Origin of the sequence: Actinotignum sanguinis, assembly GCF_030230305.1 — a bacterium.
Classification (GTDB): Bacteria; Actinomycetota; Actinomycetes; order Actinomycetales; family Actinomycetaceae; genus Actinotignum; species Actinotignum sanguinis.
On the sequence record NZ_JASPCQ010000013.1, the window covers coordinates 1 to 51,481 of the forward strand.

Below are 51,481 nucleotides of genomic sequence, written 5' to 3' on the forward strand. Positions count from 1 at the left end.
CCGAGTTCGAACCCGATTCGAGCCTGCTAGCAAGCCGAAAAGTCCGGATAAAACCAACACCAAGTGTCCTATAGGCCGATTTTAGCCACGTTCGCAAAACTAGAAAAATCCCGCGTCACAGGCGGACCTATGACGCGGGACATCACATGGCGGTGGCGGCGGGATTTGAACCCGCGGTAGCTATTAACTACACATCATTTCGAGTGATGCACCTTCGGCCGCTCGGACACGCCACCGCAGAATAGATTACACGGCACACCCCGGATTTACCTAATCGATGCGGAGCACATCACGTTAACGCTTCGGACGCCGCGCTAACCCGCAGGCTCACCCGCGGAAGAACTTCCGTAGTTGCGCGGAAGTCTCCTCTTCCAATACTCCCCCGATGACCTCAATACGGTGGTTGAGGCGCGGATCGCGCACCACATCGCGCAGTGAGCCGGCCGCCCCCGCTTTTTCGTCCCAGGCACCGAAGATGAGCCGCCTAATCCGAGCGCCAACTATCGCCCCGGCGCACATCGTGCACGGTTCTAACGTGACGTAGATATCGGCGTCGTCCAAACGCCACCGCCCGAGTGCCGCACCGGCCGCGCGCAGCGCCATGATTTCCGCGTGCCCGGCCGGGTCATGTTCGCGTTCGCGGGTATTCCAGCCGCGCGCCACCACGGCACTATCCACCACCACGAGCGCGCCCACCGGCACATCCCCGCCGGCCTCAGCGCGCACCGCAAGCTCCATGGCCTCGCGCATGAATAGCTTTTCCGCCGCGCGCATATCGCCCCGCTCGTCTCCCCGCATAGCTCCATTGTGTCACGAGCCCGAAAACTCGCCGTCCGTACCGCGATCCCGAAACCGCGCCACCTGTGTCACGAGCCTCAAGGCGGGCCACCCGCGCGCGTCGCCCGCCGGGTACCGCTATCCTTAAAGCATGCACATCCTCGAAATTGACCACCCTCTGGTCGCGCATAAACTCTCTGTCCTCCGTGATGAAACCACCCCGTCGGCAATTTTCCGGCAGCTAACCGAGGAGCTCGTGACTCTCCTCGCTTATGAAGCCACCCGGAATGTGGCGGTGCATGAAGTAACGGTCACTACCCCGGTGGCCACCACAACCGGCGTGAAGCTGGCCCGCCCGGCCCCGATTGTTGTTCCGATTTTGCGTGCCGGCCTGGGCATGCTGGAGGGGATGACGAAACTCCTTCCCACCGCTGAAGTTGGTTTCCTCGGTCTGCGCCGCGATGAGGAAACTCTCGAGGCCGTGACCTACGCTAACCGCCTCCCGGATGACCTGACCGGGAGGCAGTGTTTTGTTCTTGACCCGATGCTGGCCACCGGCCACACCATCCACGAATCCATCAACTACCTGCTCGAACGCGGTGCGCGCGATGTGACCTGCGTGTGCCTGCTGGCCACCCCGCAGGGCCTGGAAGAAGTGAAATCGCACCTTCCCGCGGATGCGGACGTCAAGATCGTCGTCGCCTCCATCGATGAGGGCCTCAACGAGAAGGCTTACATCGTGCCGGGTCTGGGCGATGCCGGGGATCGCCTGTACGGCGTCGTCGACTAAAACGCCACAACCACGCGGGTGAGCGCCGTTTACGCGGTGAACAGTGCTCACCCGCTCTGGTTTTAAGAACGACGACGCCGCCTCCCGGCCCGCGCCCCGCTTAGCTGAGGTCGTTGGCCAGGGTGGCGGCCGCCACCGCGAGAAGCAGCACGCCAAAGAGGATGGTGGCGATGCGATCAGGAATGCGCCGGCCGGCGGCTTCTCCACCTATGCTTCCCAGCGCCGAACCTGCGGCGAAGAGGGCAACCACCGCCCAGTCCACGCTAAGGCCGGCCGCGAATTGCGGGATGCGACCAATCCCGGCCGCCACCATATTGATGGTCATGACGAGCAGCGACGTGGCGCTCGCGTAGCGGGCGGGCATACGCAGCAGCAAGATGAGGGCGGGGACCACCACGAAGCCACCGCCCACCCCGAAGAAACCGGAGAGCGCTCCCGCACCGAAGGCGCCCGCAATGGTGATGAGGTAGGTGCGCCAGCGCGGGGTGGGTGCGGGCTGTTCCGATGCGGCTCCCATCCTTGATTCGCCGCGCGCTCGCACGGCTCGCCAGAACATGCTCAATGCCACCACCACGAGGAGGAGGCTGAGCGACCACACAAGAACGCGCCCAGATACCGCGCCGGCGAGGAAGGCACCCGCCAGGGTTCCCGGGATACCTACCAGGGCAAAAATGAGGCCGGTTCCCCAGCGCACGCGCCGGGCCAGCGCCGCGGATAGCATGCCAACCAGCGAGGTCACCCCCACGATGATGATGGATTCGGCAGCAGCTTGGTGCGCGGTATGCCCGAAAACGGTCAGGAGAATGGGGATGGTGAGGATGCCGCCGCCAGCCCCGAGTAGACCAACAACGAAACCGACAGCAATTCCAACTCCGCAGGCAAGCACAGCGTCACTCTATCGCAGCGCCGTTAGTCGCGATTCGACCACCAGCGCCAGATAATGACGGCAACACCTACCGCCACCGCGGCGATCCCCACCCAGCGAATTACGGATACGGCCAGCGGATCCGCGGCGGGCGCCGCGAGGAGCTCCCCCGCCAGAGGCGCGGTGAGGGCCGGAGATGTGGTGAGGCCGGCAAGCTGCGGCGTCGTTATGAGCAGATCCATAACGCAACTCTAACGTGACCATCGCCCGCGGGCCGCATCTCACGTAGAATCTCGAGGGTACATACGGCGGCGATGCCGCAGGGCACGCACAGCAGCGAAAAGACGAGGACTTATGGCTAAGAAGAACCGCAAGAAGGATTCGACGACCCCGAAGAAGAAGCGCGCGATTATTCCTTTTGTTGAGCGGCCTTTTGAAGGACTGGATGCCGAGGCAGAGCTGGTGGCAATGCGCGATCTGCTGCCGCTGGCGACCATGACCGTGACCCTCACGGAGGAGTACGGCAGCGAAAAGGTTATTTTTGGCACGTTGCTGCCGAATATGGTCGGCGCGCTGCGGCGCACGGACGGCCAGCTCCTAGTCGCGATGCAGACGGTTATGAATTCCGGCGATGCCTCGTTGGATATCGCTACGCGCGTGCTGGCCGGTCTGGAACTCAAGCCGGGCGAAAGCTACCCGGGTGGCACTCAGCCGGAGGCAGGTTCGCCGCGTTTGCAGGATATTGTGGCGTCGTTCTCCGAGCTGGAGCTGCAAGAAGATCCCGCTTTCTGGATGACGGAGGAAGAGGCCGCCACTCCCGAATCGCAGGCGGCGCTGCGTGACGCCCGGGCAGATATGGTCCCCGCGGCGCGTATCGAGTCCGTGAACGGCGCTTACTGGTGCCGGATGTCGCGCGAATTTTTGCGCTGGGTCCGCCCCGAGCCGCGCGATGCGGTGCTGGACGGTTTGGCGCGCTTGCGAGTATCTGGCGAGGAGCGTTGGGACGACGACGTTCGCTTCATCGGTGCGTTCCGCGCCTACGGATTGTCGGTCCCGGTGTGGGAATTGGCGCGCGGTACCGAAGCGGAGGAACTGGAAGAGCCGCTGGTGAAGTTCGCGGAGAAGCTGAGTGCGGCGATTGCTTCCACCGAGCCGCTCAGCGCCGAGGAAAAGCGGGCGCGCTCCGGCCTTGTCTCCCGCCAGGTGACGTTGCGCTAAACAGCGTGGCCACCCGCCCGCTTTGCGGGGCCTTACGCTTAGCCAGCTCTCTTTAGTGAACTTCCCCTAGTTTATAGAAACAGTAAGCAAAGCCCCTACTTTTCCCTATACACTTATGGGGTGAGTAAAGTCGGTCAGGTCGCGGTGGTCGTGCCCGCGAAGGACGAGGAGCAGTACGTGGGGCGTACTGTGCGCGCAGCGTATGCGCTTCCGGGCGTGGACCTCGTGGTGGTGGTTGACGATGGGTCGGCTGATGAAACCCAGGCTATTGCCCGCGCTTCCGGGGCTACAGTGGTGCGCCACTCCGTGAATCGCGGGAAGGCCTCCGCGATGGAGACCGGGGCGAAGGTCGTGCGCATGCGCGACGTTGAGGGCCGCCTACCCCGCCATTTACTTTTCCTTGACGCCGATCTGGGCGATTCGGCTATTGAGTGCGCTCCCCTTATTGCACCGGTTATTGATGGCACGGTTGATTGCGCTATTGCTGCTTTGCCTCCGCAGGAGGGGGCGGGTGGTCACGGTTTTGTGACGCGTTTGGGGCGCCGCGCGATTGAGCGGGCTACCGGCTGGTCCCCTCTTCAACCGCTGTCCGGGCAACGCTGCATGACGGCCGCCGCTTTTGATGCGGCTCGTCCGCTCGCGAAGGGCTGGGGCGTTGAGGTGGGCATGACCATCGATATGCTGGTGGCCGGCCTGACTCTCCAGGAGATCCCGTGCAATATCCGCCATCGGGCCACCGGGAATGACGTGGCTGGGACTTTGCACCGGGCCGGGCAGTACCGTGATGTTTTCCGGGCGGTGTGGTCGCGCCGCTTCCACGGTGTTAAGGTGCCCGCGGAGCTGCACGGCGCTAGCGGTGCCGAGCATTTCGCTCCCTACCGCGCGCTGGTGCTGGAGCATTCCTGAGCGCTATTCCCTCCGTCCTCCGCAATATAAATCTCGCGAATTTTCTTTCCGGCTGGTTGCTATCTGCCAGCCGGTTTTTCTTGTAATTCTTGGGGGTTTTCTGCGGCAGAATAGACTTCGATGTTTTCCCCGGCCCGCATGAGCCCGAGGGCGAAGGTGGGTGCGAGTAGCGCGATTCCCACTCCGAGGATGACTAGGCCGGAGTCGTTAATGAGGGAGGCGTAGCCGAGGACGAGGAAGCTCGCGGCGGCCGCGGCCGTCAGGTGCGGATGTTCCGCAACACACGCATATAGCTGCGCGGTTGCCGGCCTTGCCCGCAGATCCCAGCGCCCCGAGGTTACGAGCCACACCACCACACACACTCCCGCGAGGAGCGCGGCTCCCAGAGCGCCCGCAACCAGGGGCGGGAGGCCGAAGAAAGCTTGGGATAGTTTTCGTGCGACGACGGCGCCAGCCCCGCCGTGTTCCACCCGGCCGACGAAGTTCCCCAAATGGGAGGTGGATCCCACCGCGCGGTCAAGCATAGCCATACCGGCCGAGACAGCCACCCCGGCTATGGCCGCGAGCGCGGTATGCCACCAGGTCCAGCGCCGACCCCAGGTGTGCCAGGTAAGGTAGGCAAAGCCGAGGGTGAGGGCCGGCGGGCCGCCGGCATCCGCACCGAAAGCGGGGAGCCCATCCAGGGCAATCGCGCATATGCCCAGGGCGAGTACGGCGAAGCCAGCCATACGGGTTGACCGGTTCGCGTATGTGGCCGTGCTGCGAGTGCCGCGTATGCGCGCGGCGAGGGTGGCGGCCGCGGCGAGCGCTCCAACAGCGAAGATGGCAAAGACCGAGTTATTGAAACCAAAGAAACGCCCGGCAACGGTGGGCAGGGATCCCATGACCGAGGTATTCGCCAGGGAATACCCTCCACCAAAGGTGCTGACGAGGATGTCCACCGCGATAACGGTGGCGCTGAGTGTTCCCAGCCGTGCTAACGGGGCGGCTATCCACTGTGCCCCTGCTGGTGCGTGGCGGCGCGGGCCTGCTAGCGCCCAGGTGGCGAGGAGCGCAGCGAGGACAGCCAGGCTGCTCCACCAGCCAAGTAGCGGGCGGGAGAAAGCCCACCACGGAATAATGCCGATAAGGAGCGCACTCACGGGTAGGGCTGCGAGCCAGGCGAGGAGCTGTGCGAAGCCGGTGGGGCGGGCTTGCCGGGCCGCCGCGACCGTTGCGGGTGGGAAGCGAGAGAAATGGACCAGATGGACGGCAATAACAGCAAAGCACACCAGCCCGAGCCCGGCGAGGAGGAGGTAGAACTGCGGACTTAGACGCGCGGTTAGGTCAGCGCGGAGTGCTTGCCCGTGCAGGGTGGCGCTGACCGCGGCCAGCGTGGTACTTCCGCCGTTGTCTACCGTGAGCGGCGCGGGGGTGCCGGTATGCCAAGCAACAACGCTGGGCGCCAGGTCAATGAGCTGAACGAGGCCGGCGGTGCGGGTGGTTGTGGAACGGGCGAGCGTGGTGCTGCCATACGGTTCTAGCAGCGCAAAGAAACCGAGTTCGGCCCGCTCAGCACGATCCGCCACAGCGGTGATCACGATCCGGGCCCTCGGGTGGCGCGCGGTGACGAGCCCGATGATTTCCCCGAGGCGTTCATCCAGACTAGCTATATTCCCCGCGCCAGCGTTTCCTACCTCAGCACCCCCAGCATCAACGCTTCCCGCGTCAATGACGGTGAGTTCCCGCCCTTCGAGCACCGAGTCATCAGCTAGAAACTCCGCGAGAGCACGGTAGGCGATGCGTGATTCACCCTGGCGGTTGAGGGCGAGGGCGGCGCCAGGGCCAACCGCGAGCACCTGCTCCGGCACCACTCCCTGCGCTAGCGCACCCATGACTACCGGGTAGTGTGCGGCACTGCTTTCTTCACCTAGCTGCTCCGCATCGCGCACCGTACCATCCTGGGAAACCAAGGATTCCAATGCTGCGCACCGGTTTGCCGCGGGGGTGATAGCCGCGCGGGCACCGGCCCCGAGGCTTACCCAGCCATCCGCCGCGCAGGTGGTAGGCGCGGCCGTACGCACGGAAATATTGGCCAGAGCAGCGCCGTAGCCGCCCACGTTTTCCACACCCATGTTTTCCACACCCGCGCTTTCCGCGCCCGGGCTTTCCACGCCCAGGCTTTCCGCCCCGGAGATGCGATCACCCGCGCCACCCCGGCCAGAACTTGCCAGAGCCGCGCTGAGCCGCGGGGTACTTTCCGCACTGAGATCTGCCCAGCGCAGCCCGGCCACCCCGATGATCACCGTGGGGCGCGCTTGATCCGGTGCGCCCCACGCTGCCGAGCCGCGCTGCACCGCCGGCGTGCCCTGCGCGCCCGGCAGGCTCATCGAGCGCGCGGAGGCCGGCACCCCGCCCAGGGCAAACCCAAGCACCATCGCCACAGCAGCAAAGATACTGGCCAGGATTCCAAGCCGCGCCGCGCGCCCGCCGCGGCTATCACCGTGAGAATTCCGCATGGCACCAGCCTACTCGGCGCTTACGACACTTTCGGACGCCCCGAACGCCCCACTTCCGGGGCGGGATACAATAACCAGGCGGCAGCGCGGGCAGGTGCACCGCCGCCCAGCTGCGCCGTCGTACTATTTCTCCACGCACGAAAGGACACCATGCAATCCTCGCCCGCTACCGAACCGGTCCGCTATTCTTTCCTCGGCCCGCGCGGCACGTTTTGCTTTGCCGCTTTGCAGCAGGTAGCCAGCGAGGACACCGCCACCTTCGTACCCGCCGTCGACGTTCCCTCCGCGCTGCGGATGGTGCGCGCCGGGCAGACCGATGCCGCCGTGGTGCCCATCGAAAATTCGGTAGAAGGCGGCGTGAACGCCACTCTCGATTCGCTCACCGCCGGCTCGCCGCTGGAAATTCGCGGGGAAATGCTGGTTCCTATCGCCTTCTCGCTGGCGGTGCGGCCCGGCACGCGCGCCGCGGATATTCGCCGGGTCGCCACCCACCCGCATGCCTGGGCACAGTGCCGTACCTGGATCGCTGAGCATCTGACCGATGCCGTCCACGTGCCGGCTACCTCCACGGCCGCCGCGGCGCGCGAACTGGCGGAAAACCCGGATGCGGATTTTGATGCCGCGATTTGCGCGGTTCCCACCACCGGCGTGTACGGGCTCGCCTCACTTTCCGACGAGATCGCTGACAACCGCAATGCCGTTACCCGCTTTATTAAGGTGAGCAAGCCCGGGGAGATCCCGCCGGCGACGGGCTCGGATAAAACGACGCTGATGGTGCGGCTGGCCTCGGAAAAGCCCGGTGCACTGCTGGAAATGCTGCAACAATTCGCCGCGGTGGGCGTTAATTTATCGCGTATCGAATCGCGCCCGGCCGGCGACCAGCTGGGCCGCTACGCTTTCTCCCTGGATGCCGAGGGCCATATTCACGACGAGCGGGTGCAGGCCGCGCTGATCGGGCTGCACCGCATTTGCCCCGAGGTAACCTTCCTGGGCAGCTACGCGCGGGCGGACCGGCAGACCACTCGCCTGCACGCCGGTACCTCCGACGAAGATTTCGGCGCCGCGCGCACCTGGGTTGCCTCGCTGCTCAGCCGGGTAACCCGCTAGCGCCCGCAACAAGATTCACCGGTATTTTCGAGCTCCATCGAGGCACCCATGAACCAGCTGCGAACACTGCTTACCAAGGAGCAGTATGCGGCGTTTATGGCCGCCTGGGAGGAATTGCGCGGTGGGCCGCTGCCCGGAACTTCCCACGGCCCGGACAATGTGCGGGTGCGGGATCTTTCCTGGCCGGAGCGTGAGAGCACCGTTCTCCACCTCAGCGGCTCCGGGGTGTCCTGGATTCTCAAAACCGCCGGGAACACCGCTTACAGCGTGGGGCGCGAAGCGCGGGCGCGGGAGTGGACCGGCTCTTTGCAGGCGTGCGGCACCGTGGCGCGCCTGCTCTGGTACGACGCCGCAGCCCCGCTCGCCCTCCTCGACTACCTGCCCGGATGCGATGTTCTGGGTAGCGCATGGGAGTTTTCCCCGCGGGTATATCACCGGGCGGGCGCTGCCCTCGCGCTTCTCCACGGGGCGGGGGCTCGCCTCGATCACGGCTTCGCCAAGGGCGCCCTCACCCGCACCCGCGCGCGGATCGCTGAGATTCACGCGCGTGCCCCGGGCGGCACCCTGCCCGATGACCTGGGTGAGAAACTTGCTGAAGCAGAAGACTTTTTAGCGAGTTACCGGCCGCGCGGCGTCGTCGTGCATCCCACGCACGGGGATTGGCAGGCACGCAACTGGTTGTGGGGTGAGCCCGCCGGCCACCTGCGAGTTATTGATTTTGGGCGCTTCGGGTGGCGGCCGGCCGCCGCGGATCTCCTGGAGCTCCACGATGTGTGGCAGCACTACCCGGAACTAGAAGAAGCTATGAAGCGCGGCTACCGGGAGGCCGGTGGAAAGTGGCCCGGTGGGGAACGGCCCGGTGGCGACATCGCAAGTGTCCGCTGTGAAGCCGGCAGCGAGGGCGATATCGCGCGGCTCTTAAGAGTCGCGCGCGGCGTCGGCCATCTGTGGCACCGCGCCACACACGAAACGCAGCACGGCAGCCCCGCGGAACGCGAAAAACACGCCTGATCCCACACCGCAATGAGGCCGAAACGGCCCGCCGGATCGCGGGCGCGCCCGCCGCGCGCTAAGCTGGTTCCATGCTTGATATGCGTTCTGTTCGCGAGAATCCGGAAGCCATCCGTGAGTCCCAGCGCCGCCGCGGGAATGATCCCGCCACCGTCGATGCCCTGCTCGCCGCCGACGATGCACGCCGGACCACCCTGCAAGAGTTCGAAGCCGCCCGGGCCGAACAAAAAGAGGTGTCGCGATCCGTGGGGAAGGCATCCCCGGAGGAACGCCCCGCGGTGCTCGCCCACGCCAAGGAGCTGGCAGAAAAGGTCAAGGCGCTGGATGCGGCCGCGGCGGAAGCAGAAGAAACCTATCTGACCGCGAATCGCGCGATTGAGAACCCGGTGCTCGCCGGAGTGCCCGCGGGTGGGGAAGATGATTACGAGGTGCTGGAAGTTATCGGCACCCCGCGCGATTTTGAGGCGGAGGGCTTCACCCCCAAGGACCACCTCGATATCGCGGAGGGCCTGGGGGCCCTGGATATGGATCGCGGCGCGAAGGTCTCCGGATCGCGTTTCTACTACCTCAAGGGAGTGGGCGCGCACCTCGAAATGGCGATGTTCCGCATGGCCATCGATCAGGCCGCCGAGCACGGCTTCACCCTCATGACCACGCCCACGATTGTGAACCCGGATATCATGTCCGGCACCGGGTTCCTCGGGGAACATTCCGATGAGATTTACTACCTGGGCGCGGATGACCAGTACCTGGTGGGCACCTCCGAAGTGCCGCTGGCCGGCTACCACAAGGATGAGATTTTGGAGCTGGGCGGTAAGCCGCGGCGCTACTGCGGGTATTCGGCCTGCTACCGGCGCGAGGCCGGCTCCTACGGGAAGGACACCCGCGGGATTATTCGCGTGCACCAATTCAATAAGGTGGAGATGTTCTCCTACTGCCCGGTGGAGCAATCCGAGGAAGAACACCGCGCGCTGCTGGCGATGGAACGCGAAATGATCGGGAAGATGGAGCTGCCCTACCGCATTATTAATGTGGCGGCCGGTGATCTGGGTTCTTCCGCGGCGCAGAAATTCGATTGCGAGGCGTGGCTGCCCACTCAGCATCGCTATATGGAAGTCACCTCGACCTCCAATTGCACCACCTATCAGGCGCGGCGCCTCAATGTGCGCGAACGCGTGGATGGGAAAACCCGCGCGGTGGCCACCCTGAACGGAACGTTGGCCACCACCCGTTGGCTGGTGGCGCTCTTCGAGAACCACCAGCAAAAGGACGGCTCACTCTACGTGCCCGAAGCCCTGCGGCCCTACCTGGGCGCCGGCCTGGCCGGGCGCGAGTACATCGAGCCGATTAACTAGCGAACAAACTCGGTTGAGCTGGCAAACTAACCGATGAGCTAACCTGTCTGAGCGGTAGAAACTAAGGCGGCGATGTGAAAATCCAGGGGGAGTCGACGGCGGCGCGGTTGCGGGCCGCTTTCGACGCCGCCGGGACCCCGCCTGCCGGGCCTGAACTCATGGTCTGCCTGGATCTGGACGGCACCACCCTGCGCCCGGACGGGATCATCGCAGAACGGGTGGATGCCGCTTTCCAGGAACATATGCGCCGCGGCACCCGGCTGGTGGTAGCCACGGGGCGCGGGCGCGAATCTGCCATTCCCGTGCTCGATATGCTGCGGGTGAGCGAAACCATTATGGTGTGCTCGAACGGCAATGAGACGGTGCTCCTCGGCAACGCGCGGCTGCCCGGGGTGGAGGTGCGAACAGTCCGCTCCATGACGGATCGCGGAGACGTGGTGCCGGTGCGCCTGGCGCACCTCTCCACCATGGAGGAGGCGGATTTAGCGCGAGCCCTGGATGCGATGCGCCGGGAGTTCCCGGGTGCCTATTTCGCGGTGGAGCCGGTGGAAGGCCCGCGGCGCGTCGCGCACGGTTACGCCACCGAACGCCTGGAACCCAACGCTATCTGGGTGAAATTCAAGGATCTCGTGGTTCCCGATGCGCTGCGCCTCATTATGGTGGTTCCACGTATGGAAGCCGCCGAGCTCATGGCACGTCTTTCCCAGCTTGAGATGCCCGGGGTGGATTGGGCGGCATCGTCGTCCTCCGGTTCGGGCTGGGTGGATGCCGGGCGGACCGGAATTTCCAAGGCGAGCGCGCTCGAGGTGCTCCGCGGCGATTTTGGGATCGCGCGGGGCGGCACCGTTGCCGTTGGCGATGGCGGCAACGACATCCAGATGCTGGAATGGGCCGGGGTGGGCGTGGCGATGGGGCAGGCGCTCGATTACGTGAAGGCGCACGCGCGGGCCGTGACCGATCCGGTATGGGACGACGGCGTTGCCACCCTCCTCGAGGTGCTGCTGGCGCGTTAATGCTGGCGCCGTCGTCGTGAAATATCACAAGCGCCCCGCACGGCCGCAAGCTGCGATAATAATATTTTCTACACAATCCGGTTCATTTTCTGATGAATTCCCGCGCGTTTCGCGGTACGGTGGCGGTGAGTAACCCGAGTTTCTCTGGGCTCTCCCGAGCCGCACCACGAAAGGATATCGGATGAAAAAGAGACTCGTCGGCACGGTGAGTGCACTGTGCACGGCATTGATGATGGGGCTGGCGGCGATGGTGCCGGCAGCCACGGCCGCTCCCGCTGTCACGTGGGATACCGCGGATTTCACTATCGAAACCGAGGGCGCTACCACAACGCTGCGAGGTTTGAGCGATACCGGCCTGCAGAAAATTACGAACCTCAAGCACGTGGTTATTCCGGGGGCGTGACCGCGCTGACCGGGCCGAATGGCCGGACGGGGAATATGCACAGCAAGGGAATCACCGGTATTACGCTGCCGGCCACGCTTACGGAGGTGAGTTACGGTTTCCTGGATCGCAATGCGATTTCCGCGGTGGAGTTCCCTGCGGGGATGCAGAAGATTGGGCCGGCGGCTTTCCAGGCCAATGCGCTCACGGAGGTCACGCTGCCTGCCTCAATCACCGAGGTCGCCTGGAGTGCTTTCCAAAATAATCATATTTCCACGGTGCGGCTGGCCGGCACGTATAACAGCGCCGTTTTCCCGGTGGTGCCCGGCAGCAGCGCCGGCAATAGCAGCCCGGCTTTCGCGCAGCAGGAGCTCGCCGACACCACGGTACCCACGCAGGGAACGCTTACACTCGCGCAGATTTCTGATGTAAACGGTGATCTCAGTGGTCGCGGGCTCACGTGGGATGCGTATTTTTGGGACGACGGCGCAGCCGAGCCCGCCCTCGCCAGCTCCATCGTGACATTTGCTGATGGCACGGTGACCGGGGTTGCCCCGGGTTCCACGCGCGTCATCATGATGGCGAATGATACGGCCACCGGTAAGCCGCTGTATTCCGCGGTGGTTCGAGTGAATGTTACCGAGCCGGCACCTGAGCCTGAACCCGAGCCAGGTCCCGATACCGAGCCTCAGCCAACGCCAAACCCTGTTCCGGACCCTAACCCGCAGCCGCAACCACAACCTGATCCGCAACCGCAACCCGCCGATCCACCTTCTCCGTCGCAACCGCCGAGCCCGAAGCCCGAACCGGCTCCTAAGCCTGCGCCGGAGCCCGGGGCCAACAAGCCGGCTCCCGCCCCAAGCAAGGCACCGACGCGGCAACTCACCCACACTGGCCTGGCCGCTACGGGCGCTCTGGCCACTATGGCCGTGGTGCTGCCCGCCGGATACACCCTGCGCCGGCGGGCGAAGTAACCCAAAGTTCTAGGTAACTCAAGGCTAAACGCCACTCCCCTGGGGGCCGCACCGATACCGGCGCAGCCCCCAAGTTTTCTATTCTCCGCGCAGATCCCGGCCGGTGATCTGACCGGTTGTCTACACTGAAGGTAAATGCACGGCAAAAGAGGTCATGCAAAGAATCAGACACTTCTGTAATACCTCATCAAAGATCGGCTTATCATCACACGTAAGGTAAGGAGAAAATACCGTGGACAGAGAAGGGCTACACAACGACGATAACTTTCCCTGGTCCCCCGTCGATATCCTCATTGATTGGATCGATGAACACGCAGACCCGGAACTCGTCGCGAAAGATGACGGTTACTGGCTTGAAGGAAAAGGTGGGGGCGGAACCCCGTGGTGCCTCATCTATGCTTTGGATGGTGCGAGCCGTTACGGAGTAAAAATCCCAGACGATAAGCTCATCCCACCGATTGAGGACATCCGTGGCGAGCTAACTGTCCACTCCCGGCGCGTCTTGAATATATTCCTTGAGAAGATCGGGTCGTCCCTACAAGTATAACCTTATTGGGCAAAAGCGGGCGCAGATCGGAGGCCGGGGCGAACCGATTCCCCGCCGTTGTGAAATTTCCGAAAGGCTCGCTCGTAAGAGTCTCGGAAAGAGTAAGAAGTGACAACACTAGATACCACGGTTACCCGTGATGGAAATTGGTGGGTTGCCGAATTTACCCTTAACGGAAAGGAATACGGCACGCAGGCGCGCCGCCTTGATCAGATTGATGAGATGGTAAAAGATACCGCGGCGCTTATTACGGGAGATCCTCTCGATAGTTTCGCTGTTAACGTCTCCGTTGACACGCCTGAATTCGCGGTGAATGATATCAAAAGATAAGGAGGCTCCGCTCCGTTTGGTTCAGACGGAACACGAGACTCGGGACGCTTCTCTGCTGGCAATTGCCCGGTTAGGCGATGCGGGATTTTCGCCTCGCGACATTGGTGCAGTTATGCGTTATACGAGTAGCGACTGATTCTTCGATATAGCTTGTTCGACATAATTCCAGAAGGGCAGGTAAGCGTCATCAACGGAACGCAGCATTTGAATAATATCTTCAGGTAAACGTAAATGCAGATCATTCGTGCATAATGCGAGGATAGATTCAATTGCGATCTCATCTTGCCCGGAAGCGTGGTCTCCGTCCAGGCACTCCCAAATATAATCGGGGAAATCAGAATGACTTTTGACATACCGCTTCAGTTCTTCAAACGCGGTATTAATCTCCATCTCAATCACCTTCTCTTTGGCTTTTTCGATTTCTTTGAAGCATTCGGCCCCTTCGGGTTCGGGCTATAGGACAAAACGAACGGCCCCGGGAAATGCTGCGACAACCGCTACAGCGATTGAATCGTATCTCCCGGGACCGTCCGCCCGTTCAATGAAGATGGAGGTACCCAAAACGGGTAGATCATCATCAAGGCTCAGGATATATTCTCCTGCATAACAATGCAACCGTCAGAACTGTAGCTTGATAAGCTCCGCGCGGGAATCACCGACATCACATCGTGACCTACTGGGTATAAAAGTTCCCCACATGAGTGCGGCCCGCAAGAAATAAAATAAGTGCGATTAGCTCGGAGTAATCTCTACGATGATCGGCTCTTCTTCCTCGGGGATAAGGGGGACACGAAGCGGAGAACCGATCAGTTCGAGTTTTCGGTTAAGCTCCCTTGACGACCCATAAGTTAGGTCGTCGAGGATGTCGTCGACAGCTGCTGAAAGTAGGGGCTCTGGCAGAGAGCACTTAGAGAAATGGGCCGCATTAATTGCATAGATTAGATCCCAGACATCACCGTACATGCCAAGGTAGTGCCCGTAGCCCTCGCCCTCGCCCTCGCCAAAGAGGGATTGTTGATCGCCATGCGCCTGGACGTACTTGGCGAGCTCTATTACAGGATAGGTATTCGATTTATTGTTTACGCTTCCACCCACGCTTTACCCTTACTTCCTTTACACCACGGTCGGGGAAACTCCAATAAAAGCGATGCCTAAGCCTCGGTGGACTGGATTCCGAGGCCCTTAGTCACCTCTACGGATGAAAGGCCCCAGTTTCCCGGTTTCGGTTTGTCTCGGCAACCCTACCTATCAAAGATCAGACCAGGTCCTCTTTGCGCTTGAGTCTAATCCGCCAGACCCGTGCAATCCAGCCCCTCCCTAGCGTCAGGAAAATCTTGTACCCTTGACTCACACCACCATCTTCGACGTGAAGGCACGCCCATGGATATCAGCAAAGCAAGGGAACTGGACCAGCTAGGTCGAGAAATCGACGTTTTAGTCGTTGTTAAAACAGCTCCCATCCCCTCAGAAAAATACAAGGAAACCGTGTGCGTTGCCGGAGTAGCCCTCGATCCGCTTCGCTGGGTAAGGCTCTACCCCATCGCCTTCCGTTATCTTGACGGCACCGACCGCTTCAAGAAATATCAAACTATTCGAGTATCCGTCCGTGCACCTAACGGTGATGATCGGGAAGAAAGCTTAAGGGTCACCGATGATCCTCAACCGCAAGATGAGCCTATTACCGGGTGGGACAAGAGAGCTATCTACCTCGACCCTCTTCCCGCTAAATCACTTTGTGAACTACGAACGGAAGCTAAGAGAAATCCGGCCGCGCAATCCCTTGCGCTTATCACGCCCCGCGCAACACCAACGATTAAAGTATCGCTTCACCCGGGCTGGAATGAACAGCAGAAAGCTGCACTGCGCAAATATAAAGACGAAGATATCTTCGGTAACAAGGGGCTCACCTTGGAAGCCCCGCGGTTTATTGCTCGGCTTGAATTTCGTTGCGTTTTTCCCGATTGCCCGAGTCATTCCTTGACTATCACCGACTGGGAAGCAGTAGCGCTGCAACGTCATTGGCCGCCAACGGTATCAATCGAGTATGCCCAGCAAGAATTCGAAAAGAAATTCATTAAACAACGTGAAACGTCCGGCCTTCCACTGCGGATTATTGTTGGCAACCAAGCCGCTCCGCACAAACGCCACAGTTTCCTGGTTTTAGGCATTTTTGGCTCAAGCCGCGAAGCGCTCGGCCTCTTCTAATACAGCACACGCTTCCTCAATCACGAGCTTTCGATGGCACTGCTGGTGATTGTCCTCGAAGCAGAGAACGAGGATCGTACCGTCATGTGCGAGGTCAGCAATCTCGTGGATGGCCACCTGCGCTTCCGGAGTGGTAAGTACTTCGTTGCGGAATCGTACGTAGGCGGCATGCGCTTCGGGAGTTCCAGGATGGGCGAAAGCTACCCGGTTATCTTTCGGATTACCGAGGGATCGCATATGAACATACCGAGTCCCCGTAGATTCAACCGCTTGGCGAAGCCGCGTTTTAGAGAATCCCTTCTTGCGGCTGATGGGAGTAAGCCGGATATCGACAACGGTATGGACTCGGTTAGCTTCCAGCGTGGCGAGCAGATCATTGATGGTTTTCCCCTCGTAGCCCCAGCCGAGAATAGTGGTGGCCATCGGTCGCACTCCTTCGTCTTACGTGGCCGGCCCGCGGGCCCTAAAACCTCATAGAACTTCAGTTACACACAAGCACGATGGCCGCGACGCCACAGGCAGACCTATGACGCGGGACATCACATTGGCGGAGACGGAGGGATTCGAACCCTCGAGCCGCTACTGCGACTAACACCTTAGCAGGGTGCCACTTTCGGCCACTCAGTCACGTCTCCATGCTCACCGGGAAAGCCTGAGCCAACCCGTGCAAGCCTTACTAGCGTACACGCTCACCGGGGCGCGATGCCAGTTTTTTCGCGGCGGAATTCGTCACGCACCGAATGCGCAATCACCGCCAGGCCGGCGCTGCGGCGTCGTACCGCACCTGCGCCGCAGGCCGCACCACCGCGAGCGCGCAAGCACGCTAGAAATCCCAGTCGTCGTCGGTAGTATCTTCCACTTCACCGATAACGTAGGAGGATCCCGAACCGGAGAAGAAATCGTGGTTCTCGTCTGCGTTCGGGGATAGCGCCGCCAGAATCGCCGGGTTGACGGCCGTCTGGTCCGGGTTGAACAGCGCCTCGTAACCGAGGTTCATGAGCGCCTTATTGGCGTTGTAGCGCAGGAATGCCTTGACGTCCTCCGTGAGGCCCATCTCATCGTAGAGGCTGGCGGTGTATTCTTCCTCGTTCTCATAAAGATCTTGGAGCAGCTCAAAGGTGTATTCCTTGAGTTCGGCCTTGCGTTCCTTGCTGGCTTTCTCCACCGCGCGCTGGTACTTGTAGCCAATGTAGTAGCCGTGCACGGCCTCGTCGCGAATAATAAGGCGGATGAGGTCGGCGGTATTGGTGAGTTTGGCGTGCGCGGACCAGTACATGGGCGCGTAGAAGCCGGAGTAGAAGAGGAAGGATTCCAGCATCGTGGAGGCCACCTTGCGCTTTTCCGGATCGTCCCCGCGGTAGTAATCCAGCACGATCTGCGCCTTCTTCTGCAGGAATTCGTTATTTTCCGACCACTGGAAAGTTTCGTCGATCTCGTCGGTGGAAATAAGCGTGGAGAAAATTGAGGAATACGACTTCGCGTGCACCGATTCCATGAAGGCGATATTGGTATACACCGCTTCCTCGTGCGGGGTCACCGCGTCCGGGATAAGCGAAACCGCGCCCACGGTGCCCTGAATGGTATCGAGCAGGGTCAGCCCGGTGAACACCCGGGTGGTCATGAGCTGCTCGTGCGGCTTGAGGGTATTCCACGACTGAATGTCGTTAGAAAGCGGCACTTTTTCGGGCAGCCAGAAATTCCCCGTGAGGCGGTCCCACACTTCGAGGTCTTTTTCGTCCTCGATGCGGTTCCAGTTAATGGCTTGCACAGAACTGACAAGTTTCAACTTCGGGGGGATCACAGTAGCTCCTTGGTAGCGCAGGTGATGCGGAATAGATGATGGTTAAGAACGACGACGCCGCTCGCGCCGCCACACCCCGCCCATTCTAGACGGTTGAATCGGTAAGCGGTGCGAGCCAGGTCATGAGGTGCGCGACCGGGGCTGGATACCTTGCTCGGAGATATCCGCATACTGCGTCGTCGTGCCATCGGTGCCGGTGACGGTGAGGGTGTCATCAGCGATACTCATCTTCTCCACATTGGTGAATTCGAGGGGGAGATACGGGTTGAGGTGCTCGGGGTGGCGCAGGCCGAAAAGCCCCGGATCGTGCCAGAGGATGAGGGCGCCATCCCGCCCGAGGGTGAGGATATCGGCCATGCCGGAGCCGTCCAGGTCCCCGGCCGCGAGAGTGCGGAGATTACGTAAACGGCGATCACGCCCACCGAGGATCCGCACGGAACGAAACGTGCGCGCCGCATTTAACTGGGATACCTCGCCGGTTTCTTCTTCGGCTCGCGGCAGGGTTTCCTCTCCGCTACCGGCATCCAGGTAGAGCGCGACCGCCCCGGAGGGCCATACGGTGAAAGCATCCGCGCGGTCGGGCTGGCCACCCAGGTAGCCGAGGACTTCATGCGCCGGTTTGCCGGGCTCCAGGGTGGCATCCTCCAGGGTGATACGGGCTTCTTCCAGCAGGTCAGCGATGAGGTTATCCATGGGGACGCCCACGGATTCGTCATCGGTATAGCCCCCGCCGTCCTGTGCCCCGCCGGTAATCGCCACAATGGCCCATTCTCCGCCCTCGTTCTGCTGGAGCCAGGGCCCGCCGGAGACCCCGGTGGGCATCCCGGCGCATTCGATATGGAAGTAATCCACGCCGTTCTCCGTGAACGTTTCGGTGGAATTGCGGCAGTGGCGCGGGTAGGCGGACGTGTAATTATCAGCCTCGAAGGATTCGGCCACCGGGTAGCCGATTACCTCAATATCGGGTTGTTCCGGGCTTACCTCCGCGATGGATAGCCCGCCGGTTACATCTTCGAGGAGGTTTCCGAAGCGGTCCGGGTCCGCGGTGAGGATGGCGGCGTCGTACCGATCCGCATCGTCATCATCGCTGTAATACGCATCGTTGATGACCACGGCGTCCGGGTCGATGCGCCAAATGCCGTGGGGGATATAGGCGGCACCCGCGATAATGGCGAATTGGGGCACAAAAACGGTGGCGGCGAAGGCATCTCCGGGCCAGCAGTGCGCGGCGGAAAGAATCTGGGAGCGGCCCGGGGTATCGAGCACCACGCCGGTGCATCCCCGAATCACCTGGGTGGTTCCCGGAACGACGTGGAAGAAGGTACCCACCTGCGGGATTCCCGGGAAGTTGTAGCCCGCCCCGGGCAGGCCCTCCCCCAGGCCGACGTCGCTCACCTTGGGATCGTCGCTCAGAGCAGCGTTCACAGAATCGGGAAACCCGGCACCGCGGTGGTAGGCGGCGGCCAAAACCCGGCCGTCCACAATGCCCGAGTCGTCAAATTCGGCATCGAGATCGCGTTGGCTAAGGTTGTCGCCGTCGTCTAAAACGACGGCGACGGCGTCGTCGCCAAAATTATCGTACGTAACCGGGCGGGGAATCGGAGCGGCGAGCACCGGGGCTTTGACCAGTGCGCAGCCGCCCACTAGCCCCGCTACCAGACCCAGCGTGAGCAGCGTGCCCAGTAGCACCGCCAGGGTGCCCGCGTGCCGATACCGATTCCTCACCTGCTCTGCCTTCTTTCTCCGCGGGGTGATTCCGCGGAAGTGGCACCCATCCTACCGCGCCGCCCCGAACGCGACGCGCTCGGTTCGCCCGCCGGAGCCCGGCCCGGAGAACCCGGAGCCCGGACTTTCCCCATCCCCGGATGCGTCTTAAAATTAAAGGATGGCCGGCACACTTCGCTCTGCTATCGCAGCGCTTACCTCGGATTTCTACGAGCTTTATTTCTCGCCTCCCACGATTGCGCGGGGGCAGAGATACGCGTTAGATGGCCACGTTCTTGATGTAACCGAAACTGCCTACGGCATCTCAGCGCGCGTGCTCGGTAACGGGCACACCTATCGGGTTGTCGTTACCTCGGTGCATCCCCTCACCGCCTCCTGTTCCTGCCCGGTTTCAACGCGGTGTAAGCACATCGTCGCCACGTTGCTGATATACGCAGGCCGTGCGCGGGAGCGTTCGTGGACAACGCTGCTTGCCGATACCCTGGCCGCACACGAGCCTCGCCCGGTAACACGCGGTCTCGGGCTTATTCTTAGCCGCAATACGGAAAGCGGGGCGGTCACGGGTTTGCTGCGCCCGACCCAGCGGAATCTCAACGGCGAGTGGTCACGCCGCACCACCACCTGGTCCACTATCTCGCCTTCGCGTGGCTATAGTTCTTCCACGGAAAGCTTGGACCCCCTCCAGCTTGCGGCACTGCAAGAATTACATGATGTAGCCAAACGCGCCTCATTTTTTGATCCGAGTATTTCCTTGCAAAGTTTGGGTACCACGGCGATGGCCTATCTGGAAAATGCCCGCGATGCGGGGGTGGAGCTTTTTTGCGGGGATACCGACCAGCCGCTCCTCCTTGATAAAGCGCCCTGGGGAGCCCAGCTCAGCTTATCGGCCCGCGAACGCGGGAGCGAGGATCTGCTCTTGCGAGTGCTACCAGAAACACCGCAAGGCACCCCGGCCGCCGTTATCGAAGGCACCGAACCGGCCCTCGCCATCAGCTACGAAAACGATTCCTACGTGCTTGGCCGGGTCAGCCCGAACCTGCCCGGCGCTCTCTCCGAAACCTTGGCCTCCGCGCAGCCCTTGCGCATCCCCGCCGCGGAAATCCCCGTTTTTGAACTCAACCTCCTCCCTGCCCTGCCGCCCGATATCAGGGTTGTTTCCCCCGATGGCGCGTTCACGCCCCATCGTTTCTCCGAGCCGGTGCTGCACGCCCGGATCCGCCGCCCCGCGCCCGCCGAACTCACCAGTAGGATCACCGGGCCGTTCTTGCTGGAGTGGTACGCGGAACGCCAGCTGCTGGGCGCCGACGGCACGGAACCGAGCGACGCACCAGCGTTGTATACACCGCTTACCCGGGGAAGTGGCATCATGCAGCTGCCGCAGGACCAACTTCGGGCAGCTCAAAGGGCCTGGCTCGCAGCCAAGATGCCGGACCTCCACTTCCCGCGCGGCTGCAACCTGGATATCACCAGCTACCAGCACCTGCGCGAGGATATCGTTCCCGCCTGGCGCGCAGCCGGAATCTCGGTCATATTCGAGGAGAACGCGGACCTCACCGTCCTCACCGAAGCCCCGGTCCTCACCACCACCGTCACCGAGGATCGCGACTGGCTGGATCTGGGCGTGACCGTCACCGTCGGGGAGCACGAGGTCCCCCTCCCCGTCCTCTACGATGCCCTCACTAGCGGCACCTACCATCTGGTGCTCGGAGATGTGGTCATCCCGCTGGGAAGCGATTTCGATGCGTTGCGCCAGCTTTTGTACGACGCCGCAGCGCTCGGCACCGTCACCCCGGAAAGCATTTCCGTGCCCCGGGCCCGGGTGCACGCCCTGGATCTATCGGCGCTGGCCAATCCGCAGGCGCTCACCGATGCGCTGGGCCAGCTTGATCACCTTGGCGAGGCGGTGCCGGTTCCCGAAACTTTCCAGGGCACCCTGCGCGGCTACCAGGAGGCTGGCTATTCCTGGCTCACCCACCTGGCACGGGCTCACTACGGCGGCATCTTGGCCGACGATATGGGCCTGGGTAAAACCGCGCAAATGCTCGCCATGATCAGCGGCGAACGCGCGGAGGGCAAGTTGGAAGGCCCGGTGCTCGTGGTGGCTCCCACCTCCGTGGTGCCGGTCTGGCGCAGCGAAGCGGCCCGCTTCACCCCGGAGCTGCGCGTGCACACCATCACCGGCTCAGGTAAACGCCGTTCACAGGATGTGGCGGGTATTGCCGCGAGCGCGGATATTGTGGTGACCTCCTATACCCTGCTGCGCCTCGAGCGGGCGGAGTACGCGAAAGTGGAGTGGGGCGGGGTTATCCTCGACGAAGCCCAGGCGGTGAAGAATCCCAGCACGGTGGGCTATCGCGCCGTCGCCGCGCTCACCCGCCCCTGGACGTTCGCGGTTACCGGCACCCCGGTGGAAAATAGCCTCTCGGATTTGGCGGCCCTGCTGGCCCTCACCAGCCCCGGCCTGCTCCCGGGGCACGCGCGTTTCACGGAAAAGTTCCAGAACCCCATTGAGAAATTCAATGATGAGGAGGCGGCCGCGCTGCTCACGCGCCTGGTGCGGCCCTTTATGTTACGACGCCGCAAAGCCGAGGTCGCCAAAGACCTTCCCCCGCGCACGGTCACCGAGCTCAGCGTTCCCCTCGCACCGGCCCACGCGCAGCGCTATCGCAAGCAACTGGAACGCGAACGCCAGGAAATCCTGGGGCTTATCGACGACCCGAACGCTAATCGCATCTCGATTCTGGCCTCGCTCACCCGGCTGCGGCGCATGGCGATTGACCCGGGCCTGGTGGATCCGCGCATTACCACCCCGCCAGCGAAAACCACGCTGCTCCTTGAGCACCTCCAGCAGATTATTCCCGAGGGGCACCGCGCCCTGGTGTTCTCCCAGTTCACTACCTATCTGGAACGTATTGCCCACCAGCTTGATCGAGAGGGTATTACCTATAGCTACCTGGATGGGTCCACCCGGGATCGCGCCGGCGCGATTGCGGCGTTCCGCGCTGGTAGCGCCCCGGTTTTCCTTATTTCCCTCAAAGCGGGCGGCACCGGGCTCACCCTCACGGAAGCCGATTATGTATACATTATGGATCCGTGGTGGAATCCGGCCGCCGAAGAGCAGGCCATTGACCGCGCCCATCGCATTGGCCAAGATAAACCGGTCACCGTGTACCGGCTTGCCTCGGCGGATACCATCGAGGAGAAGGTCATCGCCTTGCAGGCGCGCAAACGCGAGCTGGCCGGCATGGTGGATGAGGCGGCCCGCGGGCCGATCTCCGGGGCGGATATCCGCTCCCTTCTGGAGCTCACCGGGCCGGAGGGCCGCTAGCTGCGCCGTCGTACCGCCACCCGCGCCCGCGCTTAAGCCGTGCGGGCCGGTTACGTTTCCACGCAACCGGCCCGCCGTTCACTCACTCCGCGCGAGTAAACACCACATACCTACAGCATGCAGGAGACGCAACCTTCCACTTCGGTGCCCTGAAGGGCCGCCTGGCGGATACGCATGTAGTAGAGCGTCTTAATGCCCTTGCGCCAGGCGTAGATGTAATTGCGATTGACATCGCGCGTGGTCACAGTGTCCGGGTAGAACAGCGTGAGGGATAGCCCCTGGTCCACGTGCTGGGTGGCCACCGCGTAGGTGTCGATGATCTTTTGGGGGCCGATTTCGTAAGCATCCTGGAAGTATTCCAGGTTGTCATTAGTCATATACGGCGCCGGGTAGTACACCCGCCCGATCTTGCCTTCCTTGCGGATCTCAATCTTGGAGACGATCGGGTGGATCGAGGAGGTGGAGTGGTTGATATAGGAGATGGAACCGGTGGGCGGAACCGCCTGGAGGTTCTGGTTGTACATCCCGTATTCCGCTACGTCCGCGGCCAGCTGCGCCCAATCTTCCCGGGTGGGGATATGGTGCGCCGCGAACAGCTCACGCACCCGCTCGGTTTGCGGGACCCATTCCTGCTCGAGGTACTTCGTGAAGTAAGCACCGTTCGCATAGGTGGAATCCTCGAAACCTTCGAAGCGCTCCCCCCGCTCCTTCGCCAGCAGCATGGAGGAACGAATCGCGTGGTAGGCCACCGTATAGAAGTACATATTGGTGAAGTCGAGGGCTTCCTCGCTCCCGTAGAAGATCCGCTCGCGGCCCAGGTAGCCGTGCAGATTCATCTGCCCCAGCCCGATAGCGTGAGACATATCGTTGCCGCGCTTAATGGAAGACACCGAATCGATGCTGGTCTGGTCGGATACCGCCGTGAGGGCACGCACCGCGATCTCCACGGTTTTACCCAGGTCCTCAGAATCCATCGCCTTGGCGATATTGAGAGAGCCAAGATTGCAGGAAATATCCTTGCCCACATGCTTGTAGGAAAGATCCGCATTGTATTCAGACGGCTCGGATACCTGGAGGATTTCCGAGCACAGATTGGACATGGTAATCCGGCCCTTAATCGGGTTGGTGTTATTGACGGTGTCCTCGTACACGATGTACGGGTAGCCGGATTCGAACTGGATTTCGGCGAGGGTCTGGAAGAACTGACGCGCATCGACCTTCGTTTTCTTAATGCGCTTGTCATCGACCATCTCACGGTACTTTTCACTCACCGAGATCTCGGTGAGCGGCTTGCCGTAGACCCGCTCCACGTCATAGGGGGAGAAAAGATACATGGGCTCGCGGTTCTTCGCCAGCTCGAAGGTAATGTCCGGGATCACCACACCCAGGGAAAGCGTCTTAATACGGATTTTTTCATCCGCGTTTTCGCGTTTGGTATCCAGGAACCGCATGATATCCGGGTGGTGGGCGTGCAGGTACACGGCCCCCGCACCCTGGCGCGCCCCGAGCTGATTCGCGTAGGAGAACGAATCCTCGAGCAGCTTCATCACCGGGTTCACCCCGGAAGACTGGTTTTGGATGCGCTTAATCGGGGCGCCCTGTTCACGCAAATTGGTGAGGTTGAGTGCCACCCCGCCCCCGCGCTTGGAGAGCTGGAGCGCGGAGTTAATCGCGCGGGCGATGGATTCCATATTGTCTTCCACCCGCAGCAGGAAACAGGAGACCAGTTCCCCGCGCGCCTGCTTACCGGCATTGAGGAAAGTGGGGGTGGCCGGCTGGAAACGCCCGGTGATCATCTCTTCCATGAGGTTGGTGGCCAGCTCGGTATCCCCATCGGCCAACGCGAGGGCCACGATGCAGACCCGATCCTCGAAACGCTCCAGGTAGCGGGTGCCATCCCAGGTTTTCAGGGTGTAGGAGGTGTAGTACTTGAAGGCCCCCATGAACGTGGGGAAACGGAACTTATGCGCGTAGGCCTTCTTGTAGAGCTCCTTAATAAAGGCCATATCGTAAGCCTCGATCACGCGCTTTTCGTAGTAGCCTTCGCGTACGAGGTACTCCAGTTTTTCTTCCAGGTCGTGGAAAAACACGGTGTTCTTATTGACGTGCTGGAGGAAGTACTGCCGCACGGCTTCGTGATCCTTCTCGAATTGGATCTTGCCCTCGGCGTCGTACAAATTGAGCTCGGCATTGAGCGAGTGGTAATCCACGAGCGAATCATCCAGGTTTTCCGAACCGGTGTCCGTTAGTGTTGCGATGCCCAAAACTGTTCCAAACCTTCCTTAACCGTGGCAACGTCCGTAGGCGTGCCGAGCAGTTCAAAGCGATACATCATGGGGACGCCGCATTTTGCGGAGATAACATCCCCGGCGAGTCCGTAAACATCGCCAAAATTGGTATTTCCTCCAGCGATCACCCCACGGATGAGAGCACGGTTGTGTTCGTTATTGAGGAATTTGATGACGGGGCGCGGCACGGCACCGCGATGGTTCCCGCCACCGTAGGTGGGGCAAATAAGCACGTAGGGTTCATCCACCACGGGCGTTTCGCCGTGGATAGGGATGCGCACGGCATCGTAGCCGAGCTTTTCCACGAACCGGTGCGTGTTATTTGTTTGAGAAGAAAAATAGACGATACGTGCCATCGGTTCTTTCCTCAGCGGGCGGCACGCGGCCGCACCGCCAGCTTAGGCAGTCACCAGGGTGGGTTCCGCGGTGGCCTGCGCGCCGGCTTTGAGCGCCTTGATTTCATCGGGGCGGTAGCCGGACCAGTGATGACCGTTCGCGATAACCACGGGCGCCGACTGGTACCCGAGGGCCTTAACCGCCGCGAGGGCCTCCGCATCCTGAGTGAGATCCACGAGCTCATACTCCAGCCCCGCCTTATCGAGCGCACGCTTGGTGGCATTGCACTGCACGCACGCGGGCTTGGTGTAGACGGTAATGCTCATGAGGTCTCCTCGGTTTCGGATTGTCACGCTGTGTGCGTGGTGGAACGACTACAAGGCTAAACACTACACCTAGTGGCACCTAGAACAAAAGACCACTAGAACTTGTGGTTGTTACGACGCCGCCACCACTCCCGCTTTGCGCTCATTTCCGCGGTTTTGGGACTTTGGGCCCGCGCTTTGTGAAGCTGGTAACCACCCCGCTCGGCGTGTCCTGCGGGTGGGCTGCGAGTTGGTCGCGGGCCGTCCGCACGAGCACGCATGGGCCACCCGCAGGCCGCACAAAATGAACAGCACGTCAGCTACACCTCTAGACACCCGCACAGCACGCCGGATCATTTAGCACATTTACCAATTTTCCACCAGAGTAAGGAGTCCCTTACCGGCCTTTTTGTGCGCAATATCACCCGCATTTCAGCGCTCTCAATTTTTATCTTGTGACCTACGTCCGTACGATTCTAATCAGACTTAAGCGGATTCGGATTCGACCGCCGTGACCAACGCTGCTCACCGACCCGTATCCGAGCCGACCTCGTGCGATGAAAAGGAGAACATCGTGGAAGCCTTTACACAAACCGCCGCGCCACTGGGGAGTCTCACCCTCTCCGCGCTCGTGGCCCTCCTGCCGCTCCTCACGGTGTTCTTCCTGCTGGGCGTTGTGCATATGAAAGCGCACTGGGCGGGGGTATGCGGCGTCGTCGTTGCGCTTGCGGTAGCGATTTTCACTTTCCGTATGCCCGCCGGAATGGCGCTATCCGCCGGCCTGGAAGGCGCCGTTTTCGGCATCTTCCCCATTACCTGGATCGTTCTCACCGCGATTATCCTGTTCGAGCTCACGGTGGCCTCCGGGCACCATGACACCCTCATGCAGGCCTTCGCGCGACTCTCCCCCGATCCGCGGGCCCTGGGCATTTTCATCGCCTTCAGTTTCTGCGCCCTCCTCGAAGCGCTGGCCGGTTTCGGGGCGCCGGTGGCGATTTGCGGCGTTATGCTCCTCGCCCTCGGCTTCGCGCCCTGGAAAGCGGCTCTCACGGTGCTGGTGGGCAATACCTTCGCGGTGCCCTACGGGGCAATGGCCACACCCGTGCTCACCGGCGCGAACCTCACCGGCATCGATGCCGCCACTCTTTCCGCCCAGATCAGCGAACAAACCAGCGTGCTCGTCTGGCTCATCCCCTTCGCGCTGCTCCTCATTATGGACGGCTGGCGCGGCCTAGCTCAGGTGTGGCCCCTGGCCCTGGCGGTGGGCGCCTCCTACGCGCTGAGCACCTGGTTCGCGGCCCGCACCCTGGCCCCCGGCCTGGTCAATATGGTGCCCGCGCTAGTGAGCCTGGCGGTGGGAATCGCGCTGCTGCGCATCTGGCAACCGCGCGGGAGCCGGGCCGCGGCCGAGCGCCTCACCGGCGCCGCACCCCGGCCGGCCACCGAACGGATCCGCCCCGCGGCCCTGGCCTGGGCGATCTTCCCCTACGTACTCATCGTGGCCGTTTTCGTCACCACCCAGATGGTGCCGGCGATCCGCGGTGCCCTGGCCGCCACGAATGTGACGATCCACTGGCCGGCCCTGTGGGCCGGGGGTGAGAATCTGGTGCGCGGGGCCGACGGTACGCCCGCCGCCTCCACCACCTACACTTTCGCCTGGTTGAGCTCCCCGGGCACCCTGCTGCTCCTGACCGCCCTGGTGCTGGCCGCCTGCTACCGGATGAAGCCGGGCGCAGTGGCACGCCTGATGTTCGCCCAGGTTTATAAGCTGCGCTGGACTTTCCTCACCATCGGTTCCGTGCTCGCCCTCGCCTACGTGATGAACCTTTCCGGGCAAACCCTCACGATCGGCACCTGGATTGCCGGAGCCGGTTCCGTATTCCCCTTCCTCGCCCCGATTCTGGGGTGGATCGGCACCGCGGTCACCGGTTCGGGAACCTCCACAACGGCGCTCTTCGCCAATCTACAGCACACCGCCGCCACCCAGATCGGGGCGGACCCGGGGCTGCTGGTTGCCTGCAATACCGTGGGCGGGGCCGTGGGCAAAATGATCAGCCCGCAAACCCTGGCAATTGCCACCGGTGGGGTGGATATGGTCGGCGAGGAATCCGTGCTGCTGCGCCGGTCTCTGCCCTGGGCCTGCGGCCTGCTCATCCTGCTCTGCCTGCTGGTTGGGTTCCTCGCCTAAATGAATTCCTGCCCCGCCTCAGTTCCGCGGGTGGCCGGGCACAGCGCCGCGCAGCGGCGCCGTCGTCGTAACAAAAACGAAAGAAAAGAGTTGATATGAGCCTGATTCCCGGGCCGGAACCGCGCAAGAAAGTTGCGGTTTTCGCCACCTGTATTAACGAGGTGATGTTCCCGAATACCGTGAATAATACCGCGGTGCTGCTTGAGCGGCTCGGGTGCGAGGTGGAATTCCCGCGCGCCCAGACCTGCTGCGGCCAGATGTTCACGAATACCGGTTATTTTGATCGGGCGCTGCCGAGCGTGCGGGCTTTCCTCGAAGCTTTTGAGGACTACGACTATATTGTGGGGCCCTCCGGATCCTGCGTGGGTTCGGTGCGCGAACAGCACGAGATGCTGGCGCTGGATGCCGGTGAAGATGAGCTGGCGCGGCGCGTCCACGAAGTGCAGAAACGGGTCTACGACATCAGCGAGTTCATCGTGGATGTGCTCGGGACGGTGGATGTGGGCGCGTATTTCCCGCATACCGTGACCTATCACGCCTCCTGCCATTCGCTGCGCGTGGCCGAGGTGGGTGATCGCCCCATTCGCCTGCTGCAGGCGGTGCGCGGGCTGGAATATATCCCGCTGGAGGATATGCGCCAGTGCTGCGGCTTCGGGGGCACGTTCTCCGTGAAGAACTCGGACGTGTCTATTGCGCTGGGGCGCGATAAGGCCCGGCACGTGCTGGAAACCGGGGCGGAATACGTGGCGAGCCTCGATAATGCTTGCCTCATGAATTTCGGGGGGATTCTCCACCGGGAGAAGAAACCCGTGCGCCCCATTCACATGGTCAATTTGCTGGTGCAGACCGCACCCGTTGGTGCGAGCGCCGGGGCGGGAACCGTAGGCGCTGCGGCTGTACCGGGCGCCGCAACAACCCCCACCGGGAGGATCGCATGAAAACACTGAAATTGGAACGCCTCACCCCGGCCCCGCCCGACGGGGATCTGCTTGATTCCCCGGCCTTCCCCAAGGCCGCGGTACGCGAGCTGGGTAACGAAACGCAGGCGAAGAATCTCCATCACGCCACCCACACCATTCGCGCCAAGCGGCAGGCGGTGGTGAGCGAGCTGGATAATTGGCAGGATATCCGCCAGGCCGGCGCCGATATTAAGAACCGGGTGGGGCGCCACCTCGATTACTACCTGGCAGAGTTTGAAAAGAACGCCACCGCGGCCGGGGCGCACGTGCACTGGGCGCGCGATGCGGAGGAAGCCAACCAGATCGTTATCGACCTGGTGCGCGCCACCGGGGAAAGCGAAGTCACCAAGGTGAAGTCCATGGTCAGCCAGGAAATTGACCTGAACGAACACCTGGAAGAAGCGCGGATCGCGGCGTGGGAAACGGACCTGGCCGAGCTTATTGTGCAGCTCGGGCATGACCGCCCCAGCCATATCCTCGTGCCCGCGATTCACCGCAATCGTAGCGAGGTGCGTGAGATTTTCCTGCGGGAAATGGGCCAGTACGGCACTCCCTGCCCGCCCGATGTGACCGATGAGCCGGCCGAGCTGGCCGCCGCGGCGCGCGTGCACCTGCGCGAAAAGTTCATGCGCACCAAGGTGGGGATCTCCGGCGCGAATTTCGCCATTGCGGAAACGGGTTCCCTGGTGGTGGTGGAATCCGAAGGTAATGGGCGTATGAATCTCACCCTGCCGGAAACCCTCATTTCCGTGGTGGGTATCGAGAAAATTCTCCCCACTTTCCAGGATCTCGAAGTGTTCTTGCAGCTGCTGCCGCGTTCGTCCACCGGTGAGCGCATGGCGCCCTACGGAACTATTTGGACCGGCGCGCGCGAAGGTGATGGCCCGCGCGATGTACATATTATTTTGCTCGATAACGGGCGCACCAAGGTGCTCTCCGACCCGGTGGGGCGCGCGGCGCTGCGCTGCATTCGCTGCTCGGCCTGCCTGAATATCTGCCCGGTCTACGAGAAAGTGGGCGGGCACGCCTACGGGTCAGTCTACCCCGGGCCTATCGGCGCGATTCTCAATCCGCAAATTCGCGGCCTGGAATCGGCGGTGGATCGCTCCCTGCCCTTCGCCTCCACCCTGTGCGGGGCGTGTAATGAAGTGTGCCCGGTGAAAATCCCGATTTCGAATATCCTCGTGCACCTGCGGCGCAAAGCGGTGGATAAGAAACGGGCCGAAGCGGGCCTGCGCCCGCATGTGGAACCGATCCTTATGGCCGGAGGCGGCTGGGTGATGGGCAAGGGCTGGCGCCTGGAGGCCGCAGCCCGGCTGGCCAGCGTGGGCGGGCGCGTGATGGGCCTGTTCATGCATTACATCGGGAATTGGCATATTCCCGGCGTGCACCGCTGGACCCGGGCCCGTGATGTTCCCATGCTGCCCAAGCGCAGTGCCCGCGCCACGTTCGCGCGGCGCAAGAAACGCGAAGCACGGCAGCTCAAGCGTTTCCAGAAAGAGTTGCAGAAGGGGCAGTTGCATCAGCTCGGTTGCGATCCAAATTTGATCGACGGCTCCCCCGCCGCTCCGCCCGCGCAGCTACCGCCCGGAGCCGGACAAGTGCCGCCCACCGCGGGGCCGGTTTCGCCCGCACCTGATATTTTCGGCCGCCCAACCACAGAGGAGCTGTCATGACCTCGGCACGCGATGAGATTTTCGCGCGGATTCGCTCCGCGCTCGGTGATGTGCCCTGCCGGGATCCGGAAGAATCCGCGATCAGCTGGGAATACAACCAGCCCACCGCCATTGAGGGCGACCTCGTGGATTATTTCCTCGAGCTCGTGGCCGATTACAAGGCCGACGTGGAGCGGGTCGCCCCGGAGGCGGTCCCGGCGGCTATCGTCGCCCACCTGCACGCCATCGGCGCGCGCTCCGTGGTGCTTCCCGCGGGGCTGGATTCTTCCTGGCGCGCGGCTATTGCGGAGGATGGTTTCCAGGTGTACGACGACGATAACCTCAGCGCCCGCCAGCTGAACGATATTGATGCGGTGGTGACGGCCGCCGCTGTCGGGGTGGCCAATACCGGTACTTTTGCCATGGACCATCGCGCCGACCAGGGCCGGCGTGCGCTCACCCTGGTACCTGATGCGCATGTGTGCGTGCTGCGCGCCGATCAGGTTGTTTCCAATACCCCCGAGGCGATGACCCGGCTCCAGGATTCGGTGCGCGATGGCCAACCGATTACCTTCGTGGCCGGGCCCTCCGCCACCTCGGATATCGAGCTGAGTCGCGTGGAAGGCGTGCACGGCCCACGCCAGCTGCACGTGCTCGTCGCCGGCTAAATAGGCGGGCGGCGCGGCCACCAGCACACCAGGGCCCGGCCGGGATCGTGATCCCGGCCGGGCCCTGCATGTTGTACCCGCGTTAGCGGTACTTCCCGCTAGTTAGCCTTTTCCCGCCGCCGCAGCGCTCCGCCTCCGGCCAGGAGGAGAATCGCGAGGGCGATGGGCATCGCAAGCTCAGCACCGGTGTGGCTGAGTTGCTTGCGGACTGGTGGTGCGGGCGGGATCTTCGTGTCCACACTGGCGGTCGCCGGTGTGGCCTTCTCGCCACTCGGGGTCACCGCGGTAACGGTAGCGGTATTGGTGACCGTCGTACCCTGCATCGTCGCGGTGATCTTCGCTCGGGCTTGCGCTACGAGCTTTTCTCCCGGTGCCAGCACCCCTGCCGCACGCGGCCAGGTGTACTCGATGGGCCCCAGCTCGCTCATAGGATCGTCGATAGTGATGCCGGTGAGCGTTGTTGTTCCGGTATTGAGCACCTCGAAACGATAGACAATCACGTCCCCGTCCACAGTTGCGGTTTTCTCCATCACCATTCCAGGGTGGCCGGTGATGGTGACACTACCGTGGCCACCGGTGCCCGGTTCGCTCGGGTCGCCCGGTTTGTTCGTCACGGTGTCCCCTCCGGGGGTCACGCCGGTGGCGTTGGCATCGTTGCGGACGGTACCCGCATCCACCTGCTCCTGGGTCAGCACCGAAGTAGCGGTAGCACTAGCTTTTTCACCCGGAGCGAGCACCCCGGCAGCACCCGGCCAGCTGTACTCAATCTCGGACAGACCCGGGAAGTCATCTTGAATGACAAGATCCCGCAGGGTGGTATTGCCGGTGTTCTCCAGCGTAAAGAACCAGGTAATGAGGTCACCCGCGCGCGACTTCTCCTTTTCTACGCTACCCGTCTTCACCAGGGTGAATCCGGGGCACTGCGGGAGAAGCACGGTTTCGGTTGCGCTATCGCGCACCAGCAACCCGCGCGCTGAGGTCGCGCTCACCTCCACGGTATTTTCCACCGCTCCGGCATCCAGAAGTTCCTGGGTGATGTGCGAGGTAGCGCTCGCAGTCACCGATTGACCCGGTGCGAGCACCCCGGCCGCACCCGGCCACTCACCGAAGGTCACCGCGCTCAAGCCGGGAAGCTCATCGCGCAGTGCCACCTCACTTAGCGTGGTGGTACCGCGATTAGCAATGGTGAAGGTCCACGTGACCTCGTCCCCGGCCCGCACGGTTCCAGCGGGGCGCGCGGGCGCGCTACCCTGCTTGATCACCTGGATCTGGGCACCGTCCGGGATACTCACCGTGGCGCTATCGCTGGCCGTAACCGCAACGCCGCGCGGATCGGTGCCGGTCGCAGTGGCGGTATTGTCCAGCGTGCCGCGGTCAATATCGGCCTGGGTAAGGGTGTAGGTTCCGGTTACCTGCTGGGAGGCACCGGGTGCCAGCGTTGCGATAGTGCCCAGCTCCCCGCCCAGTAGCGGATCTGCAATCGTCACGCCGCTCAGGGTCACATTGCCACTATTACTCACCTCAATGATGTACTCCACTTGTTCACCTGCGCGCAGTTGCGCGGGCGGCGTGGCCGTTTTTACCAAGCGCAATGCCCCGGTCCCGGGAAGCGGGGTCGTAACCGTGGCACTACCCTCCACCGCGGTACCATGCGGGGACGCGCCCGCGGCCGTGGCGGTATTTTCCAGCGTGCCGCGGTCAATATCGGCCTGGGTGAGGGTGTAGCTGCCACCCACCGTGCCGCTGGCTCCCGGAGCCAGGGTGGTGATGGTGGCGAGTTTCCCGCCCAACAGCGGATCGTTCACAATAATTCCATGCAGGGTGACGTTCCCGGTATTGCGCACCGCGATGCGGTAATGCACCTGCTCGCCGGCCGCGATGGTGGCCGGGGGCGTAGCGGTTTTAGTGACCGCGAGCGCCGGAGCTTCGGGAAGCGACACCGTCACACTACCCTGGGCACTCACCGCGGTTCCGCGCGGATCGGTGCCGGTCGCAGTGGCGGTATTGTCCAGCGTGCCGCGGTCAATATCGGCCTGGGTAAGGGTGTAGGTTCCGGTTACCTGCTGGGAAGCACCGGGTGCCAGCGTTGCGATAGTGCCTAGCTCTCCACCCAGCAGCGGATCCGTGATCGTCACGCCGCTCAGCGTCACGTTCCCGGTATTACGCACGTCAATGGAGTAGCGCACGTGCTCGCCGGCCGCGATAGTGGCCGGAGGCGTAGCAGTTTTGCTTACCGTCAGTGCACCGGCGGCCGGCAGCGGCGTGGTCACCGTCGCGGTGGCCTGCACCTGCGTATTGTGCGGCGAGGTTCCGGTCACCGTGGCGGTATTATCCACGCGACCCGCATCGATATCGGCTTGGGTGAGCGTGGCTTGCGCGGTTCCGGTGGCGACGGCGCCCGGCGCCAACATGCCCGGTTGGGCAGCATCAGGCCAGGTCATGACAAGCCCACTGACCTTCGGGTCACTCAGGGCCACCTGCGCAAGCGGAACGTTCCCGGTATTCGTCACGGTGAAGGTGTAGGTCACGGTATCACCGGCCGCCGCATTCGCACCCGTGCCATCGGCCGCGAGCGCGGCTGCCTTGGTGAGGGTGAGCGCGGGCTGGGCGTGGAAGAATCCGAAGTCTTGGCCTTCCAGTGTGGCCGCGCGTTCCACCGTTACCGCGGCGCTAGTGGCACCGTCTTTCCCCGCCGGTGAGTAGCTGGGTACGTAGCTGGCGCCCCCGTCAGTTACGGGTGGGGTGACGGAGATACGGTAGTTTCCGGCCAGGACATTATTAAAGGAGTAGGTCCCATCGGCTGCCGCCGTCGTTTCCAACGGAGCACCGCTGGGGCCCAGCACGGGGGCACCGGTACTGGCATCGAGGAGGCGCACGGTAGCGCCGGCCAGCGCGGTGTCATCCGCGCTGGCGCCGTCGTCGTTAATATCCACGGCGATGCGCCCGCTCACGGTGGCGGCGACCACGGTGGCACTTTGCGGTTCGCCTGCGGTGAGCGGAAGCGGCGAATGCGAGGCGGTGCGCAACTGTCCGGTCATCGTATTCGCGATGACCGCGCCGGCCTCAGCTTGCGGGGCTTCCAGGGTGAGTGCGTAGCGGGCACCTCCGGCCGGGCCCGTCGCGAAATCGTTGATGACGAAACGCAGTGCCGTGACCTGGCTGAGGTCCGTGGCAGCGGTGACTTCCTGCCACGTTACGCCCGCGGCCGGAGCTGCTCCGATGGTGCCGTGCGGTGCCGTGGTGTATTCGGCTCGCACATTGGCGGCCTCACCCTGGAGGCGTTCTACCCCGGTGAGAACCGGGGTCACGGTGGTGCCGCGACCGTCACCCACGTAGGGGAGTTCGTCCACGAAAATAGCGTGCCCCATGGAATCCATGGTGGTGTTGTACATTTCCAGCAGGTACGAAACCGGTTCGTTGCGCTGGACGTTGGGCGCGCGGAGCGTCTTGAGGTAATTCGCTCCCGCGACGAGCACCATGGTGACGTCCGTGGAGGTTTGGGCCTGCCAGCCGGCCTGATCGATCACGGCCCTCCAATACCATTTCCTCAGATCGTCACCGCGGAAATAGGAATCCAGATTGAGCTGGCCGGATTCGGGTAAATAGGGTCCCACCTGAAGGTTGACAGGAATCTCGGGCAGCGGCTGGCCCACGGGCAGTTTGCCGCCGTTGGCCACGTAATCGAAGAGGTACGGGGTACGCCCATCCGCGCAGAGGTTCGCATCGGTAGCCTTGCTCCCCTTCCAGGTGGTGGCATCCACGGGGGAGAGATCCACGTCCACCACTTCTGCGGGCAGGCACATGAGCACCTGTGCATGGGCAGCTGTGGTGTGGGGCGAGTTAGGAACGAGGAAGGTTTCAGGACGAACGGTATAGCGGTACTTATGATTTGTTTTCGCGACCGCTATACGGTTGCCCACAGTTCCGTCCGGATTAATAGTGGCCAGGGAAGAAGCCTGGAAACGCGCTTCGCCCACCGCCACGAAAATACGAACTCCGGTACCTTTGTACTGACTTCTTCCCTGGTACTTCGACCGCATACTCACGGAGAGGGGAACGCCATCATCAACAAAAACCGCGTCCGACGTTGCCACCGCTTGAACCGTTAAGTACATATGGTACCGATCTAGCGCAGCGGCCGAGCCCGTGCGTTTGGACAGCAAGTTGCCGTTATTCACTTTGGGGCGCGCTTGCAACGCAAAAACATCGCTAAAATCGCCGGAGTATTCCGAGAGCGGGCGGAATTCGCGCTGCTCCGGGCTACCTTTCGCGCCTGCTCGCACGTACAGGTCATAATCCGATTTCGGGATCTCATAGTAGCCATTAGCCGTTTCGCCAGGCATACCCTTGGGGTAGGGATCCCCGGGGATATCGCTGGTTTTCACGAACAGGCGCGCGGTGCGCGGATCTATACGCTGGTAGGCCGGGTCGCCCGGCTCAATGGTGACCTGGTTATCGGCCGAGCCCACGCTTTCGTATTGACCGCCCAGGCGAGTGTTATCCAGATACTGGTAGGCGATGCCGATCAGTGCATACGGAGTATTCGGCGGTACAACACCGTTATGACCCAAGCCCGGGCTCGTGCGCATCGCGTCCGGATCGCTTCCCTCCGGATTGCGACCGTAACGCGCAGTGGTATCCGTGATGAGCCGTCCCTCCGTTGGCCGATCAATCGTCCACGTGAGGGTTTCGGTGTTATTGAGCAGGTTTGTTTCGTGTAGAGGTTGTGAGGGCGACGACGCCGAGCTGCCCCGCGGGTTAACCGGAGCCACGGAACTGGTGAACGTCACGAGCGTCTTATTAGGTAATTTCGCAATGTCGGAAGCGGGAATCCACACCCGGTATTGTGCATAGGCTGCCGAATCCCCATCCCGGGCCTGCGCGCCCGTGAGGGTGAACTTTCCGAAAGAGTCCCCTTTCTCGGCGGTGATCCCCGACCGCACTGGAACTACCGCCCACCGCTCCGGCACGAAGGGGCGCGGCGCACTCGCTCCGGGTTCTTGCACCGTGATGTTAAATGTGACCGCGGTGGTGAGGGGTTTTCAAATGTCCATCGATCAGAGAAGGGGAAGCTGTACTTCGGCGTGAAACCGAAGAAATTGCCCTTTTCCTTCCCGGAACCGAAATCATAGGAGCCTTCCCCGCGGTAGGTGGATGAGTCATCAACCGGATCACTCCCGTGCCCAAGATCGAAGTCAAGCTGCCCCACCACTTCCACCAGGCTGGGAGCACCGGATACCGCAATGGTGCGTGTGCCCTGCGCATCGGTGACCTCGAGTTCGGGACTGTAGGTGCTGCCCGGCCCCACCCCGGTTCCGGGCCGCGCAATAATGGGCTGAATCACCACAGCGGCTGTACCTGCACCGCCTTCATTACTCACCGTGGCGGTCAGGGTCCGCCCATCCGCACTCACCGTATAGGAGCGTTCCACTCCGTTCGATGTTCCTCCCAGCACCGCGTCAAGCCCGGGGCCCGTCTCCCAACTCCAGCCTTCCGGAAGGGTTTGTGAGATCGTGGTGGCAGTGGCATCTGATGCCACAAAGGCCCATTGGAAAGACACCCGTGAGCCATAGCCAACTTTGCCGTTCTTTGCCTCGGTATCGTAATCGCCATAGGTGTCATCACCGGTAATACTGACAGAGACATTGGTGAGCGTACCTGCTGCGGGAGCGGCGGAGGCCTGTGGGAGCACTCCCCACCCCAAGCTCAGAAGCAGCACGGTGCATAGCAGCGCAATAAGTGACCGCCGTGATGCCAGCGGCATCATTAAATGTCGATTCATCGAGCTTCCTTGCGTGAAAATGTGATGAGAAATTCCACCATCGGGTGGTTTTTGCTATAACCAGCTGTAATGAATGGTAGTGATACTTTCCTAATTTTTGGTGAAGCTTTAGCAACAAATTCGTGGCATCGCGCACATATCCACCACAATGTCCCAGCCGCCACATTTTAATGCGATGTCATACTAAAATGAACAATAATACTATTGGTACTAACTAGGGAACCCGGAAAATTACCGCAGCACCGCAGCTGCCAATCCCAAGGAGTGATTATGCCGCAGCCCTCCACCCGCCAGCCGCGCTCCCGCGCGCTCCTCATATTCCTGGCGGTCCTCTTCCTTATTCTCGGCACGCTGGTGTGGGCCACTCCGGGACCGGCCCGCGCTGCCGATACCAACCCTGCCGGCGGTAGCCCCGCGGCCGATGCGGCGGCGTCGCCGCGCGCCGTCGTGCAATGTTCACAAGATCCCAACGACCTCACGTGCCCCGAGGATCTCCTCACCCAGCGCATTCGCGAGGCCGGAACCACGCCCACCCGTATTATTCTGGGCGCCACCGACACTCTCCTCACGAGTACCCTGAAGATTCCCGCCGGTGCGGATATTGAGCTCGTCAACGGCGGGCGCGCCCCGTGGGGTGCCACTGATTCCGGACTGGTGCGCGAAGATGGCTTCAGCGGCGTGATGGTGCAGGTGCCGGCAGGCGCCGCCCTCACTTTCGATAATTACGACGGCGGCACTTTCCGCATGCGCAGCCGCGGGGAATGGGTCCCGGGCGGCGGCACTCTCCTGGATGTGCGCGGCAGCCTCACCATTAACGGCGGGGAATTTTCCGGGGTGCGCGAAGCGAAGCAGACCTACCAGGGCGCGATCACCATCAGCGGGAAAGATGCCAGTTTTACCCTCAACGGCGGGAACGTCACCGATAATCATCGTCAGCTCAATAATCCTGGTGCAGTCCAGTACGGCGCCGCGAATATCGCGGTAACCGAGGGCGCCACCTTCGTGATGAACGGCGGGGAGGTTAGCAAGGGCAAAGCTCGTGTTGTTGACTCTTACGGTTACGGCGAAGTTGGCGGGATCGGCGTGTACAAAGGCGGGAACGTCACCATCAACGGCGGAACCATCACGGAAAATTCCGGTTTCGCGGGCGGGATGATCGCATTCACCTGGCTGTGGTCCACATCGGATGCCACCCCCGAAAACTCTGCTCGCACCCGCAGCTTCATCACGATCAATGGTGGCACCATCTCCAAGAACCGCGCTTCTTTCTCCGGTGGTGGGATTCTTTCTTTCGGTAACTCCGAGGTCACCATGAACGGCGGCACCATCGATTCCAATTCGGCACCCAACGGTGGCGGCGTGGGAACCTTGGACCTGTACGTGTGGGGTGCGGACGGCACCTGGCAAGAGGTTCCCGGCGATGGTAAGAACTGGGGCTTCACCACCGCGCAGTGGTCGGAGCTGTCCCCCGGCGCCTTCACCATGAACGGCGGCACGATTTCGAATAACTCCAGCCGGCGCACCGGGGCCGGCGTGAACGTGGTCTCCAATAAGGTCCAGCTCAACGGGGGCACCATCAGTGGCAATGAGGCTGGTCAGCAGGGCGGCGGGGTCTATGTTTCCACCGCCACCTACACCCTGCACGCCGGCAACACTCTGGTCACGGCGAATTCCGCTTCCGGGATTGGCGGCGGGATCTGGACCTGCCCCACCGGCAGCGTAGAGGTCCACGTGGATAACGGCGCGGCGATTTTCGGGAACGCCGCGACTCGCTACGGCGCGGACCTCGCGCACGATAACCTCGGTTCGGTCAGCTCCGCGCCGGTGTGGACCTCGGATGCGATTCTGGGCGGCGGCCTGGTGGATTACTACCAGGATAACGAAGGTGCCCGCTTCGACCCGGCGCAGCTAAGCCTGCCCGAGAAGGAACGCCCGCGCCCCGAACTCATCAAGGGGCGCGAGATTTCGAACGAGGGATTTGCCGCCGTGGTTTCCGATCCGGCTCAGGGTGCGGCTCGCGATGCCGCGCGCCTGGTCATTACGGGCAACACCGCGCCGCGCGGGGCGGGTATCGGCACGAATGGCTCGGTTATTTTCGGCACGTGGGGTTACGCGCAGGCAACGGTCACGAAACAGTGGTTCTATGAAACGACGACGACGCCGCCAGCTGGCGATAAGCCCAATCCTGTGCCGGCACGTCCTTCGGATATTGCCTCCTCGAGTGTGCCGATGCGGCTGGTCTCCGATACCTCCGCTGAGCTCCCGAAGCCGCAGGTGGTACAGAAGTTTAGCGTGACGGCCGGTGAGGAGTGGACGAAGAGCTTCACAAATCTACCGATCCGCACTGATGCTGGAGAGTTGTACGTCTACGCGGTGCAGGAGCTGGACGCTGCTGGCGAGGTGCTGAAAACCAAGGTGTTGGAGCCGTCGCAGCTGCTGGTGCAGCGCGGTGAAAAACTGCCTAAGCGCCCGGAACTGGCGGAAGGCATGGCTCCGCCCGAGGTGTGGTTCGTCGGGAAGGTCGCCAATGAGGTGCCTACGCCGGTGGATATCGCGGTCACGAAACAGTGGGCCTACCGCGATTCGAGCGATCCGGTGCCGGGTGCTGCGCTGCCCGAGCAGGTGGAATTCGAGCTGCTGCGCGATACCGATGCGGCTTTCTCCCATCCCGAGGTGGTGCAGAGCTTCACCGTGACGAAGGCGGATAACTGGGTTCGCACACTCACCGGGCTGCCCCGCGCCACTGCGGAGGGCGTGGCCTATGTGTACGGGCTGCGTGAGAAGGGAGCTGGCGAGATCGTGCCGGTTCCGGCGGCCCCTAGCGCTCCTGAGACTCCCGGCAGCCCCGAAGCCCCGGGCGAGGACGGCGTTATTCACCGTGCGGTGACAGTGGTCAATACCCTGACCCCGCCGCCTCCGCCTACTACGCCGCCCACGGTTCCGCCGACTACGCCGCCGACTACGCCGCCGACGACGGAGCCACCGACTCCTCCCACCACTCCGCCGGTACCGCCCACAACCGAGCCGCCGGTACCGCCGACAACTCCCCCGGCTCCGCCGACGACGCCACCTACAACGCCGTCGGTACCGCCAACGACACCGTCGGTGCCTCCCACTCCGAGTGAGCCACCGACGCCGCCCACGGTTCCGCCGAGTACACCTACGGTAACTCCGCCGGCCAGCACGCCTCCGGCTACTCCGCCGAGCACACCGCCGGCGAATCCGCCGCGGATTGTGCGCACCGGCAGCGATGCCCGCACCGGAGCAGCCCTCGCGGGCTCAGCGTTGCTCGCCGGCCTCGGAATCCTGGCCTGGCGCCGGCTGCGCACCGACCGCTAGGCGAGCCCTGCGCCTAAGCCACGGGGGGTGGTACATCGCACGCGATGTACCACCCCCCGTAGTCGTTCTTTCAGACAACCGCCCAAAATCGACGCACACAAAGTGGTACCAGAACTACATTAACTAGATGATTTCCTGTCGTGACGTACCACTTCGTTGCGCCATAACCGGGCCGGCCCTTTCAGACGCGCCCTTCGAGATGCCCCACTCGGCTGGGGCCGGGGTGCAGGCTGCCGGACCCGGTATGTGTTGTCCGGGGTGTACTGCGAATGTCGTACATACGAAGTACAGCTCTGAAAACACCTAGTACCTCCGCCGGTGCTGGTGTGACTCCTGAGGTTCGACTTATGTGATCGCACCCCTCGGCAACACTTGTTTACCCCAGGGGTCATGGATGGTTAATCTAGCTGCCGCCACCGAGAAATTAGGCACGCCGGCCGGCCGCGTAGAGGCGCAAGGCGCGTTCGGCGGCGTTTTCCAGGTTCGCCGCGCCCTCCGCAAGCGCCTCGTCAAGCGTGCAGGGCCGGTCCACAATCGGCACCAAGCCAACGAAGCCGTGTTCGTACAGGTCCTCCACGCCTTCACCGAGTTTCCCCGCGAAAGCAATAATCGGCACGCCGGCAGATTTACCGCCGCTGGGCGTATCACCGGCACCCGCACCGCGCCCGGCACCCGCACCGGCCGCCGCGGCAACCCGCGCCACCCCGGAAAGCGTTTTGCCCATGAGGGTTTGGCGATCCATGGCGCCCTCCCCGGTCAGAACCAGGTCCGCGCCGGCCATCGCCTCTGCTAGCCCCACGGTTTCCATGACCAGATCCACCCCGGATTCCAGGCTGGCCCCCAACAGCAAAAATGCGAAACCGAGCCCGCCGGCCGCCCCCGCGCCCGGCGTCTCCTGCACGTCCATCTTCCCGGCAACGGTCGCGAAATTACGCAGCACCCCGTCCAGGAATTCCACGTCCGCGGGCGAAGCACCCTTCTGCGGCCCGTAAATCGCGGAAGCCCCGCGCTCCCCGAGCAGCGGATTATCCACATCGCAGGCCACCCGGATGGTCACGCCGGCCAGGCGCGGATCCAGGCCGCTGAAGTCCGCCCGCGCCAAGCGCGCCATCTCCGCCGGGGTGGTGCCCAGCTCGGTGGCGGCGTCGTCGTAAAAACGTGCGCCGAGTGCCGCGAGCATCCCGGCCCCGCCGTCGTTCGTGGCGGAACCACCCAGGCCCACCAGAATCTCGGTGGCGCCCTCATCGAGCGCCCGCGCAATAAGCTGCCCCACCCCGGTACTATCCGAGCGGCGAATATCGCGTTCTTCGGGGCGCAACTGGTCCAACCCCACCGCGGCCGCGCTCTCAAAAATGGCGTGCTCCCCCGCGATCGCCAGCTCAGCCGGCACCGTAGCCCCGCGCACCCCGGCCACCGGCAGCGTGATGATCCGGGCGCCCAGTGCATCGGCAATGGCGCGGGCGAAACCTTCCCCGCCGTCCGCCATAGGAATTTCCACGCATTGCGCATCGGGTATAGCCCGCCGCGCCCCGGCCGCGAGCGCCGCGGCCGCGCGGGCCGCCGTCATGGATTCTTTGAAGCTATCGGGGCAGCACACAATTTTCATGGCAGAGCCTTTCACGTCGGTGTCTACAATTTTCGCCGTGCTGAGTCACGCGGATGTTAAAGCTATCGAAACGCTATAGAAAAGCTATCGAAAAAATACGCGGGGCACACGAACGCGAGGAAATGGAGAAAACTCGCGCCCGCGCGCCCCGCGCGATAGGAACACTGGCAGCTTAAAGCCGGTAGCGTGCGGCACGCTAGCGTCAACGCAAACTAGTGTTGCCGCAAGCTACCCGCCTTTTAGTTAGCGGACCAGTGCTGGCTTCTTATTATCGAACTTCCAGCCGGGGATGAGGTACTGCATGCCGATGGCGTCGTTGCGCGCGCCGCCGCCTTCCACCTTCTCCTTGTAGAGTTCGTGCGCCGCGAGGATCTGGTCCATATCCGGCTCGATGCCCAGGCCCGGGCGCTGCGGAATCGTGAGCTTGCCGTCCACGATCTTGAGCGGTTCCTTGGTGAGGCGCTCCACGCCTTCCTGCCAGATCCAGTGGGTGTCCAGGGCGTTGTATTCGCCCGGGGCCGCCGCGCCGCAGTGGGCGATCTGGGCCAGGGAGATATCGAAGTGGTTATTGGAGTGGCAGCCCCAGGTCATGCCCATATCGTGGCAGAGCTGGGCCACGCGCACCGAGCCGCGCATCGTCCAGAAGTGCGGGTCGGCCAGCGGGATGTCCACGGATTGCAAGGTCAGCGAGTGGGTCATCTGGCGCCAATCGGTATTGACCATATTGGTGGCTGTGGGCAGGCCGGTGGCCTTGCGGAACTCGTTGAGGATTTCACGGCCGGAGAAGCCGTTTTCCGCGCCGCAGGGATCCTCGGCGTAGGTGAGGATGCCGACCTTGTCCTTGCACAATTCGATGGCTTCCTTGAGGGACCATGCGCCGTTGGGGTCGAGGGTGATGCGGGCCTCGGGGAAGCGTTCCTTGAGGGCCACAATCGCCTTCATTTCTTTGGCACCTTCGAGCACGCCGCCCTTGAGCTTGAAGTCCTGGAATCCGTAGAGATCGTGGGTGGCTTCCGCGAATTTCACGATCGCTTCGGGGGTGAGGGCTTCTTCGTGGCGGATGCGGTACCATTCCACATCCGAATCCTTTTCGCGCAGGTAGGGCAGGTCCGTCTTATCCGGATCGCCCACGTAGAAGAGGTAGCCGAGCGCGCGCACCTGATCGCGCTGCTGGCCTTCGCCCAGGAGCGCGGCCACCGGCACGTTGAGGAACTGGCCGAAGAGGTCCAGGGTGGCCGCTTCCAGCGCGGTCACGGCGTGGACGGTGGTGCGCAGGTCGAAGGTCTGGAGGCCACGCCCGCCGGCATCGCGGTCCGCGAAGCGTTCACCCACCTCACGCAGGAAATTGTTGTAATCGGCCAGGGAGCGCCCCAGCACGATATCCTTGGCGTCCTCGATGGTGCGAGTGATCTTCTCGCCACCGGGAACTTCACCGATACCAACGTTTCCGCTGGAATCTTCCATGACCACCACGTTGCGGGTGAAGTAGGGGCCGTGCGCGCCGGAGAGGTTGAGTTCCATGCAGTCATGGCCGGCAACCGGGTAAACATCAATCTTCTTAATTGTGGGAACTGACATCGTTGTCTTTCTTCTTTGGGCGCTGCGCGGATGCTGTGTGCCGCGCAGCGCGGTTGGTCGGAGTAGCAGAGTATGTGCGGTTATGTGTAGGTGCGGTGTTCTGGTGGGGTGCGGCTGCGCTACGCGCGGTTTTACGACGACGCCGCTAGCTGGCCGCCGGCCGGCCGGTCAGGAGAACTTCCTTTCCGGCCGGTCCGGCCGCGCTCGGTTCCAGCCAGGCGCGGCTCGGAGTCACACGGCCGCGGCCAGCTGGTCAGTTACGGCCAGCGGGTGCTTTACTCGGGCAGGCCCGGGTGCAGCTCGATATTCGCGAGCTTCTCGTAGAAGCGCACGAGGGAGGAGTGGTCCTCACCGGCATGGTCATCACCTTCGAGCACCGACATCATCTCGCGCACCTGTGCGGTGAGCGGAAGCGCGGAATTGACCCCGTGGCCGGTGTCCATAACGTTGTTGAGGTCCTTGATATGCAGGTTGATGCGGAAGCCCGGCTTGAAATTGCGGGCCAGCATCATGGGAACCTTGGCGTCCATCACCGTGGAACCGGCCAGTCCGCCGCGGATAGCGCGGTACACGGCTTCCGGATCCACCCCGGCCTTCTGGGCCATGGTGAACGCTTCGGCGCAGGCGGCAATATTGATCGCCACGATGGCCTGGTTGGCCAGCTTAGCAATATTGCCGGCGCCGATGGGCCCCACGTAGGTAACGTCCCCGGCCATCACGCCGAGCACGTCCTTGACCTCGTTGAAGAGCTCTTCTTCGCCGCCGACCATCACGGACATGGTGCCGTCAATGGCCTTCGGTTCACCGCCGGAAACCGGGGCGTCCAGCATCCGCACGCCGGCCTTTTCCAGGCCCGCGGCCACCTCGCGCGAGGCGAGGGGTGCGATGGAGGACATATCAACGTAGATGAGCCCTTCGCGAGCGCCTTCGATAATGCCGCCTTCGCCCAGGGCCACCGCCTTGACGTGGGGGGAATTCGGAAGCATCGTGATGACCAGGTCGGCCTTCTCCGCAGCTTCCTTACCGTTCGCAACGGCGGTTGCTCCGGCTTCCACCACTTCGGCAACGGCTTCGGCATTGTGGTCGTTCACATAGAGTTCGTGCCCGGCCTTGAGGAGGTTCTTCGCCATGGGCTTACCCATAATGCCAAGACCGATAAATCCGATCTTCATGGAGTTTTTCCTTCCTTTTTGTATGATCGTCAGGTTGGTGTTTCCAACGGGCGGAGCGTTTCACGTGGGGTGGGGCGCTCCGTTTTTATGCGCCGTTTATGCGCCGTTTTCTCTGCGCACCGTTCCTCGCGGGGGTAGGGCGCGGCCGTAGCTGCGCCGTCGTACCCCCTATCCGTATCCTTAGACCGGAACCACGAGGCTCAGCAGCAGGCAGGCGCCCAGGCCGAGCACGGAGAGCAGCGAGGTGTAGGTGGTGCGGACCTTGATGGTTTCCGCCACCGAGAGCCCGAGGAATTCCTTGAACATCCAGAACCCGGGGTCGTTGACGTGCGAGGCCATAATGGAACCGCACGCAGTTGCCAGGGTCATGATTTCGGGGCTCACCCCGCCGCCGGCGATCATCGGCAGCGCGATACCGGCCGCGGCCACCACGGCCACCGAAGCGGAACCGAGGGCCACGCGCATGAGCGCGGCGATAAGCCAAGCGATAATAATCGGGGAGAGGCTGAGGTTCTCGGTGATTCCGAGGATGTAATCGGAAATACCACCGTTCTTGAGCACGGCCGCGAAGGCACCGCCACCGCCGATGATGAACACGATCATCGCGATGGACTTCACCGAAGCCGCGCAGGAGGCCATGATCTTATCCATCGGCACCTTGCGCAGCAGGCCGAAGTAGGCCACGGCCACCAGGAGGGAGAGCATGAGGGCGAACCAGTCGTGGCCGATGAAGGCCATGACCTTGGTGACCGCGTGATCGTGACCCAGGGTCACCTCGAGGATGGCGTGGCCACCGATGAGGATAACCGGGAGGGCGGTGATGCACAGCGAAGCCCAGAAGCCCGGCATTTCTTCGTCGGTCCATTCCTTTTCGTTGACCAGGCCGGCCGGCGGGCGGGCGGTCACGGACTTGACGAAGGGCAGGCGCGGCCACATGATGGCGACCACTGCGCCCAGCGGAATGGCAAAGATGAGGCCGTAAAGCATGGTCAGGCCGATGGAGGCATCGTACATATTCGCCACGGCCGAGGGGCCCGGGTGGGGCGGGAGGAAGGAGTGCATCGTGGACAGCGCGATTGCCATGGGCATCGCCAGCCACATAACCGGGATCTTGTAGGCCCGGCACACGGCGAAGACGATGGGGATGATGATGACGAAGGCGGTCTCGTAGAAGAGAACGACGCCGACGAGGAAGGACACGATCACAATCGCGAGCTGGGAGTGCTTGATCCCGAACTTGTTAATCATGGTGGTGGCGAGGCGGTTCGCCGCGCCCATATCCGCCATGAAAACGCCGAGCATGGCGCCGAAGCCGAGGAGCAGCACGAGTTTACCGGTCTGCCCGCCCACACCCGATTGGATGACGTCAAGGAGTCCCTTGACTTTCTCACCCTTGTCGTCAACGGTGGCCAGGAGAGGCATACCCTGCGCCATGCCCACCACGACCGAGACGATGACGAGGGCAATAAAGCCATTCATCTTCAGCACGATCATGAGGAACAGGAGCAGCGCAATGCCAAGTGCGAGGATTACTAGTGGCATGGTTTTTCCTTAGTTTCCAATCTCATCACTGAGATAGCCGGATACGGCTAGATATTGGTGACCGCTTCGACGGCCTTTTCGAGCGCCGGGCGGAATTCGGGGGCAAGTTCACGGGCCGGTGCGAAGCAGTAACCCGCTTCCACACCCGCCATACGCAGGCCTTCCTTGAGAACCACCGGGAAGGTGGCCACGTCTACGAGGTTGCGCAGCGGCGAGAGCGCATTTTGCAATTCGAGGGCGCGTTCGCGGTTGCCGGCGCGGTATTCGTTGTAAATGCTGGAGACGAGCTTGGGCGCAATATTCGCGGTGGAGGCGATGGCGCCGGCGGCCCCCAGGCACAGGGCCGGGTAGATGAGGGTATCGCGGCCCATAATGACGTCGAAGTCATCGGGGAGCTCGCGGATGTAATCCCCGGTGAGCGTCATATCGCCGGCGGAATCCTTGATGCCGATGATATTGGGGACGTTCACGAGTTCGCGCATGGTGCTGAGCGCTACCGGAACCTTGGTGCGGCCCGGGTTGGAGTACACCAGGATGGGCAGATCGGTTTCTGCCGCGATGTTCTTGTAGTGTTCGACCAGTTCAGACTGGGTGGGGGTCATGAAGTAGGGGGTGAGGACCGAAAGGGCGGAAACTCCACCAACTTCCTGGACCATATGGGCGGTTTTAATGCAATCGCGCGTGGTAATTTCCGAGGCGCCGGCGTAGACCGGTACCCGGCCATTGGCCTGTTCCACGGCGATTTCAACAACGCGGCGCTTCTGGTCATTATCAAGACCGTAGATTTCACCGGAGCTGCCGAGCACGAAAATACCGTGCACGCCGTTGGTGATCGTGTAGTCGATGACGTCGCGCAGACCCTGCTCCAGCAAGTTTCCTTCGCGATCTAGAGGTGTGACGAGAGCGGGAATCACGCCTTCTGCATGGAACTCCATAGTTCTCCTTGGTTGCGGCTTCAGTTTCGACTTCGCCAGCGAAACCGAAACTTTGTGGACAGTCAGCTACGTATGTAGACACTAGTATTAAAACGCGGTTTTGAAACTACAGGGTGGGACTAACGTCTGAGCTATGTAGGGCAACACAGGTGTTCCGCGGCGCAGTTCCGGGGAACTTGTTGCGGTGTCCTTTACTATGGAACCTAGAGAAATGAAAGAAATTATCGTGGTACCGTGGCACCCCTGAGGTACCCCACAGCGCGCGGCTTTCCGCCAGGCGCCGTGGTACCACGGCTTACGAAGGTGTTGGATCCGTTTGAGAGCTACAAGCACAACCGGCGGCGGTGTTCGCCCCGTCAAATCTGCCTCGCGCACCGTTGACCTGCTCGAATTCCTCGGCAGGCGCATTGCCGACCCCCCGCGCTTGGCAGAGATTTGCGCGGAGTTAGATGCGCCACGTTCCTCCACCTACGCGCTGCTGCGCACCCTCATCGACGCCGAATGGGTGCAGGCCACCTCCACGGATCGCTACATGCTGGACATTCGCGCCCTGACCGTAGGCACCGCCTATATCGATGCCGATCCGTACGTGCGAATCGTGCGCCCGATCCTTGTGGATCTGGCAAAAGAGCACGGGGAAACCTTCCATATGGGCCGTTTCGATAACGCGGAAATCGTGTATCTCCTCACCCAGCAATCCGACCGTTCCACTCGCACTTATTCGCGCGTGGGGCGCCGCCTGCCCGCGGCGGCCACCGGGCTGGGCAAGGCCGTGCTGGCTCACCGCCCCGCAGATATCCCGGAGGAACTGGTGGCCTTGACGGAGCGAACTATCACCTCAGAAGCGCAGCTGCGCAAGGCCCTCACGGAGACCGCCGCGCGCGGTTACGCTATCGATAATGAGGAAAATACCCTCGGCCTGCATTGCGTGGCATTTTCTCTCCCCTACGAAAGCCCGGTGCGCGACGCCATTTCCTGTTCTATCCCCAGCGCGCGCTGGAGCGCGGAGCGTGAAGCGGAGATCGCGGCAGCCATGCGCACCGCGGTTAATCGCATCCTCGATTCCGCGCCGATTGCGTAGCACGGAGAAGAATGGGATGGGTGGTTCACGTTTCGAGAGCTTCGAGTGCAAGGCAGGGCCGGAACCTGCGCCCACCCACCGGGAAATGAACATTGGCAATACGAGGAGTGCGGGCCGCGTTCTTGATGCGCCGGCGTGCCCGGCGGGAATGATGACCGCTCAGGAGCAAAGCGTGCATCCATTCATCGCCGTGCGAATGTATCTGGATATGCGCGCAGGGAATAGTTGAGCGTGGTGAGCGAATGTAATCCCAGCGTACTAGAGGCTCTTTTCCTTCGTGTCCGCGGATCACTGAAAATGTTGATTGATCGACCGTGAGAAAACCACTCTCCGGATCGAGAAAAACTCGATAGTCAAATAGCACAAGCAGGTTGTGTGGAAAAGCTATGCGGCCACTGATTCGCTTTCCAGGTGCTTCACTCAGCACCACCGACTCGATACTTACTGAAGAATTTTCATCTAGAAAACTGCTTATCTTTCCGAGGTGGTCAGCAAATCTTTCGGCCTGGAACTCTAGGCTTCCACCTGGATGATCACGGTTCTCGACCATAGCGAGCCAACTTCTCGAAGTAATCTAATCCGTCCAATTCGAAATAGAGCTTCGCTTCTTTTTCGCCGAGCAGGTAGTTATCAGCGCGTAGGTCGAATTCTTCCCGGGTCATCCTGACTTCGCGCAGAATCTCCTCTTTCCGCGCCAGAATTTCTTCCAGCGAGGTGTAGGTTCGCCCGATAATGACTGTCATAGTGGTCACCTCCGTCCTTCTCCGCCATTCTCGCATGGCGTGGAAGCGTAAAAAAGACCTAGGTAACGCCTTGTGGACAAGGATGACGTTTGCGGATTCTGTGGATAACTTCGATACCGCTGCCACTACCTATCCCGGGCAATCTCGCTGTTCTCATCCGCCAGTTTCGAAAACCTGACTAACTTGAACCAACTCAGACCTAACGACGACGGCGCCACCTGGCTTTCTCCCTATTGGCCGCGAAGGTGCACCACCTGGGGACTTATGTCACACTTGGCGCGGTCTACATGTGTAGATACTTGTATTGCCGGTAAGTAGGCTGACGCCGTGTGTGCACCGCCGCACGGGTGCCTTTCCGGCATATCTCAGGCAGACCCCAAGGCAAAGGAGCATATTGTGAGCCGGGATACCATCGCACACGTGAAGCTTTCCCACGTTATTTTGCCACTGAACAACCCGATTTCTGACGCAAAGGTGTTCACCGGGCGGCAAAAGCCCATGACGGAGGTGAATTTCCTCTTCTGCGAAATCGAAACAACCGACGGCCATTCCGGAGTCGGTTTTTCATATTCGAAACGAGCGGGTGGGCCAGCCCAATTCGCCCACGCCTCCGAGGTGGCCGATAACCTTATCGGAGAAGATCCCAATGATATTGACCGGCTGCGGGTGAAGCTGCTGTGGGCCGGGGCTTCGGTGGGGCGCAGCGGGGTGGCGGTGCAGGCCATCGCCGCCATTGATGTGGCCCTGTGGGATTTGAAGGCGAAGCGGGCCGGGCTGCCGCTCTCCAAGCTTATTGGTGCCCACCGCGACTCCATCCGCACGTACAACACTTCCGGTGGTTTCCTTTCCTCGCCGCTAGAGGAAGTGATCGAAAATGCGCTGGCCTCGAAGGAGCGGGGCATTGGCGGTATCAAGATCAAGGTGGGCCACCCGGATCACCAGGTGGATTACACCCGCGTCAAGGCGGTGCGCGAGGCCCTGGGCGATGATTTCCCGCTTATGGTTGATGCGAATCAGCAGTGGGATCGCCCCACCGCGAACCGCATGTGCGAGTGGCTGGAAGAATTCAACCTGGTGTGGATTGAGGAACCGCTGGATGCCTACGATTACGAAGGGCACGCGGAGCTTGCGCGGCGTTTCATCACCCCGATTGCTACCGGTGAGATGCTCGCTTCGGTGGCCGAACACGTCAAGCTCATCGAGAACCATTCCTGCGATTTCATCCAGCCGGACGCCCCGCGCGTGGGTGGCGTATCGGAATTCCTCAAGCTGACGAAGCTGGCCGAGCATGCCGGGCTGCAACTCGCCCCGCATTTCGCCATGGAGATCCACTCCCACCTGGCGGCCACCTACTCCTTGGAGCCGTGGGTGGAGCACTTCACCTGGCTGGATCCGCTCTTCAATGAGCATATGGAAATCAAGGACGGCCGCATGATCGTTTCTGACCGTCCCGGCCTGGGCGTGACACTTTCCGACCAGCTGCGCGCCTGGACGGTTAATACTTTCGAAGTAGGCCAGCGGCCCTAACGGGAACTTGCCCTCATAATTGATCGGCAACAATGGCCATGCCGATATGGGCAATGGTGATCTATGCGCCGAAAACTGGGGCGTGATTGGCGGCCGTACGCTGACAATCACGCCCCAGGGTGTACTAATTTTCGCTTCCTATAGCGAGGTTTTCTCTCCGATATTTATAGCCGACCATGTAGCCCACCACAAGGATAACCACGGCAAATTGCGTCCATGACGAATTCTGTATTACCAGCAGCGCTATTGCACTTGCCATATAGAATCCCGCGTGGAGGATTTCCGTGAGACCTTCCCGCCGCCGCCAAGAAAAACTCCACAATGCTAAGAGAACCAGCAGGACGGTCTCGAGAACAACCGGGATATCAGTCCATTCGCCCTGCTTGAGATTGGCAGCGAGAAAGATGAGGATTCCACCCCACATCCCTTCTGGGAATATGCGCCACCACATGACTCGCCTCCTTATCTCACGGCGCCTCAATTTTCACTTCGCTCAGAGTTACATCATCATCGACGCAACTGGTCGAAATTGTTGCCGAGAAGCGTATCTCACATTAGATACATTATTAACATACACTTCAGTCCAATATTTACGCAACAATTCAATTTGCGGGTGGGTGAAGATGGTGCTGAATATTTCCCGGGCCGCGGCGCGGGCAAGGAACACGGTGGCCGGCTGGCCCCGGGGTGGGCGGATTTTCCGCCCACCCCGGGCGTCGTCGTATTTAATGCGTGGTATTTAATACGCGGTATTTCATGCGTGCGTATTTATGCGCGCACCTCGCGTAGCAGCGCCGCGATTTTCTCCGAATCCTCCACGCTCAACGGCACCTGCGGGGCACGCATCAACGGCGAGCACTCCACCCCGCACAAACGCACCCCCTCCTTAATCGCAGCAATGAAAATATCACCGATCTCATACACCGCAGCCAAACGAGTAATCTT

42 protein-coding genes and 2 tRNA genes are annotated in these 51,481 nt (G+C 62.0%); 20 read left to right on the forward strand and 24 right to left on the reverse strand.

Going from position 1 to position 51,481, the window contains the following annotated elements:
- Positions 1–147: 147 nt before the first annotated feature.
- A tRNA-Ser gene (locus QP828_RS07080) sits at positions 148–236 on the reverse strand.
- A 91-nt stretch (positions 237–327) separates the two neighbouring features.
- Entirely contained in the window at positions 328–798 is a 471-nt protein-coding gene (gene tadA, locus QP828_RS07085; protein WP_274734250.1) for a tRNA adenosine(34) deaminase TadA, read from the reverse strand.
- A 130-nt stretch (positions 799–928) separates the two neighbouring features.
- Here tadA and upp point away from each other — a divergent pair, with 130 nt between their 5' ends.
- A complete protein-coding gene (gene upp / locus QP828_RS07090) occupies positions 929–1,567 on the forward strand; it encodes a uracil phosphoribosyltransferase (RefSeq protein ID WP_016442150.1) in 639 nt (212 codons plus the stop codon).
- A 100-nt stretch (positions 1,568–1,667) separates the two neighbouring features.
- On the opposite strand, the gene QP828_RS07095 is transcribed toward upp, so the two are convergent.
- Together QP828_RS07095 and QP828_RS07100 are read right to left on the reverse strand one after the other, a co-directional pair.
- On the reverse strand, positions 1,668–2,453 hold the full coding sequence (locus QP828_RS07095) for a sulfite exporter TauE/SafE family protein (RefSeq protein WP_274734251.1): 786 nt from the start codon (positions 2,451–2,453) through the stop codon (positions 1,668–1,670).
- A gap of 23 nt (positions 2,454–2,476) precedes the next feature.
- Entirely contained in the window at positions 2,477–2,674 is a 198-nt protein-coding gene (locus QP828_RS07100; protein ID WP_274734252.1) for a hypothetical protein, read from the reverse strand.
- Positions 2,675–2,786: 112 nt separating this feature from the next.
- On the opposite strand from QP828_RS07100, the gene QP828_RS07105 reads away from it, so the two are divergent.
- On the forward strand, positions 2,787–3,650 hold the full coding sequence (locus tag QP828_RS07105) for a DUF5926 family protein (protein ID WP_274734253.1): 864 nt from the start codon (positions 2,787–2,789) through the stop codon (positions 3,648–3,650).
- Between the two features lie 120 nt (positions 3,651–3,770).
- Complete coding sequence (locus tag QP828_RS07110; RefSeq protein WP_274734254.1) at positions 3,771–4,556, forward strand: glycosyltransferase; 786 nt, start codon at positions 3,771–3,773, stop codon at positions 4,554–4,556.
- Between the two features lie 59 nt (positions 4,557–4,615).
- On the opposite strand, the gene QP828_RS07115 is transcribed toward QP828_RS07110, so the two are convergent.
- Positions 4,616–7,054 carry a hypothetical protein gene (locus tag QP828_RS07115; RefSeq protein ID WP_274734255.1) on the reverse strand — a complete coding sequence of 813 codons (2,439 nt, stop codon included), beginning with the start codon at positions 7,052–7,054 and terminating at the stop codon, positions 4,616–4,618.
- 150 nt (positions 7,055–7,204) lie between these two features.
- Here QP828_RS07115 and pheA point away from each other — a divergent pair, with 150 nt between their 5' ends.
- The 8 genes from pheA to QP828_RS07155 all read left to right on the forward strand — a co-directional run bounded on the left by pheA (position 7,205) and on the right by QP828_RS07155 (position 13,773).
- The gene (gene pheA, locus QP828_RS07120) at positions 7,205–8,161 is read left to right on the forward strand and encodes a prephenate dehydratase (protein ID WP_274734274.1); all 957 of its coding nucleotides are present in this window, start codon (positions 7,205–7,207) and stop codon (positions 8,159–8,161) included.
- Positions 8,162–8,209: 48 nt separating this feature from the next.
- The gene (locus tag QP828_RS07125; protein ID WP_274734256.1) at positions 8,210–9,172 is read left to right on the forward strand and encodes an aminoglycoside phosphotransferase family protein; all 963 of its coding nucleotides are present in this window, start codon (positions 8,210–8,212) and stop codon (positions 9,170–9,172) included.
- Positions 9,173–9,243: 71 nt separating this feature from the next.
- Positions 9,244–10,527 carry a serine--tRNA ligase gene (serS, locus tag QP828_RS07130; protein ID WP_274734257.1) on the forward strand — a complete coding sequence of 428 codons (1,284 nt, stop codon included), beginning with the start codon at positions 9,244–9,246 and terminating at the stop codon, positions 10,525–10,527.
- A gap of 74 nt (positions 10,528–10,601) precedes the next feature.
- Positions 10,602–11,540 carry an HAD family hydrolase gene (locus QP828_RS07135; RefSeq protein ID WP_274734258.1) on the forward strand — a complete coding sequence of 313 codons (939 nt, stop codon included), beginning with the start codon at positions 10,602–10,604 and terminating at the stop codon, positions 11,538–11,540.
- 181 nt (positions 11,541–11,721) lie between these two features.
- Positions 11,722–11,943, forward strand: a complete 222-nt coding sequence (locus QP828_RS07140) for a hypothetical protein (RefSeq protein ID WP_274734259.1) — start codon at positions 11,722–11,724, stop codon at positions 11,941–11,943.
- A gap of 35 nt (positions 11,944–11,978) precedes the next feature.
- The gene (locus QP828_RS07145) at positions 11,979–12,896 is read left to right on the forward strand and encodes a leucine-rich repeat protein (protein ID WP_274734260.1); all 918 of its coding nucleotides are present in this window, start codon (positions 11,979–11,981) and stop codon (positions 12,894–12,896) included.
- A 232-nt stretch (positions 12,897–13,128) separates the two neighbouring features.
- Complete coding sequence (locus QP828_RS07150) at positions 13,129–13,443, forward strand: hypothetical protein (RefSeq protein WP_274734261.1); 315 nt, start codon at positions 13,129–13,131, stop codon at positions 13,441–13,443.
- Positions 13,444–13,551: 108 nt separating this feature from the next.
- Complete coding sequence (locus QP828_RS07155; protein WP_274734262.1) at positions 13,552–13,773, forward strand: transcriptional regulator; 222 nt, start codon at positions 13,552–13,554, stop codon at positions 13,771–13,773.
- Between the two features lie 117 nt (positions 13,774–13,890).
- On the opposite strand, the gene QP828_RS07160 is transcribed toward QP828_RS07155, so the two are convergent.
- Entirely contained in the window at positions 13,891–14,163 is a 273-nt protein-coding gene (locus QP828_RS07160; protein WP_274734263.1) for a hypothetical protein, read from the reverse strand.
- A gap of 342 nt (positions 14,164–14,505) precedes the next feature.
- Positions 14,506–14,868, reverse strand: a complete 363-nt coding sequence (locus QP828_RS07165; RefSeq protein ID WP_274734264.1) for a hypothetical protein — start codon at positions 14,866–14,868, stop codon at positions 14,506–14,508.
- A gap of 285 nt (positions 14,869–15,153) precedes the next feature.
- On the opposite strand from QP828_RS07165, the gene QP828_RS07170 reads away from it, so the two are divergent.
- Positions 15,154–15,978: a DUF8757 domain-containing protein gene (locus tag QP828_RS07170; RefSeq protein WP_274734265.1), complete on the forward strand. Its 825-nt coding sequence runs from the start codon at positions 15,154–15,156 to the stop codon at positions 15,976–15,978.
- Here the strand turns inward: QP828_RS07170 and QP828_RS07175 are convergent.
- From QP828_RS07175 to QP828_RS07190, 4 genes are all read right to left on the reverse strand, one after another.
- Positions 15,949–16,401 carry a DUF488 domain-containing protein gene (locus tag QP828_RS07175; protein ID WP_274734266.1) on the reverse strand — a complete coding sequence of 151 codons (453 nt, stop codon included), beginning with the start codon at positions 16,399–16,401 and terminating at the stop codon, positions 15,949–15,951. The two genes, QP828_RS07170 and QP828_RS07175, sit on opposite strands and share 30 nt — an antisense overlap.
- Positions 16,402–16,523: 122 nt before the next feature.
- Positions 16,524–16,613 (reverse strand) — tRNA-Ser (locus QP828_RS07180).
- A 188-nt stretch (positions 16,614–16,801) separates the two neighbouring features.
- Positions 16,802–17,779: a class 1b ribonucleoside-diphosphate reductase subunit beta gene (gene nrdF / locus QP828_RS07185; RefSeq protein WP_375712897.1), complete on the reverse strand. Its 978-nt coding sequence runs from the start codon at positions 17,777–17,779 to the stop codon at positions 16,802–16,804.
- A 120-nt stretch (positions 17,780–17,899) separates the two neighbouring features.
- Positions 17,900–19,504, reverse strand: a complete 1,605-nt coding sequence (locus QP828_RS07190) for a trypsin-like serine peptidase (protein WP_274734267.1) — start codon at positions 19,502–19,504, stop codon at positions 17,900–17,902.
- A 160-nt stretch (positions 19,505–19,664) separates the two neighbouring features.
- Here QP828_RS07190 and QP828_RS07195 point away from each other — a divergent pair, with 160 nt between their 5' ends.
- Positions 19,665–22,832, forward strand: a complete 3,168-nt coding sequence (locus tag QP828_RS07195) for a DEAD/DEAH box helicase (RefSeq protein ID WP_274734268.1) — start codon at positions 19,665–19,667, stop codon at positions 22,830–22,832.
- A 110-nt stretch (positions 22,833–22,942) separates the two neighbouring features.
- Here the strand turns inward: QP828_RS07195 and nrdE are convergent, their stop codons facing one another.
- Genes nrdE through nrdH form a run of 3 tightly spaced genes read right to left on the reverse strand, consistent with a single transcriptional unit; the run spans position 22,943 to position 25,782 of the window.
- A complete protein-coding gene (nrdE, locus tag QP828_RS07200; protein ID WP_375712898.1) occupies positions 22,943–25,096 on the reverse strand; it encodes a class 1b ribonucleoside-diphosphate reductase subunit alpha in 2,154 nt (717 codons plus the stop codon).
- On the reverse strand, positions 25,078–25,476 hold the full coding sequence (gene nrdI / locus QP828_RS07205) for a class Ib ribonucleoside-diphosphate reductase assembly flavoprotein NrdI (protein WP_016442132.1): 399 nt from the start codon (positions 25,474–25,476) through the stop codon (positions 25,078–25,080). The genes nrdE and nrdI overlap by 19 nt, the downstream gene beginning before the upstream one ends.
- A gap of 42 nt (positions 25,477–25,518) precedes the next feature.
- Positions 25,519–25,782 carry a glutaredoxin-like protein NrdH gene (nrdH, locus tag QP828_RS07210; RefSeq protein WP_126135872.1) on the reverse strand — a complete coding sequence of 88 codons (264 nt, stop codon included), beginning with the start codon at positions 25,780–25,782 and terminating at the stop codon, positions 25,519–25,521.
- 553 nt (positions 25,783–26,335) lie between these two features.
- Here nrdH and QP828_RS07215 point away from each other — a divergent pair.
- The 4 genes from QP828_RS07215 (at position 26,336) to QP828_RS07230 (ending at position 31,231) form a co-directional block, all read left to right on the forward strand.
- Positions 26,336–27,949: an L-lactate permease gene (locus tag QP828_RS07215; protein WP_274734269.1), complete on the forward strand. Its 1,614-nt coding sequence runs from the start codon at positions 26,336–26,338 to the stop codon at positions 27,947–27,949.
- A 95-nt stretch (positions 27,950–28,044) separates the two neighbouring features.
- On the forward strand, positions 28,045–28,887 hold the full coding sequence (locus tag QP828_RS07220; RefSeq protein WP_016442129.1) for a (Fe-S)-binding protein: 843 nt from the start codon (positions 28,045–28,047) through the stop codon (positions 28,885–28,887).
- Entirely contained in the window at positions 28,884–30,584 is a 1,701-nt protein-coding gene (locus tag QP828_RS07225; protein ID WP_274734271.1) for a LutB/LldF family L-lactate oxidation iron-sulfur protein, read from the forward strand. The genes QP828_RS07220 and QP828_RS07225 overlap by 4 nt, the downstream gene beginning before the upstream one ends.
- Positions 30,581–31,231, forward strand: coding sequence for a LutC/YkgG family protein (locus QP828_RS07230; protein ID WP_016442127.1), 651 nt, complete (start codon positions 30,581–30,583; stop codon positions 31,229–31,231). The genes QP828_RS07225 and QP828_RS07230 overlap by 4 nt, the downstream gene beginning before the upstream one ends.
- A 98-nt stretch (positions 31,232–31,329) precedes the next feature.
- On the opposite strand, the gene QP828_RS07235 is transcribed toward QP828_RS07230, so the two are convergent.
- Both QP828_RS07235 and QP828_RS07240 read right to left on the reverse strand, forming a co-directional pair.
- A complete protein-coding gene (locus tag QP828_RS07235; protein ID WP_274734272.1) occupies positions 31,330–36,237 on the reverse strand; it encodes a CLIPPER-2 domain-containing protein in 4,908 nt (1,635 codons plus the stop codon).
- Positions 36,180–37,013: a hypothetical protein gene (locus QP828_RS07240; protein ID WP_274734273.1), complete on the reverse strand. Its 834-nt coding sequence runs from the start codon at positions 37,011–37,013 to the stop codon at positions 36,180–36,182. Before QP828_RS07240 ends, QP828_RS07235 begins: the two co-directional genes overlap by 58 nt.
- A 270-nt stretch (positions 37,014–37,283) precedes the next feature.
- Here QP828_RS07240 and QP828_RS07245 point away from each other — a divergent pair, with 270 nt between their 5' ends.
- A complete protein-coding gene (locus QP828_RS07245; RefSeq protein WP_016442125.1) occupies positions 37,284–40,352 on the forward strand; it encodes a Cna B-type domain-containing protein in 3,069 nt (1,022 codons plus the stop codon).
- A 424-nt stretch (positions 40,353–40,776) separates the two neighbouring features.
- Here QP828_RS07245 and QP828_RS07250 read toward each other — a convergent pair whose 3' ends face one another.
- The 5 genes from QP828_RS07250 to dapA form a co-directional block, all read right to left on the reverse strand.
- The gene (locus QP828_RS07250; RefSeq protein ID WP_016442124.1) at positions 40,777–41,958 is read right to left on the reverse strand and encodes a glycerate kinase; all 1,182 of its coding nucleotides are present in this window, start codon (positions 41,956–41,958) and stop codon (positions 40,777–40,779) included.
- Positions 41,959–42,201: 243 nt separating this feature from the next.
- Positions 42,202–43,536, reverse strand: a complete 1,335-nt coding sequence (locus tag QP828_RS07255) for an enolase C-terminal domain-like protein (RefSeq protein ID WP_274732463.1) — start codon at positions 43,534–43,536, stop codon at positions 42,202–42,204.
- 275 nt (positions 43,537–43,811) lie between these two features.
- Positions 43,812–44,708, reverse strand: a complete 897-nt coding sequence (garR, locus tag QP828_RS07260; RefSeq protein ID WP_016442122.1) for a 2-hydroxy-3-oxopropionate reductase — start codon at positions 44,706–44,708, stop codon at positions 43,812–43,814.
- A gap of 180 nt (positions 44,709–44,888) precedes the next feature.
- On the reverse strand, positions 44,889–46,250 hold the full coding sequence (locus tag QP828_RS07265; protein WP_274732464.1) for a gluconate:H+ symporter: 1,362 nt from the start codon (positions 46,248–46,250) through the stop codon (positions 44,889–44,891).
- A gap of 47 nt (positions 46,251–46,297) precedes the next feature.
- Entirely contained in the window at positions 46,298–47,185 is an 888-nt protein-coding gene (gene dapA, locus QP828_RS07270) for a 4-hydroxy-tetrahydrodipicolinate synthase (RefSeq protein ID WP_126135610.1), read from the reverse strand.
- A gap of 316 nt (positions 47,186–47,501) precedes the next feature.
- Between dapA and QP828_RS07275 the strand changes: the two genes are divergently transcribed.
- Positions 47,502–48,266 (forward strand): IclR family transcriptional regulator, encoded by a 765-nt coding sequence (locus tag QP828_RS07275; protein WP_274732465.1) that lies wholly within the window; start codon positions 47,502–47,504, stop codon positions 48,264–48,266.
- 25 nt (positions 48,267–48,291) lie between these two features.
- On the opposite strand, the gene QP828_RS07280 is transcribed toward QP828_RS07275, so the two are convergent.
- Positions 48,292–48,816, reverse strand: coding sequence for a hypothetical protein (locus tag QP828_RS07280; RefSeq protein WP_274736460.1), 525 nt, complete (start codon positions 48,814–48,816; stop codon positions 48,292–48,294).
- Positions 48,800–49,009, reverse strand: coding sequence for a hypothetical protein (locus QP828_RS07285; protein ID WP_274732653.1), 210 nt, complete (start codon positions 49,007–49,009; stop codon positions 48,800–48,802). The genes QP828_RS07280 and QP828_RS07285 overlap by 17 nt, the downstream gene beginning before the upstream one ends.
- Positions 49,010–49,405: 396 nt before the next feature.
- Between QP828_RS07285 and QP828_RS07290 the strand changes: the two genes are divergently transcribed.
- A complete protein-coding gene (locus QP828_RS07290; protein ID WP_274732467.1) occupies positions 49,406–50,536 on the forward strand; it encodes an L-talarate/galactarate dehydratase in 1,131 nt (376 codons plus the stop codon).
- Between the two features lie 124 nt (positions 50,537–50,660).
- Here the strand turns inward: QP828_RS07290 and QP828_RS07295 are convergent, their stop codons facing one another.
- Positions 50,661–50,987 carry a hypothetical protein gene (locus tag QP828_RS07295; RefSeq protein ID WP_274732468.1) on the reverse strand — a complete coding sequence of 109 codons (327 nt, stop codon included), beginning with the start codon at positions 50,985–50,987 and terminating at the stop codon, positions 50,661–50,663.
- Positions 50,988–51,481: the final 494 nt, after the last annotated feature.

Excerpts from the sequence above, each read along its gene's own strand:
- tadA (WP_274734250.1), bottom strand. The coding sequence starts at position 798 with ATGCGGGGAGACGAGCGGGGCGATATGCGCGCGGCGGAAAAGCTATTC.
- upp (WP_016442150.1), top strand. The coding sequence starts at position 929 with ATGCACATCCTCGAAATTGACCACCCTCTGGTCGCGCATAAACTCTCT.
- QP828_RS07100 (WP_274734252.1), bottom strand. The coding sequence starts at position 2,674 with ATGGATCTGCTCATAACGACGCCGCAGCTTGCCGGCCTCACCACATCT.
- QP828_RS07105 (WP_274734253.1), top strand. The coding sequence starts at position 2,787 with ATGGCTAAGAAGAACCGCAAGAAGGATTCGACGACCCCGAAGAAGAAG.
- QP828_RS07115 (WP_274734255.1), bottom strand. The coding sequence starts at position 7,054 with ATGCGGAATTCTCACGGTGATAGCCGCGGCGGGCGCGCGGCGCGGCTT.
- pheA (WP_274734274.1), top strand. The coding sequence starts at position 7,205 with ATGCAATCCTCGCCCGCTACCGAACCGGTCCGCTATTCTTTCCTCGGC.
- QP828_RS07125 (WP_274734256.1), top strand. The coding sequence starts at position 8,210 with ATGAACCAGCTGCGAACACTGCTTACCAAGGAGCAGTATGCGGCGTTT.
- serS (WP_274734257.1), top strand. The coding sequence starts at position 9,244 with ATGCTTGATATGCGTTCTGTTCGCGAGAATCCGGAAGCCATCCGTGAG.
- QP828_RS07140 (WP_274734259.1), top strand. The coding sequence starts at position 11,722 with ATGAAAAAGAGACTCGTCGGCACGGTGAGTGCACTGTGCACGGCATTG.
- QP828_RS07145 (WP_274734260.1), top strand. The coding sequence starts at position 11,979 with ATGCACAGCAAGGGAATCACCGGTATTACGCTGCCGGCCACGCTTACG.
- QP828_RS07160 (WP_274734263.1), bottom strand. The coding sequence starts at position 14,163 with ATGGAGATTAATACCGCGTTTGAAGAACTGAAGCGGTATGTCAAAAGT.
- QP828_RS07170 (WP_274734265.1), top strand. The coding sequence starts at position 15,154 with ATGGATATCAGCAAAGCAAGGGAACTGGACCAGCTAGGTCGAGAAATC.
- QP828_RS07175 (WP_274734266.1), bottom strand. The coding sequence starts at position 16,401 with ATGGCCACCACTATTCTCGGCTGGGGCTACGAGGGGAAAACCATCAAT.
- QP828_RS07195 (WP_274734268.1), top strand. The coding sequence starts at position 19,665 with ATGGCCGGCACACTTCGCTCTGCTATCGCAGCGCTTACCTCGGATTTC.
- nrdI (WP_016442132.1), bottom strand. The coding sequence starts at position 25,476 with ATGGCACGTATCGTCTATTTTTCTTCTCAAACAAATAACACGCACCGG.
- nrdH (WP_126135872.1), bottom strand. The coding sequence starts at position 25,782 with ATGAGCATTACCGTCTACACCAAGCCCGCGTGCGTGCAGTGCAATGCC.
- QP828_RS07220 (WP_016442129.1), top strand. The coding sequence starts at position 28,045 with ATGAGCCTGATTCCCGGGCCGGAACCGCGCAAGAAAGTTGCGGTTTTC.
- QP828_RS07225 (WP_274734271.1), top strand. The coding sequence starts at position 28,884 with ATGAAAACACTGAAATTGGAACGCCTCACCCCGGCCCCGCCCGACGGG.
- QP828_RS07230 (WP_016442127.1), top strand. The coding sequence starts at position 30,581 with ATGACCTCGGCACGCGATGAGATTTTCGCGCGGATTCGCTCCGCGCTC.
- QP828_RS07240 (WP_274734273.1), bottom strand. The coding sequence starts at position 37,013 with ATGAATCGACATTTAATGATGCCGCTGGCATCACGGCGGTCACTTATT.
- QP828_RS07245 (WP_016442125.1), top strand. The coding sequence starts at position 37,284 with ATGCCGCAGCCCTCCACCCGCCAGCCGCGCTCCCGCGCGCTCCTCATA.
- QP828_RS07250 (WP_016442124.1), bottom strand. The coding sequence starts at position 41,958 with ATGAAAATTGTGTGCTGCCCCGATAGCTTCAAAGAATCCATGACGGCG.
- QP828_RS07255 (WP_274732463.1), bottom strand. The coding sequence starts at position 43,536 with ATGTCAGTTCCCACAATTAAGAAGATTGATGTTTACCCGGTTGCCGGC.
- garR (WP_016442122.1), bottom strand. The coding sequence starts at position 44,708 with ATGAAGATCGGATTTATCGGTCTTGGCATTATGGGTAAGCCCATGGCG.
- QP828_RS07265 (WP_274732464.1), bottom strand. The coding sequence starts at position 46,250 with ATGCCACTAGTAATCCTCGCACTTGGCATTGCGCTGCTCCTGTTCCTC.
- dapA (WP_126135610.1), bottom strand. The coding sequence starts at position 47,185 with ATGGAGTTCCATGCAGAAGGCGTGATTCCCGCTCTCGTCACACCTCTA.
- QP828_RS07280 (WP_274736460.1), bottom strand. The coding sequence starts at position 48,816 with ATGGTCGAGAACCGTGATCATCCAGGTGGAAGCCTAGAGTTCCAGGCC.
- QP828_RS07285 (WP_274732653.1), bottom strand. The coding sequence starts at position 49,009 with ATGACAGTCATTATCGGGCGAACCTACACCTCGCTGGAAGAAATTCTG.
- QP828_RS07295 (WP_274732468.1), bottom strand. The coding sequence starts at position 50,987 with ATGTGGTGGCGCATATTCCCAGAAGGGATGTGGGGTGGAATCCTCATC.